The organism is Pseudomonas sp. DSP3-2-3, assembly GCF_049898225.1.
Classification (GTDB): domain Bacteria; phylum Pseudomonadota; class Gammaproteobacteria; order Pseudomonadales; family Pseudomonadaceae; genus Aquipseudomonas.
This window is the reverse complement of record NZ_JAFCXH010000002.1, coordinates 346029-402898: the sequence shown is the minus strand read 5'-3', so window position 1 is coordinate 402898 and position 56870 is coordinate 346029. Positions and strand designations below refer to the sequence as shown.

Below are 56870 nucleotides of genomic sequence, written 5' to 3'. Positions count from 1 at the left end.
CTGACTGATCAGCCTTGAGGCTTTTCAATCGCAGACCGGGCTGACCCGATCCGTAAAATATGGCGCAGCGGACGGGACTCGAACCCGCGACCCCCGGCGTGACAGGCCGGTATTCTAACCGACTGAACTACCGCTGCTTGTCGGTGGACTTGCGTCCGGTGCTGCTATCAAACGTTGTAGCTTGAAACTCACGAAGTGGTGGGTGATGACGGGATCGAACCGCCGACCCGCTGCTTGTAAGGCAGCTGCTCTCCCAGCTGAGCTAATCACCCTTTGCTTCGTTGAGGCCGCGAAATTTACGCACCTAACGAACCTAAGTCAATAGCCTGCTTGAAGTTTTTTTCAGGGGCCGCTTTTAGCGACAGGTTTCCAGCTACAAGCAAGACGAAGAAAACGCGCAATTTCTCGCGCCTTTACTTACAGCTCGCAGCTTGAAGCTTGAAGCTATTCAACATAAACCATTTTGCGGGTCATGCCGCCGTCGACCACGAATTCCTGCCCGGTAATGAAACCGGCATTGCGCGACAGCAGCCAGGCAACCATCGCTGCCACGTCCTCCACGGTCCCTACCCTGCCAGCCGGATGCTGCGCATGATCAGCGTCAGACAACGGCTCAGCGCGCCTCACAGACGGGTCGCGGACGTCGATCCAGCCGGGGCTCACCGCATTGGCCCTGATTTCAGGGCCAAGGCTGATCGCCAAGGCGTGAGTCAACGCCATCAAACCGCCCTTGCTGGCCGCGTAAGCTTCCGTATCGGGTTCTGATTGACGACCGCGAGTCGAGGTCAGGTTGACGATGCTTCCGCAGTGAGCGCGCAGATACGGCGCACAGTGCTTGGCCAGCATCATCGGACCATTGAGATTGACGGCCAGCACACGATTCCAGTGGGCAAGGCTCAAGCTTTCGAGAGTGGTGTTGCGCGGATCCGCCACCGCAGCGTTGCAGACCAGTGCATCCAGGCGTCCGAAGCGACCGATCACTTGCGCGACGCCAGCGGCAACCTGTTCTTCACTGGCCACATCCATGCCAATGAACAACGCGTTCTCGCCCAGCGCTTCAGCAACCCGCGATCCACGGGTGCGATCAATGTCGGCGAGCACGACCTGCCAGCCCTCGGTCATCAGCCAGGCAGCGATGCCCAGGCCGATCCCGCGTGCCGCACCGGTGACCAAGGCCACCCGGCCATTGCTGGAGCTGGCGGCCTGCATCACCCAATCGCTCACAATGCCGCCAGACCACGCGCCAGATCGGCTTTGAGGTCCGCGACATCTTCCAGGCCGACTGCCACACGAATCAGGCTGTCACGAATACCCGCGGCTTCCCGCTCCTGAGGCGCCAGACGCCCGTGAGACGTGGTGCTCGGGTGGGTGATGGTGGTTTTGCTGTCACCCAGATTGGCCGTGATGGAGATCAGACGCGTGGCATCAATGAAACGCCATGCGCCGTCCTTGCCGCCTTTGACTTCAAAACTGACCACGGCACCAAAACCTTTCTGCTGGCGTTGAGCCAGAGCATGCTGTGGATGGCTCTTGAGACCGGCGTAATGCACCTTCTCAATGCCGTCCTGCTGCTCCAGCCATTCAGCCAACTCAAGAGCACTGGCGCAATGAGCGCGCATGCGCAGGTTCAGGGTTTCAAGGCCCTTGAGGAAAATCCAGGCATTGAACGGGCTCAGGGTCGGCCCGGCCGTGCGCAGGAAACCCACGACTTCCTTCATCTGCTCGCTGCGTCCGGCAACCACGCCGCCCATGCAACGACCCTGGCCGTCGATGAACTTGGTGGCCGAATGCACAACCACGTCAGCACCCAGCAGCAGCGGTTGTTGCAGCGCCGGCGTACAGAAGCAGTTATCCACCACCAGCATCGCGCCCTTGGCGTGGGCGATTTCGGCCAAAGCGGCGATATCCACCAACTCAGCCAAGGGATTGGACGGCGACTCGACGAACAGCAATTTGGTGTTCGACTTGATGGCCGCATCCCAACCCGCCAGCTCGGCTAACGGCACATAATCGACTTCGACACCAAAGCGCTTGAAGTACTTCTCGAACAGGCTGATGGTCGAACCGAACACGCTGCGCGACACCAGTACATGGTCGCCCGCGCTGCACAGACTCATAACGGTGGCCAGAATGGCCGCCATGCCCGTCGCGGTCGCTACTGCCTGCTCTGCGCCTTCCAGCGCGGCGATACGCTCTTCGAAGGAGCGCACCGTCGGGTTGGTGTAGCGCGAGTAGACGTTGCCCGGCACTTCACCGGCGAAACGCGCGGCCGCGTCGGCGGCCGTGCGGAACACGTAACTGGAGGTGAAGAACATCGGGTCGCCGTGCTCGCCCTCTGGCGTGCGGTGTTGACCTGCCCGTACAGCGAGGGTGTCGAAACCCACGCCTTCAAGATCGCTGTCCAGCCGACCGGCATCCCATTCCTGAGTCATGCCGCGCCCTCCCTGATGATTAGTTGTTGTACAGATCGATGATCGCGCTCACAGCCTGAGTCTTGACCTTGGAGGCGTCATTACGCGCCTGCTCGATCTTGTTCAGGTAATGCTCGTCGATATCACCGGTCACGTACTTGCCGTCGAAGACCGAGCAATCGAAGTTGTCGATCTTGACCTTTTTGCTGCCGCTGACCGCTTCGATCAGATCATTCAAGTCCTGATAGATCAACCAGTCGGCGCCGATCAGATCCGCGACGTCCTGGGTGGTACGGTTGTGGGCGATCAGCTCATGAGCGCTCGGCATGTCGATGCCATACACGTTCGGATAGCGAACGGCCGGTGCAGCGGAGCAGAAGTAGACGTTCTTGGCGCCTGCTTCCCGTGCCATCTGGATGATTTGCTTGCAAGTGGTGCCGCGCACGATGGAGTCGTCCACCAGCATCACGTTCTTGCCGCGAAATTCCAGCTCGATGGCGTTGAGCTTCTGGCGTACGGATTTTTTCCGCGCGGCCTGGCCGGGCATGATGAACGTACGGCCGATATAGCGGTTCTTGACGAAGCCTTCGCGGAACTTGACGCCCAGATGGTTAGCCAGTTCGAGAGCCGCGGTACGGCTGGTGTCAGGAATCGGGATGACCACGTCGATGTCGTGATCCGGACGCTCGCGCAGGATCTTGTCGGCCAGCTTCTCGCCCATGCGCAGACGCGCCTTATAGACCGAGATACCGTCGATGATCGAGTCCGGACGCGCCAGATAGACGTGTTCGAAGATGCACGGGGCGTATTTCGGGTTCGCCGCACATTGACGGGTATGCAGTTTGCCGTCTTCGGTGATGTAAACCGCTTCACCCGGCGCCAGGTCACGGATCAGCGTGAAACCCAGTACATCCAGGGAAACGCTTTCCGAGGCGATCATGTATTCGACGCCTTCGTCGGTATGACGCTGGCCGAACACGATCGGGCGAATGGCATCCGGGTCACGGAAACCAACGATGCCATAACCGGTGATCATCGCAACGACGGCATAGCCGCCACGGCAACGATTGTGTACGTCGGCCACTGCCGCGAAGACGTCTTCTTCGGTGGGCTGCAACTTGCCGCGCTGTGCCAGCTCATGGGCGAAAACGTTGAGCAACACTTCCGAATCGGAATTGGTGTTGACGTGGCGCAGGTCAGATTCGTAAATCTCCTTGGCCAGTTGCTCAACGTTGGTCAGGTTGCCGTTGTGGGCCAACGTGATGCCATACGGCGAGTTAACGTAGAACGGCTGCGCCTCGGCCGAGGTCGAGCTGCCCGCTGTTGGATAACGCACATGGCCAATGCCCATATGTCCGACCAGGCGCTGCATATGGCGCTGGTGGAATACGTCACGAACCAAACCATTGTCCTTGCGCAGGAATAACCGGCCATCATGACTGGTTACGATACCGGCAGCGTCCTGGCCGCGGTGCTGGAGGACGGTTAGCGCGTCATACAGCGCCTGATTGACATTCGACTTACCAACGATACCGACGATGCCACACATGCGACACAACCCCTACTTAGTGGAACTGGATTTACCGAGCACTTCCTGCGGCATTGTAGGCGGCAGAAGGTGATCCTTGAACGGCAGATCAGCAGGTACGCTGATGCCGCTGGCGAGCCACTTGCTGGACATCCCGAGAATCAGGTTTTTCGACCAGTCAGCGACCATGAGAAATTGTGGCAACAATCTGGACTGCTGCCACCATTGATCCTGTTGCACCGGCCCCAGGCTCAACAGCCCGACCGCCACTACGACAAGCAAGCCCCCGCGCGCCGCGCCGAAGACCATGCCGAGAAAACGATCGGTCCCGGAAAGCCCGGTGACACGAATCAGTTCTCCGATGAGAAAGTTGATCATTGCGCCGACCAGCAAGGTGGCGACGAATAGAATAGTACAGGCTGCGATCACCCTGAACGAGGGCGTCTCAATATAACTGACCAGATACTGCGAAAGCCCCGCACCGAACATCCAGGCAACGACGCCTGCAATGATCCAGGTCACCAGCGACAGAGCTTCCTTGACGAAGCCGCGCTTGAGACTGATCAGAGCAGAAATGACGACAATCCCGAGGATCGCCCAGTCGACCGGGGTAAATGGCACGTTTGAGCCTGCGAACAGATAAGGCGGCGCATTTTAGCAGAGCGCCAGCCTGCCGGTAAGCGGGGATTACCGGCAGGCCTCACATTCGCCGAAAAAGCCTCAGCCGCGTTCGGGCTGGAAGCGCACGACGATGCCCTTGAGCTTCTGCTGCTTGTCGAGCTGATCGCGCAGACGATCGGCCTCGGCGCGCTCGATCAGCGGACCGACGAACACCCGATTCACCCCGTCGGCGGTGCGGATATAGGCGTTATAGCCTTGGGTACGCAGGGTTTTCTGCAGGTTGTCGGCATTGGCCCGATTGGACAGGCTCGCCAGTTGCACCGACCAGCTGACCGACAAGCCATTGGCATCGACACCGCTTGGCGTGGCCGGTTTGGTCGCTGCTTGTGCCGGGGCAGTCGCCGGAGCTGCTGGAGCTGGAGCCGGAGCCGAAGGCTTGGGTGCCGGCTTGGCAACAGGGGCGGCTGGCGCAGGAGCTGGTTTGGCAGCGGGCGGCGCAGGCGCGATTGGCGTCGTTGGTGCCAGGGCAATCTGGCCGATCTCGTCGTCGGCCGGTACTGGTTCCTGAGGCAAGGCCTGAGGTTCGGGAACCGGAACCGGTTCGATCCGCACCTGAGGCGTGGGCGGTGTCTGCGGAGCAGCCGGCGCGTCGACCAATACCCGATGCGACTCGTCTTGTTTTGTGAACAGCATTGGCAGGAAGATCACCGCCACGGCAATAAGCACCAGTGCGCCGACCATTCGCTGTTTGAATACGTTATCCAGCAGTGCCATTTGCAGCTTCCTCTTTGGCGTGCCGGGTCAACCATTCCAGGGCCTCGGCAACACAGTAAAAAGACCCGAACAGCAAAATTTCGTCATCGGCCGTGGCGTGCGCGCACTGAGCTTCCAGCGCCAACGCAACACTCTGATAGGACGTCGCTTTTGCTCCAAGGTTCTGTAGTGCCACCTGAAGATCGGACGCCGGACGACTGCGAGAGGTCGGCAACGGCGCAACAGCCCACTCAGCAATACTGCCAACCAGCTCGGTGACCACGCCTTCGAGCTCCTTGTCAGCCAGCAAACCAAACACCGCCAGACGCCTGCCGACGACCGGACGCTGCGCCATGCGCCGGGCGAGAAACTGTGCAGCATGGGGGTTATGGCCCACATCCAGCAGCAAATGCAGGTGCTTGCCATGCCAGTTGAACGAGCGACGATCCAGACGACCGATAATCCGCGTGCCAAGCAATGCCGCACGAATGACCTCCGGCTGCCAGGCAATATCCAGCAACAAATAGGCCTGCAACGCCAGTGCGGCGTTTTCCATGGGCAAATCGAGCAGTGGCAGGTCGCGCAATTCAACCAACTGCCCTGCCCCGTCGCGACCCAGCCAGTTCCAGTTGTGGTCGGTGATCGACAGATCGAACTCCCGACCACGCAACCATAGCGGGCAATTGAGTGCAGCAGCCCGATCCAGCAAAGGCGCCGGAGGGTCCAGATCGCCACAGAGCGCAGGACGACCTTCGCGGAAAATGCCCGCCTTTTCGAACGCGACAGATTCACGGGTATCGCCCAGCCAATCGGCATGATCGATACCAATGCTGGTCACCAGCGCCAGATCCGCGTCGATCAGGTTGACCGCATCCAGACGACCGCCGAGACCGACTTCAAGCACGGCAACATCCAGCGCGGCCTGCTCGAACAACCAGAAAGCCGCCAGGGTGCCCATCTCGAAATAAGTCAGCGTGACATCGCCCCGCGCTGCTTCGACAGCGGCAAACGCATCACACAGTTCCACGTCAGTCGCTTCGACCCCCTGCACCTGCACCCGCTCGTTGTAACGCAACAGGTGAGGTGAGCTGTAGACGCCGACTTTCAAGCCCTGCGCCTGCAGCAATGCTGCGAGAAATGCGCAGGTCGAGCCCTTGCCGTTGGTCCCGGTGACGGTAATCACCTTGGGCGCGGGACGGGTCAGACCCAATTGCCGGGCAACCTGTTGCAAACGCTCCAGCCCCATATCAATGGCCGAAGGGTGCAACTGCTCCAGATAGGCGAGCCAGTCGCCCAGCGATCCTGGGGTCATACGTTCGCCGGAACCGGCGGAACGATGATCGGTTCCAGTACCGGCGGTACGAATTTAGGGGTCGGCAGGTTCATGAATTGCGCGAGCAGATTGCCCAGGCGCGGACGCAGTTCCTGGCGATGGACGATCAGATCGATAGCGCCGTGCTCCAGCAGGAACTCGCTGCGCTGGAAGCCTTCCGGCAGTTTTTCGCGCACGGTCTGCTCGATTACCCGAGGACCGGCGAAACCGATCAATGCTTTAGGCTCTGCAACGATGACATCACCGAGCATCGCCAGGCTCGCGGAAACCCCGCCGTAGACCGGGTCAGTGAGTACCGAGATAAACGGCAGGCCTTCTTCGCGAAGACGAGCCAGCACGGCCGATGTCTTGGCCATTTGCATCAGGGAGATCAGCGCTTCCTGCATGCGTGCGCCACCGGAGGCTGCAAAGCATATCATCGGGCAACGTTTTTCCAGCGCGTAATTGGCGGCCTGTACGAAACGCTCGCCAACGATAGCCCCCATCGAACCACCCATGAAGGAGAACTCGAATGCGCAAGCAACCACTGGCATGCCCAGTAAGGAGCCGCTCATGGAAATCAGCGCATCTTTTTCACCGGTCTGCTTCTGCGCACCGGTAAGACGATCCTTGTACTTCTTGCTGTCGCGAAACTTCAGGCGATCCACTGGCTCCAGATCAGCGCCGATTTCGGCACGACCATCGGTATCCAGAAAGATGTTCAAGCGTGCCCGGGCACCAATACGCATGTGGTGGTTGCACTTGGGGCAGACGTCCAGGGTCTTTTCCAGTTCTGGACGATAAAGCACCGCTTCGCAAGAAGGGCACTTGTGCCAAAGACCTTCGGGAACCGAGCTTTTCTTGACCTCGGAACGCATGATCGAAGGGATCAGCTTGTCTACCAACCAGTTGCTCATGCTTTATTTCTCCAGTACCGGTGGCTCGAACGCAGACGAATCGACGTCTGCGCATGCCCTTGAGCTAAATTCTTGGATGATCTGACAACCCGGCGTCAGCGGTCGGCAATTGGCCTGACCTGCATGACAACAACGTCGTCAATCGTGGAACTGCAACAGCTTCTGCGCGGCGTACCAACGCCTGCGCACTCTTGAATTCGACCTGTGCGCCAATCGCGCAGCCAGGGTTATGGACGGCAGACAATCAACAGCCGTCACATCTATAACGGCTCGCTATCAAGCGCCATGCACCGCACTCATGAACGCGCGGATCTTGTCATGGTCCTTGATGCCTCCACTCTTTTCGACTCCGCCACTGACATCCACCGCATACGGACGGACCTGGGCGATGGCTTGCGCCACATTGGCGGAAGTCAGACCACCCGCCAGAATGATCGGTTTACTCAGACCACCGGGAATCAGGGCCCAGTCGAAGGTTTCACCCGTGCCGCCAGGAACCCCGGCAACATAGGTATCCAGCAGAATACCGCTGGCTCCGGAATACGCCCGGCAACTGGCGGCGATATCGTCACCGGCCTGTACCCGCAACGCCTTGATATAAGGGCGATGATAGCCTTCACATTGCTCTGGCGTTTCATCGCCATGAAACTGCAACAGATCCAGCGGCACGGCGTCCAGCGTCTCGTTGAGCTCGCAGGCACTGGCATTGACGAAAAGCCCGACGGTACTGACAAACGGCGGCAGCGCGGCGATGATCGCCCGCGCTTGCTGCACGGTCACCGCGCGCGGGCTCTTGGCATAAAACACCAGCCCGATAGCATCAGCCCCGGCTTCGACAGCAGCCAAAGCGTCTTCTATGCGGGTAATGCCGCAGATCTTGCTGCGAACGGCTGACATGTAGAGAACCCCAAGCCTTTCTGTAAAGTTCGGGATGGTAGCAAATGCTTTTCCGGACGTCAGCCGTCAAGTTCCGAGAAGCCTGTCAGAAAGTGCGGCCCGACATAGCGTTCCGGCAATGGAAACTCGTCACGATACTCAACCTGCACCAGATACAACCCATATGGGTGTGCCGTTACGCCGCCGGTCCTGCGCACCTTGCTCTCCAGCACATCCCGCGCCCACTCGACAGGACGCTCGCCCGTGCCGATGGTCATCAACACGCCAGCAATATTGCGCACCATGTGATGCAGAAAGGCATTGGCGCGCACATCAATGACAATCATCTTGCCGTGCCGCGAGACGCGCAGATGGTGCAGCTGTTTGATGGGTGACTTGGCCTGGCACTGCCCAGCCCGGAACGCGCTGAAATCATGAGTGCCAACCAGATACTGCGCGGCCTGCGCCATGCGTTCGGCATCCAGCGGGCGATGATTCCAGGTGATTTCCTGGTTCAGATGAGCCGGACGAATCTGATCGTTATAGATGACATAACGATAGCGCCGGGCGATGGCCTTGAAGCGCGCATGGAAATCCGCCGGCATCACCTTGGCCCACGTCACGCTGACGTCATGGGGCAGATTGATATTGGCGCCCATGACCCAGGCTTTCATGGACCGCTCGGCCTGAGTGTCGAAGTGCACCACTTGGCCACAGGCATGCACACCCGCGTCGGTGCGCCCGGCGCATAGCAGCGACACCGGCGAATCCGCGACTTTGGAGAGCGCATTTTCCAGGGTTTCCTGAACGGTCAGCACACCGGAAGCCTGACGCTGCCAGCCGCAATAGCGAGAGCCCTTGTACTCGACACCGAGTGCGATTCTGGAAAAACCAGCGGCGGCCATTTCGGCCGCCGCGTTATCTATATTCGCCAAGAAGTGACAGCCTGTTGAATTACGAAATGGCGGCCATTATAAGGCCGCTGAAAAAAGACGCCATGCGCCCTGCCCCGGAAATGCAAACGGCCGCAAAAGCGGCCGTTGCAGTCAATGGCAGAGCACTCAGACCAGACGACTCAACATGTCCCTGGCTTCGGTTTTCTGGCCATCATCACCTTCGGTGACGACTTCATCGAGAATGTCCCGAGCGCCATCGCTGTCGCCCATCTCGATGTAGGCGCGGGCCAGATCGAGCTTGGTGGCCGCCTCATCGGTACCTGACAGGAAGTCGAATTCCGGCTCGTCATCGTCGAGTGCCGCAACGTCTTCGGCGGTGAAGCTCGGCGCTTCGAACGGCTTGGCCATCGGCGGCTGCTCAAGATTCTGCGACAACCGCTCCAGCTCGGCATTCACATCCTCGATCTCGGAGGCAAACGCTTGAGTCGCCTGATCGGTCTCGATTTCGTCGGCCAGCGACAGATCGAAATCATCCGGCAGATCCAGATCGTCGGCAGGCTGAGACGGCGCTGACTCACCCAGATTCAACGGTTCTTCGTCAAGACTGAGCAGGAAATCATCCTCGGCGCTGAGTGCAGGCTCGTCTTCAGCGCTATCCAGATCGAAGTCAGCCAGATCAAACTCCGCCAGATCATCAGGCGCGCTCGCCGCCTTGGCTTCGCTTTGCTGTTTCAATACCGACTCGAAACTCAGCTCGTCATCGTCATCTTCATTGATTGCTGGCAAAACAGGTGCATCCAGATCCAGATCGTGCAGATCGGTTGGATTGGTCACTTGCGCAGGTGAGGCCTCTTCAAGGTCATCCAGGCTCAAATCGAAATCATGATCGAACTCATCGAGTTCATCCGCTTGAGCGTCAGGTTCCGGCGTTGGCGGTACAGGTGTTGGCGCCACAACGGCCGGCTGAGGCTCGGGCTCCGTTGCTTCCGGCTCGTCGAGCAACAATTCCTCGAGGTACTTCGCATCCATTTCTGCAGCGACCGCAGCGGCGGTCGCTGTCGCTGCCGCCGCAACGACGGCAGCGGTGATCATGGCCGGGTAACGACTCTTGAGCCGCTCGACCTCAGCGTGGTGCTTTCCCCCGGCCACCATTTTCCGCTCATGAATCGCGAACGCCTTGCTGTTACCTTGCTCGGCGTAGATTTCCATGAGCTTGAGACGAATATCGTCCCGGGACGGGTCTTCCTTCAACGACTCTTCCAGCAGCTCGACAGCCTGATTCATGCGCCCGTAAGCAATATGGATCTCAGCCTGAACCAGCGGATCGGCTGGACGTTCGCGAGCAGGATCGACACTCGCGCTGCCCATTGGCGCCATTTTCACGTTAGGCGCGGCAACCACCAGCCCATCGAAACTGGCCTGCGGCACGTCCATGTCCATGTCGGAAACGAATTCGGATTCTTCAGCCAGCGCACGCGCCATGCGACGGTGCTTCTCGGCTTCGGCCTTGGCATTGCGGCGGCGGGCCAGAAACAGCATCAACAGGAGCAGGAGCAGCACGACCGCCCCGCCGATCAGGCCGAGGACTATCGGGTTACCGAGCAGTTGCTTGAACGCTTTGTCCGAATCCTCCTCCTGAGCCACAACCGGTTCGACGGCCAGAGGCTGATCCGCAGCAGGCGCGCTGACTTGAGCCGCGCCCGCTGGCAGTGCGTCTTCGGGTGCAATTTCGCCCGGCGGCTTGGCAGCAGCGCCAGGCGCCGGGACCAGTGCTGCCGGCAAAGCCGGATCGGCAGGCACCGGTGGAACCGTTGCACCCGCGGCCTGCATCTTGGCCAGTTGATCGCTCTTGAGCTGAATCAGGCGCTGCATCTTGTCCAGCTGACTCTGCAAGTCGTTCATGCGACTTTTCAGTTCGGCGTTGTCACGGCGCGCGGTATCGAGGCTTTCCTCGGCTACCGCGAGCTTGTTACTCAAATCCTTGTCGCCTGCCGCACCTTTGGCAGAAGGGTTGGAGCCTGCGGCGACCAGACTCAGGCTGTCGCTTGGAGCAACTCTGGACGGCGCAGCGCCGGCGCGATCACGACGGGTCGCATCGACCTGACGGGTACCGGACGGCAAACGCCGACCCTGGCGCCAGGCCTGATTCTGTTCGGCAACCTTGGCCACGGCTTGAGGCTGCGGCACGCTAGTGGTTTGTTGCGGATCAGGCAGGCGCAATACCTGGCCTTTTTTCAGGCGGTTGATATTGCCGCCGATGAACGCATCAGGATTGAGCGCCTGAATGGCCAGCATGGTTTGCTGAACGGTGCCGCCATTACGCACTTTCTCGGCGATTTCCCAGAGCGTGTCGTTATTGGTGGTGGTGTATTGCGCAGGTTTGGCCTCGGCTGCAGGGGCGGCCTCGGGAACAGGAGCAGGCGCAGCAGGCGCTACCGCTGGAGTTGCAGGCGCCTGGGCTGGCTGTGGAGCAGTCGCCGGCAATTGCGGCGCTGCTGCGGCAGCCGCGGCCGCTTCAGGGGAAAACTTCGGTGGGTCCAGCAACAGGCTGTATTCACGCAGCAGACGGCCATTGGGCCAGAGCACCTGCACGAGGAATTTCACAAAGGGTTCACGCACCGGTTTACTGGAGGTAATGCGCAATACGCTTTTACCGCTGGCATTGAGTACCGGAGTGAATGTCAGATCGTTGAGAAATGCCTGCCGGGCAACACCCGCCTGAGCAAAATCAGCGGTGGTCGCCAGGCTTGGCACCACCTGCGCGGCACTCAGGCCTTGGGCCTGAGTCAATTCGATCTCGGCTACAAGGGGTTGATTCAGGGTCGACTTGACCGACAATTCCCCGAGTCCCAGCGCGTGCGCCATGCCTGATGACAACGCCGAAGCGGCAGCAATTGCCAATACCAGTTTGCGAACCTGAACCATAGCCCATCCCTTGTTTAAAAACTCCCCGGCACCCGGGAAGGTAAAGCATGCATTGGGTGTCTAAGCAGACATCTCAGGAGATCGACGACACACACGGCTAGAAAGTTTTTTCAAAATGAAGGCAAGTATCTTTTACACATAGTCTTTTATCAACAATTGCGCGACCTGCACAGCGTTGAGCGCGGCACCTTTGCGCACATTGTCAGACGTCACCCACAGATTCAGCTCACAGGGATCGTCTATTCCACTGCGCACGCGTCCTACATAAACAACATCCTGGCCTACGGCATCTCCTACAGCCGTCGGATAATCTCCGGCTTCGACCAGCTCAATCCCTGCAGCAGCTTCCAGTGCAGCATTGACCGCTTGCAGATCAACCGGCCGCGAGGTTTGCAGCGACACGGTAAAGCTGTCGCCAAAAAACACCGGCGCTTGCACGCACGTGGCCGAAACCTTGAGTAAAGGCAATGCCAGCAACTCGCGCAACTCTGCCACCAGGCGAACTTCCAGCGGTGCATGGCCTTGCGCATCCGGCGCACCGACCTGAGCGAGCAGGTTGAAGGCCATCTGCCGATCAAAAAAACGCGGTTCGAGGGGGCGAATATTCAGCAGTTCGGTGGTTTGTCGAGCCAGTTCGGCAACGCCTTCGCGGCCCTGGCTGGAGACTGCCAGGCACGCGGTGACATTGACGCGCAGGATTTCCAGCACACCGAGCAACGGTGCGAGGGTCAGCGCGATGGCCGTGCCGGAAGCGCTCGGACTGGAAATCTGATAAGGCTTGCCGTGAGACTCAATCGACTGCGCATTGATTTCCGGCACCACGCCGGGTGCGTCTGCAGCGGGCAATCCGCCCGACAGATCGATCACCGAACAGCTCGCGGCCAAGGCGCGCGCAGCGTAACTGCGGGTAATGGCCGGACCAGCGGCAAAAAATGCAACCTGCGCCTTGTTGAAATCGAACTCGTCGACTTCTTTGATCCGCACATTCTTGCCCCTGAACGGCACGGAATGCCCCGCCGACTCGATGCTGGCCAGCAAGTGCAACTGCCCAACCGGGAAGTCGAGCTCCTCAAGAATCTGGACGATGGTTTCGCCGACAGTACCGGTGGCGCCGATCACGGCGATGTCAAAGGACTGGCTCATGCAAAACCTCAGGAAAAACGGGGAGCGGCACTTTAACCGTCGCGCCCGGAGCAGGCAATTGAAGGGACATTATCCGAAGGCTTCGTTATTCAGGGCTCAAGGCCGATTGGAAAAAACAGACCGCCGCTCCAGACACCCAGCCAGCGCTGGCCATCGATGTCGCGAGGCACGGCCAGCTCGACCAATTGATAGAAGACGTTGCGATGAATCAGGGCTTCGAGGTTGACCCGCACATTGATGTACGGCGCCGGTTCGTCGGTCTCGGGATCGATCAGCACCCGCAATGCATGCTCGGGACCGGCTTCAGTCATGTCGTCGACATTGGTGGTAAAGCGCAGCAGTTGACGCTCGCCCTCACCTTCGACTTGCAGACTAACCGCCACGAATGGCGCGTCATCGACCTTGATGCGTACCTTCTCCACTGGAGTGATCAGGAAGTAGTCGTCGCCGTCGCGGCGCATGATGGTCGAGAACAAGCGAACCATGGGCTTGCGACCGATAGGCGTCCCCAGGTAATACCAGGTACCGTCGCGGGCGATGCGCATGTCGATATCGCCGCAGAAATCCGGGTTCCATAAATGAACAGGCGGCAACCCTTTGGATTTGGGGATCTGCGCGAACAGATCATTGGCCTTGCCTGTATCACTCATGACTTTCTCCTCAACGGCTTATGCCCAACAGACTGCGAGCGTAATCCTCCAGAGGCGGGCCAAGCAAATCTTGTGGTTTGGTGTCATGCAGTGTCAGCAATCCGCCACGGCTGCGAATTCGCGCGCTGTCGATCAGGTAGCGGGTGCTGGTTTCGATCAACATCAGCTGGATGACGCCGCTGTCGATGCCGAGCCGGTCCAGCGCTTCCTGGTCGGACCACTCGTCGGTGTTGCCGATTCGGTCATCGGCCTTGGCGAAGCGGGTATACAGCAGATAATGCGCGCCCGCCGAACGTGCTTCGTTCATCGCCTCATCCAGGCCTAGTGGCCCGCGAGCGCGACGAACCATCGGGAAATACTCGATGAAACCGTTGAAAGCTTCTTCGGCCACCACGTTCGGTCTTGGGTAGGCGCTGCCCGGCGGCGCAAACGCACCTTGAGCGATATAGATGAAGGAATCCGGCTGCAGCCGCCAGTTACTGATGCGGCGGGTTTCACTGTGATCCAGCAACCCGGCGTCACTGAACTGATCATGAGCGCCCTGGCCCAGATCGCTGACACTCATACAACCATTCAACGCCAACAGCGCCAGTAGCAAAACCAGGCTACGCATCACTTCCTCCCAAGTGCCGGTGACGGAAAACCGGCGAATGGTCGTCGGATGCAGCTTCCGCGCCATCATGGGCAAAGCAGGTCATTAATGCGTGCAGGTCCTGAAATGGCTCAACCGCCAGCAGTATCGGGCTTCAGATCACCAATTGCCTCGGGATCACGCTTGCGCTTGTTGCCCATGCGTACGCCGATGTCCATCAGGAACTGGAAAAAACCTTCCTGATCTTCGAGAACATTGCTCCAGAATGGCGAGTGGTACAGCGCCACTGCGCCATGAACCAATGCCCAGGCGGCGCAATAGTGGAAGTAAGGCGGGACGTCTTCGAGTTTGCCTTCGTTGATTCGACCTTTGATCAACAGCGTCAGGCGCTCGAAGTTAGAGGCGCGAATCTTGTGCAGCTCTTCGACCAGCTCCGGCACCTGATTGCCCTTGACGACTTTTTCTTCTAGCCGATCAAACAACCGGTAACGCTGGGGATCGCGCATGCGGAACTCGAAATAGGCGCGGGACAGGGCTTCCTTGTCCTTGTCGACATCCGCCGAATGCAGCAGCTCGTTCAAATCACGCTCGTAGTCGAGCATCAGGCGCAGGTAAATCTCCGCCTTGGATTTGAAGTGCTTATAGATCGTGCCTTTGCCGATACCCACGGCATCAGCAATCATCTCGACGGTGACGCTGTCTTCACCTTGATCGAGGAACAGCTTGAGCGCGGTGTCGAGAATTTCTTGCTCGCGGCGTCGAAACTCACGGACCTTTCGGGGTTCTTTCTGCATAAGAAGGTCTGTAGGGGTCAAAATCGAAGCCGGGTATTATGCCTAACTTGCGCGAAATTGCACGGATCATCCGACCATGGCGCGGTTTATTGGCCTAAATGGCCGAACGGGTGTCATGCGCCGCCAACGCAGGACGCAAGCAAGCGTCGTGATAATTGCGGACTCAGCAGCCGCCCGGCTATTCCAAATCTGTTTAAAAAATGAGCAGAACTGACTGGACGCCGTGCATTCCTGACCAATACTTAAGACGTTGGCGTTGCATATCCCCCAAATGACACGCCAGTAAAGGTGCCGACGGATGGCGCACCTTTGTTTTACTCCTAATGGTCTTAACCCGGATTCACCCCCCAGAACCCGGGTTTTTTTTGCCCGGGATTCGGTACGGGACGGGTCTAGCGCTTGAGGTGCGCCAGAGGGAACAGGCGCGCAAAGTTGTCGGTGGTCATTTCGGCAAAGCGCTCGTAGGACTCGCCACGCAGCATTGCCAGAAACTCAGCGACTTCGCGGACATACTGAGGCAGGTTTGGCTTGCCCCGATAAGGAATCGGCGCCAGGTAAGGCGAATCCGTTTCAACCAGCAGGCGATCTGCGGGAACCTGACGCGCTACGTCACGCAACGCATCGGCATTACGGAACGTGACGATGCCGGACAGGGAAATGTAAAACCCCAGGTCCAGGGCCGCCTTCGCCATGTCCCAGTCTTCGGTGAAACAATGCAGCACGCCACCTTGCGGCAAGGCCGCTTCGCGCAACAGATTCAGCGTATCGGCACGCGCGCCACGGGTATGCACGATGACTGGCTTGCCGGTGACGTTGGCGGCTTGCAGATGCAGGCGAAATGACGCTTGTTGCAACTCGGCAGCTTCAGGCTCGTAGTGATAATCCAGACCGGTTTCGCCAATGGCGACCACGCGCGGGTGATTCAATTCGTCCAACAACCATTCCAGCGCAGGCGCTTCACCCGGCTTCAGGTCCAGCGGATGAATGCCCACCGAGCAATCCACGTCGTCATAGCGCTCTGCCAGGGCTTTGACCGCGCCCGCATTGTCAGCGCTGACGCCGATACAGAGAAAATGCCCGACCCCTCTTCCCCGTGCCGCTTCGAGCGCGGCATCCAGAGAACCGGCGTGTTCAGCGAGGTCCAGGCGATCAAGGTGGCAATGGGAATCTACAAGCATGGCAATGGTTATCTACATCGTGTGAGTTGGACGGTCGGACTTCAAAGCACCGGCCAGATAGGTTTCGATCATGTTACGGGCAGTATTGTCGCCGTCATTGAATTGCACGCCGACCCCGGCAGCCCGATTGCCCTGCGCGCCCTTGGGAGTAATCCAGGTGACTTTGCCAGCGACCGGAACCTTCTCCGGCTCGTCCATCAGATTGAGCAGCATGAACACTTCATCGCCCAGCTTGTAGCTCTTGCTGGTCGGAATGAACAATCCGCCATTGCGGATGAACGGCATGTAAGCGGCGTAAAGCACGGACTTGTCCTTGATGGTCAGGGACAAAATACCGTTACGCGGACCGGAATTCAGCGGCAAGCTCATCACAACTCCTCAGGATTCCAATGAATACGGCCTAACGTTGCAGCGGCAATCCAGCCCACTGTACCAATAAAGCTTCGAGCAGCAGCACGCGGTTCAGGTTGGCCTTGGACATGACCTTCTGGCGCTGCGCCAGGATCCAGTCCTGAATGTCGAGAACCTTACCCTGATTTGATTTCTGCGCCATGTACTGCAGCACTTTACGCATATCCGCCAGGCCGAGGCCTTCTTCGTCCTCGGTGAGCTGATAGCGCAGGATCAGGTGCGACCAGTCGCAGAACCAGTCAAACAGCAGCAACAGTGGAATATCTTTCCAGCCTTCGGCCAATTGCGTTGGCGATTGTTGCTGCTTGAGCAGCTTCTTCACCCCGTCGACCACCAGCGCACGCTGCTCGCGAACGCCCTGAGCCTGCAGACTGACAGCGGCCAGCGGCGAACCTGCGGCAAGGACCAGCAATTCGTTACGCTCGTCCTGCGTGCAGTCGGGCAGTGCATCGGCCAGCCACGCCAGGCTCATGGCTTCGCTGGGCAGCGGGCAGGCCTGCTGCACGCAGCGGCTTCTGACCGTCGGCAACAATCGGCTTGGTTGATGGCTCACCAACAACAGCACGGTGTTGCCCGAAGGTTCCTCAAGACTTTTGAGCAGGGCGTTGGCGGCGTTGATGTTCATCGACTCCACCGGCTCGATCAACACCACTTTGCGCCCGCCCATCTGCGCGGTTTGCACCACGAAGCTGACCAGGTCGCGCACCTGATCGACCTTGATCGCCTTGTCGGCCTCTTCCGGCTCCAGCACGTAGTTATCCGGATGGCTGCCGGCAACCAGCAGCATGCAGGATTTACAGCTTCCGCATGCATCCAGCCCCTCGGGACGCTGACACAGCAAACTGGCCATCAGCCGTTCGGCCAGGGCCCGCTTGCCGATTCCGGCCGGTCCGTGCAGCAGGTAAGCATGCGCGTGCTGTGGGCGTCCGGCCATTTGCTGCCAAAGCGCTTCCTGCCAGGGATAGGCCTCAGCCACGGTAAAGCTCCAGCATTTCCGGCAGCAAGGTATCGAGGGAGCGCTGCACTTCCGGCAACGACAATGCCGCATCCACCAGACGATAACGCGCCGGCTCGGCACTGGCTCGGTTCAGATAAGTGCTGCGTACGGCATCGAAGAAAGTCCGCCCTTCCTGCTCGAACCGATCCAGCCGGCCTCGCGCAGAGGCGCGGGCCAGACCGACTTCAACCGGCAAATCGAAAATCAGGGTCAGGTCCGGGCGCAAATCACCCTGGACAAAGTTTTCCAGCGCGGCAATCCGTTCGTGGGACAAGCCACGGCCGCCGCCCTGATACGCGTAAGTTGCGTCGGTGAAACGATCACACAAAACGATCTCGCCACGGGCCAGAGCCGGGCGAATCACTTGCGCCAGATGTTGTGCCCGTGCGGCAAATACCAGCAGCAACTCGGTATCGGCATGCATGGACTCATCGCTGGGCGCCAGCAGCAGCTCACGGATACGCTCGGCCAGCGGTGTGCCGCCGGGTTCGCGAGTGAGCAATACCTCGATCCCTTCGGCGCGCAGTCTGGCGGCCAGGTATTCGCGGTTGGTGCTTTTCCCTGCGCCTTCCGGACCTTCCAGGGTAATAAACAGGCCAGTCACAGGCAGTCCTCGTTCATCTTCATTTCGGGCTTGGCTCGCTCTGGGTGGCATCTGGCTCCGAAGACTTCTCCGGGACGGGCGCGGTTTCAGGTGCCGTCGCCGCATCCGGAACAGGTGCCGCCGGATTCGTTTCCGACGGCATGACTGGAACAACCGACGGAGCAGCAGGTGCCGGGCTGGAGCGATAATCGGCACGTCGCTTGAGCTGGAACTCACGAACGGCCGCGTTATGCGCGTCCAGATCCGCCGAGAACACGTGACTGCCGTCGCCGCGTGCGACGAAATACAAACTGCTGCCGGACACCGGATTCAGTGCGGCATGAATTGCTTCACGCCCCACCAGGGAAATCGGCGTCGGTGGCAGTCCGGCGATGACGTAAGTGTTGTAGGGCGTTGCTTCCTTGAGATGGGCGCGGGTCAACTTGCCGTTGTAACGCTCGCCGAGGCCGTAGATCACCGTCGGATCCGTCTGCAAAAGCATGCCCAAACGCAAGCGTCTGACAAACACCCCGGCAATCTGCCCGCGTTCCTGAGGAACGCCGGTCTCTTTTTCCACCAGCGAGGCCATGATCAGCGCCTGATACGGGTCAACATAGGGAACATCCGCAGCGCGCTTGGCCCACTCTTCATCCAGCACTTCATCCAGACGGTTGTACGCCTGTTTAAGCAGCTCGACGTCGGTCATGCCCCGCACATAGCGGTAAGTGTCCGGAAAGAAGCGGCCTTCGGGATAAACATCGGGATGGCCCAGTTTGGCCATTAGCTCGTTGTCGCTCAGGCCTGCAAGGGTCTGCTCCAGCTTGGGCTGTTTCGCCAAAGCGGTACGCACTTGACGGAAATTCCAGCCTTCGACCAGCGTCAGGCTGTACTGAACCACTTCGCCCCGCTGCCACAAGGCCAGCAACGATTGGGCGTCCATGCCGGGCGTCATGCGGTATTCGCCACTGTGCAGCGACTGCCCGGAAAGATTGAAGCGCCAATAGAGCCGCAGCCAGAACGCATCCTTGACCACGCCGTCGGCTTCCAGACGATTGAGCACACCTGTCGGCGTGGAGCCTGCTGGAACATCCAGCAATTGCTCTCGGGTTACGTTCAATGGCTGACGCAACGCCTCGTTCTGCTGCCAAAACGCAACGCCCAGCACCAGACCCGCCAGCACCACGCCTGTTTCCAGCAAGACCAATAATTTTCGAATCACTAAGCGATATCCAGAAGCGCGAGAACGGTGCGCTGCAGTTTACGGGTGAGTGGACCAACCGGCCAGCTCAGCTGCATGAAGCCGCGAACGGGCCACATGCCATAGACACTGTTGCAGAGAAATACTTCATCGGCATGCTGCAAGTCAGACATTTGCAGGTCACGGACTTCGACCGGAATGCCCAGCGCAGACGCCTGCTCCAGCAATTCGCCACGCATCACCCCGGCCACGCCACAGCGCGTCAGATCCGCAGTGAGGAGAATCCCGCCGCTGATCAGGAACAGATTGCTGTATACACCTTCGATGATGCGCCCCGACGTGTCGAGCATCAGTCCCTCGGCGTGTTCGCTGTCCTGCCATTCCGAACGCGCGAGCACCTGCTCCAACCGGTTCAGATGTTTGAGTCCGGCCAGCAGCGGCTGTTCGGCCAGGCGGGTCTGACAAGCAAAGAGACGCACACCCTGCTCTGCATGAGCGCCCGGGTACAGCGGCGCGGGGCCGCCTTGCAGAATTCGTCGAGGTTGGGAATTCGGCGCGGGAGCATAACCCCGCTGACTGTCGCCTCGGGTGACAATCAACTTCATCACGCCGTCGCCCAGCTGTGCGGCAAATGCCAGCAACTCGCGATGAATCAATTGCAGGTCAGCGGCAATACCCAAGCGAGCACAGCCGCCTTCGAGACGCCGCAGATGGCGCTCCAGAAGCGATGGCTGTCCATGCTTGACGGCGATGGTCTCAAACAGCCCATCACCATACGCCAGACCTCTGTCCTTGATGGACAGCAGATCGGCGGGACAGCCATCGATCCAGCTGAGCATTACTCGCTGAACCGGCGGAACACCAGTGAGCCGTTGGTCCCGCCAAACCCGAACGAGTTGGACAGCACCACGTTGATCGGCATGTTTTGCGCTTCATGAGGCACAAAATTCAGATCGCAGCCTTCGCCCGGCTCATCGAGGTTGATGGTGGGCGGCGCAACCTGACCGTTGATGGCCAGAATACTGAAAATCGCTTCCACCGCGCCCGCCGCGCCCAGCAAGTGACCGGTCATGGACTTGGTGGAACTGACCGCCAGCTTGTAGGCGTGATCGCCGAACACCGACTTGATCGCCCGCGCTTCAGCCAGGTCGCCGGCCAGCGTCGAGGTGCCGTGTGCGTTGATGTACTGCACGTCGTCGGTGTTGACCTTGGCATCGCGCAGCGCGTTGACGATGCAGCGCGCAGCACCTGCGCCGTCATCTGGCGGCGAAGTCATGTGGTACGCATCGCCGCTCATGCCAAAACCGATCAGCTCGGCATAGATCGTCGCACCGCGCGCCTTGGCGTGTTCCAGCTCTTCAAGCACCAACGCTCCGGAACCGTCGGACAGGACGAAGCCGTCGCGGCTCTTGTCCCACGGACGGCTGGCACGCGTCGGATCGTCATTACGGGTCGACAGCGCACGGGACGCACCGAAGCCGCCCATACCGAGGCCGCAGGCCGCCATTTCGGCGCCGCCGGCAATCATCACGTCGGCCTCGCCATAAGCGATGTTGCGTGCCGCCATGCCGATGCAATGCGTGCCGGTCGTACAGGCCGTCGCGATTGCGTAGTTAGGCCCCTGTGCACCCAGATGGATCGACAGGAACCCGGAAATCATGTTGATGATCGAGCCCGGCACAAAGAACGGCGAAATCCGTCCCGGCCCTTGCTCATGCAGCGAGCGGCTGTTGTTTTCGATATTGGTCAGGCCACCGATACCAGAACCCATGGCCACGCCAATGCGATCACGGTTGGCGTCAGTGACTTCAAGGCCGGAATTGCGCACAGCCTGAAAACTGGCCGCCAGACCATATTGAATGAAGAGATCCAGCCGGCGAGCCTCTTTGGGCGCCAGGTACTCTTCAACGTTGAATCCTTTGATCGAACCGCCAAAGCGGGTCGTGTAAGCCGAAAGGTCCGTGTGCTCGATAAGGCCAATGCCACTGCGGCCAGCCAGAATGCCTTGCCAACTGCTCGGCACATCCGTACCCAATGGCGACAGCATACCCATACCGGTGACCACGACGCGTCTACGCGACACAGGACTCTCCTTTTCTCTTATTGACGATACAGGGCATCGTTTTTAAAGAAAAAACCGCACGCCGGCAGGCAGTGCGGTTTTCCCATGACAGCAACGACGATTACAGCGTGTTACGCCTGGTGGGCAGTAACGTAATCGATAGCAGCTTGAACAGTAGTGATTTTCTCGGCTTCTTCGTCAGGGATTTCAGTCTCGAATTCCTCTTCCAGAGCCATCACCAGCTCAACGGTATCAAGGGAGTCGGCACCCAGGTCTTCAACGAAGGAAGCAGTGTTGGTAACTTCCTCAGCCTTGACGCCAAGTTGCTCGACAACGATTTTCTTGACGCGTTCTTCGATGGTGCTCATACCTAGTTTTAACTCCTAGTGGACAAATTCAGGCGGCTGGCCGGTGGGTAAGTGTATAGAAGAGGTTTTGCGCATTTCAAGCTCAATGCTCACCCCGCTGACCTCACCGACCTGACGCCCATTAATAGATTGCAGCTTTATAACGGATTTTGGGCACAACGTATGACATTTTTTTACCGCAATCCGTTACTTTCAACTCATGTACATGCCGCCATTCACGGGGATTGTAGCCCCGGTAACGTAGCCTGCACCTTCCGAAGCAAGAAAAGCGACCACGTGCGCGATCTCTTCAGCCTGCCCCAGACGACCCAGTGGAATCTGGGAAATCAGCGACTCACGCTGAGCTTCCGGTAGCTCACGCGTCATATCGGTATCGATAAAACCCGGGGCTACCGAGTTTACCGTTACCGCACGCGAACCCACTTCACGAGCCAAGGCCCGGCTGAAACCTTCCAGACCGGCCTTCGCGGCTGCGTAGTTTACTTGGCCTGCGTTGCCCATGGCACCCACAACAGAACCAATACTGATAATTCGGCCCCAACGCGCCTTGGTCATGCCCCGCAAAACGCCCTTGGACAAGCGGAACAGGCTGTTCAGATTGGTATCGACGACATCATGCCATTCGTCATCTTTCATGCGCATCATCAGGTTGTCACGGGTGATGCCGGCGTTATTGACGAGGATCAACGGCGCGCCAACACGTTCCTGGATCAATGCCAATGTGGCGCTCACGGACTCGGAATCAGTCACATTGAGCATCAGACCGAAGCCTTCGATGCCCTGTTCCTTGAACGTTGCACTGATGCGCTCGGCACCGCTCTCGGAAGTCGCAGTACCTACGACCACAGCACCATTGCGCCCCAACTCCAGGGCAATGGCTTGACCAATTCCACGACTGGCACCGGTAACCAGTGCAACTTTACCTTGCAGGCTCATGCAAGCTCTCCTATTCAGGCCAGTGCCGCGCGAGCGGCGGCAAAGGCGTCTGGGGTGTTGAGGTTGTGAGTCGTCACGCCGTCGGCGCAACGCTTATTGAGGCCAGCCAGCACTTTACCCGGCCCGCATTCGACCAACTCGACAGCGCCATTGGCGGCCAACGCCTGGATCGACTCGACCCAACGAACCGGCTTGTAGAGCTGCTGCAACAGATCGGACTTCAGCGTATCGAGGTCGGACACAACGGCAGCGCTGACATTCTGCACCAGCGGAATCTGCGGAGCCTGCCAATCGATCGCCTCGACCGACTCGGCAAAGCGCTCGGCAGCCGGACGCATCAATTCGCAATGCGACGGCACGCTCACTGGCAACGGCAGGGCACGCTTGGCGCCACGCGTCTTGCACAGTTCCATGGCGCGCTGCACCGCAGCGGTCGAACCGGCGATGACAACCTGGCCTGGCGAGTTGAAATTCACCGCACTGACCACGTCGCCTTGAGCCGCTTCGGCACAGGCCGCCAACACGTCAGCGTCTTCCAGGCCAAGAATCGCCGCCATGGCGCCCTGCCCCGCAGGAACCGCTTCCTGCATCAACTGGCCGCGGCGCTCCACGAGTTTCACCGCATCGCCCAGCGACAGACTGCCAGCGGCAACCAGCGCACTGTATTCACCGAGACTGTGCCCGGCGACGAAAGCAGGTCGAGCGCCGCCTTCAGCCAGCCACAGACGCCACAACGCGATGGAGGCAGTCAAAATGGCGGGTTGGGTTTTGTCGGTTTGATTAAGTTCGGTTTCCGGCCCTTGCTGGGTCAGGACCCAAAGGTCGTAGCCCAGCGCCTGGGACGCTTCTGCGAAAGTTTCCTGGATCAACGGATATTGCGCAGCCAGCTCGGCAAGCATGCCCAGCGACTGCGAACCTTGACCCGGAAAGACGAATGCGAGGGATGCAGACATTTAACAAGCCTCTGAATTGTTGTCGCCGAAATTGACGCCCGGCCGTTTTGCCGTGCGCAAGAAGTCGAATGTTTAAGACTGATCGTTTGGATGACTGCTCGGTCAGCAGCGTCACATTTTCGGGAATCCCGTCCCGACGGCATACTAAAGCAACTCTTCAAGACGTCCATGCAAGCGTTGTGGAAGATTTTCGTGGATCTCGATCAACGCCCGCTGAATCGCACTTTGAAAGCCCTGCACACCGGCCGAACCATGGCTTTTCACCACAATCCCCTGCAAACCCAGAAAACTTGCGCCGTTATGCCTGGCTGGCGCCAGATCCGCCTGCATGCGCTTCATCAGCGGTAATGCCAATACGCCAACGGCCTTAGTGAGCAGGTTCTGACTGAACAAGGCCTGCACCCGCGCCGAAATCATCGTGGCCAGGCCCTCGCTGGACTTGAGCAGTATATTGCCGACAAAACCATCACAAACCACGACGTCAGCTTCACCGCGATACAAACCGTCGCCCTCGATGAAGCCGGAATAATTAAGTCCTGGAGCCGCCTGCAACAGACTGGCCGCCAGCTTGACCTGTTGATTGCCCTTGATGTCTTCGGTGCCGACATTGAGCAGCGCCACTTTGGGGCGAGAAACACCCAACGCTTCGGCGGCAACCGAGCCCATCACGGCGAACTGGTAAAGATTCTCGGCACTGCAATCGACATTCGCCCCCAAGTCCAGCAACTGACAATAGCCGCGCTGGGTCGGGATTGCCGCAACCATCGCCGGACGGTCGATGCCCGGCAAAGTCTTGAGCACGAAACGCGATAACGCCATCAGCGCGCCGGTATTGCCCGCACTGACACAGGCCTGAGCCTGGCCCTGCGCTACCAATCCCAACGCCACCCGCATTGAAGAGTCGGGCTTGCCTCGCAGCGCCTGGGACGGGCGCTCATCCATGGAGATGACTTCGCTGGCATTGACAACATGCAGGCGAGAGCGATCCACACCGGATTGGCGGGCAATGAGAGCTTCAATAAGGGAGGCTTGACCCACGAGGATCAGATGCAGCGAGGGCGTAGCAATCAGGCACGCGAGGCTTGCCTGAACAATGTTGCGGGGACCGAAGTCCCCGCCCATTGCGTCGATCGCGATGATCGGAGCGGACAAGAAATTACTCGTCAGCGCCCTTGTCGATCACTTTACGACCACGGTAAACACCTTCCGGCGAAACGTGGTGACGCAGGTGAATTTCACCAGTTGTCTTTTCTACCGACAGAGTGCTTGCCTCAAGAGCGTCGTGGGAACGACGCATGTCACGGGCAGAGCGGGATTTTTTGTTCTGCTGAACAGCCATAATTGATTAACTCCTAAACGTTTGGGTCACGCTTTAACTGCGCCAATACACTGAACGGGTTGGACCGCGTTACCTCGTCCACGCTCGGTTCGGGCTCATCGAGACCCGCCGGCTGCTGGCATTCTTCCGGATGATGAGCCGGCACAATGGGCAAGGCGAGCAGAAGCTCTTCCTCGATCAAAGCCAGCAGATCCAATGGATCTTCGCCCAGTTCCAGCACGTCATAACCTTTCGGTAACGACTGGGTATTCGCACCCTCCTTCATCACCGCGTAACTGCATTCGCTGTGAATCGGCAGGGTGACCAGCTCAAGACAACGCTGGCAAACCATCTTGACTTCGACGTCGATAGAACTGTGAATTACTACAGATCTACGTTCGTCACGCTCAAAAACGAATTTCGCCTGCACCGTACCGAGGTTATCGGAAAGCGGGTCGCAGAGTCTCTCCAAATCGGCCAGCAGCACTTCACCTTGAAGGGTAGTGCCACGATCAGCCAATTTGCGCGGGTCAACGTGAGGTGGAATCGGGTCATTCAACATAGGCGCAGCATTCTAGGGACGACCCCCAGGCATGTCAAAGGAAATTCAGGCCTGTTATCTACTAGCAGACTGATTAGAATCACTTTTCACCTGATGGAGAACCGCATGTTGCCCTTGTTGCTCGCTTCCAGCTCAGCTTATCGCCGGGAATTGCTGACCCGTCTGCGCCTGCCGTTTGCCTGCAGCTCGCCTGAAATCGACGAAAGCCATCGCCCCGACGAAAGCGCCATTGAGCTGGTGCAAAGGCTTGCCGAGGAAAAAGCCAGGGCGCTGGCCGACGATTATCCCGACCATCTGATCATCGGCTCGGATCAGGTCGCGGTGCTCGACGGCAAGATCCTCGGCAAGCCGCATACCTTCGAGCGCGCCCTGGCACAACTCTCTGCCGCCAGTGGCCGCAGCGTGACCTTTCTTACCGGCCTTGCGTTGCTCAATAGCGCAACCGGGCGCTGCCAGGTCGACCACGTGCCATTCACCGTCCATATGCGCGTGCTGGACGCAGCCCGCATCGAGCGCTACCTGCGCGCGGAAGAGCCTTACGATTGCGCTGGCAGCTTCAAGGCGGAAGGGTTGGGGGTCAGCCTGTTTCGCGCCACCGAAGGCAGCGACGCCACCAGCCTGATCGGCCTGCCGCTGATTCGGCTGGTCGACATGCTTGGCGACGAAGGCATCATCATTCCGTGACGCTACAAACAAAAAACCCGACCAATGGTCGGGTTTCTTTTCTTTTATAAGCAGAACTATCAGCGCAGCGACGGCCCGTTGAAGCCTGCCCACATTGCTATCTGCTGCGCAACGCTGGCACCCAGCTTCTTCGAGAATCGATCCAAAGGCGATTCCTTGACGGTGTAGTCGACCATTTCTTTTTCGCCGATCACATCACGCGCAACATGACTGGCGCTGCCCAGACCATCGATCAAGCCCAGCGGCAACGCTTGCTCACCCGTCCAGACCAGTCCGGAAAACAGTTCCGGATGCTCTTTATCCTTCAGGCGGTCGCCACGACCCAGTTTGACGCTGGCGATGAACTGCTTATGCGTGGTGTCGAGCACGCCCTGCCAGAAAGCCGTTTCATCGGCTTTCTGCGGCTGGAACGGATCAAGAAAGGCTTTGTGCTCGCCCGACGTGTAAGTACGGCGATCCACACCTAGCTTGTCCATGATGCCGACAAAGCCGAAACCTGCGGCTGTGACACCAATAGAGCCCACCAGACTGGCCTTGTCGGCATAGATCTGGTCAGCGGCGCTGGCGATGTAATAAGCCCCCGACGCACCCAGATCGGTAATGACGGCGTACACCTTGATCGCAGGCTTCTCGGCGCGCAGGCGACGTATCTCGTCGGCGATATAGCCGGATTGCACCGGACTGCCGCCAGGACTGTTGATCCGCAGGATCACGCCCTTGGTTTTGGTGTCTTCAAAGGCCGCGCGCAAGGCGCCCACAATATTGTCGGCACTGGCCGGCTCGTTGTCGGCGATCATGCCCTGCACTTCGATCAGCGCCGTATGGTTCTCGCTGCGCGACGCGCCTTTGTCAAAACTCATCAGCGGTGTAAACAGAAACAACGCAGTAATCAGGTAAAGAAAAGTCAGGGATTTGAAGAAGATCCCCCAGCGCCGCGAACGCCGCTGCTCCTGAACACCCGCCAGCAGCGTCTTTTCCAGCAGCTTCCAGCTCTTGGCATCAGCCTTGCTGTCTGCGACGTCGTCTGCATCTTTGGAGACTGGTGCTTTCCATTCGTCCGACATTTCTCAATCACCCCAACAACGAAGATTCAGTACTGTGCGCACCCAACCAGGTGCGCAGCTCGGGAAAACTGTCGATAGCCAGACGCGGCGCGTATTCGAGCAACGAAGGCAGCGACTGCGCGCCATACCCCACCGCCACTGAATCCATGCCGGCGTTACGCGCCATCAACAAATCAAAAGACGAATCACCCACCATCAGCGCTCGCTCGGGCGCAACGCCACAATGCTCGAGGATTTCGTTAAGCATCAGCGGGTCGGGCTTGCTGGCGGATTCGTCAGCAGCGCGAGTGATGTCGAAGAAATCCAGCCAGTCATGCGCCTTGAGTACGCGATCCAGCCCGCGCCGCGCCTTGCCGGTCGCCACTGCCAATTGATAGCCATCTGCGCGAAAGGCTTCGATCGCGTCTCGCACCCCGGCGAACAATGGCGAAGGGACAGTGTTGTCCAGGGCCATATAACTGTCGGCATAGCGTTGGCGGAAGTCGATCAGGTCGTTGGCGCTGATGTCCGGATAAAGCGTGCGAATGGCTTCCGGCAAACCCAGACCAATGATGCCCTTGATCGCAAAATCATCACGCACCTCACGGTCGCTCAAGGTCGCAGCAACCTGCATGGCCTCGACAATGCGACCGATGGAATCAGCCAGGGTGCCATCCCAATCGAAAATCAACAGCTCATAGCTTGACGGCTTGAAATCAGGGCGCACTCAATCGCTCCACGGTCTTGGCCCACATGTCATCCACTGGAGCCTGTAGTTTCAACTCGCCACCATCGGGCAGCGGCACGGTCAACATATAGGCATGCAGAAACAGACGCTTGCCACCCAGATCACGAATTTCGCGACTGAAATCTTCGTCACCGTACTTGGTGTCACCGGCGATGGCGTGCCCGGCGTGCAGGGTATGCACGCGAATCTGGTGCGTGCGACCGGTCACCGGCTTGGCCTCGATCATGGTGGCGAAGTCACCGAAGCGGCGCAGCACCTTGAAGATCGTCAGCGCTTCCTTGCCTTCGTCATTGACCTCGACCATGCGCTCGCCGGATCGCAGGTTGCTCTTGAGCAACGGGGCATTGACGCGCTTCTGCGAAGTATCCCAATGCCCGCGAACCAGAGCCATATAGCGCTTGTCGACACCATCGCCGCGCAAGGCTTCGTGCAGGTGACGCAGCATGCTGCGTTTCTTGGCGATCATCAGCAGACCGGAGGTGTCGCGATCAAGGCGATGGACCAGCTCCAGCTCCTTGGCGTCCGGGCGCATCTGACGGAAGGCTTCGATCACCCCGAAGTTCAGGCCGCTGCCGCCATGCACGGCGATACCCGCCGGCTTGTTCAGCACGATCAGCGCCTTGTCTTCAAAGACAATGGCCGCTTCAAGGCGCTGCAGCAGGCCTTGGGCAACAGGCACCGGCGCATCGCGCTCAGGCACGCGCACGGGCGGAACACGAATGATGTCGCCCGCCTGCAACTTATACTCGGGCTTGATTCGACCTTTGTTCACTCGCACTTCGCCCTTGCGCAAAATGCGGTAGATCAAGGTCTTAGGCACGCCTTTGAGGAAAGTGACAAGAAAATTGTCGATACGTTGACCGGCATATTCCGGCGCAACCTCTACCAGCTGGACGCTGGGGGTTGGAGGGGTGATGTTCGTCATGCCGCAAATCATAACAATTTTTTATGGATTTGAAGCACTTAATGATTGCTGCTATAGTCGCGAACGCCGCCAAAAGCGGCCTGGACAGCGGACAAACGGTCTAACCACCGGCCCTGCCCAACGCAATTCACGAGGACGCGAGGCCGTCCTACGGGGCTTTCGGTGACAACGAACAGCCTGGAGATGTAACAAGCGCAGGTGACATGAGGCCTGAAACAAGCCAGATCGCAGAGTTATCACTCGCCTTCAGAGCTCAAAATTCACGGCCAGTTCACAAAGTGCAGTCATCTTCAGACATTTCGGGCGAATACTTCGGAAACAACGCCTTAAGCCATGATGCGCGGCCCTCCTGAAGAAGGTCGCGGTAAATGCCAACCCGTTGCGGATTCAGCGCGCGGCAGCACCCGAATTATCAGGGATACGTGTAGGGTGGAGACGCACAACCATCGGACTGTGTAGCACTAGGCTTATTCAAGACGCTTCATCTCGTCCGCTACCGATGGTCGATTCCTCCTCCTGACAAAGCTTTTGCTGACAGGGTGTCTTTATGTCATCCCAGCAAGCAGGAAACGTCGTCGCGACTCCGGCCCCTCTGGCCGGATCCCCGCTAGACACTGGAGTGTCCAACCACTCTTGACGTGCCCTGACACCGACCGTGAGAAGTCGTGTGTGCCGAACGCCGTTTCCGGCAGCCCGGAAACCGACGGTACTACATGAAAAGAATGCTGATTAACGCAACTCAACCCGAAGAGTTGCGTGTTGCACTGGTAGATGGCCAACGCCTCTATGACCTGGACATCGAGTCGGGTGCACGCGAGCAGAAGAAAGCCAATATCTATAAAGGCCGAATCACTCGTATCGAACCAAGCCTGGAGGCTGCCTTTGTCGATTTCGGCTCTGAGCGCCATGGCTTCCTGCCCCTCAAGGAAATCTCCCGCGAGTACTTCAAGAAGGCTCCTGAAGGCCGCGTCAACATCAAGGACGTCCTGAGCGAAGGCCAGGAAGTCATCGTTCAGGTCGAGAAAGAAGAACGTGGCAACAAAGGCGCAGCCTTGACCACCTTCATCAGCCTCGCCGGTCGTTATCTGGTCCTGATGCCGAACAACCCGCGTGCCGGCGGTATTTCCCGTCGCATCGAAGGTGAAGAACGCAACGAACTGCGTGAAGCACTCAACGGCCTGATCGCTCCGGCCGACATGGGTCTGATCGTGCGCACTGCCGGCCTGGGCCGCAGCAGCGAAGAAATGCAGTGGGACCTCGATTACCTGCTGCAACTCTGGACTGCTATTAAAGAAGCATCCCTGGATCGCTCTGCGCCTTTCCTGATCTACCAGGAAAGCAACGTGATCATCCGCGCCATCCGCGACTATCTGCGCCAGGACATCGGCGAAGTGCTGATCGACAGCGTCGAAGCCCAGGAAGAAGCCTTGACGTTCATCCGTCAGGTGATGCCGCAGTACGCCAGCAAGATCAAACTGTACGAAGACAGCGTTCCGCTGTTCAACCGTTTCCAGATCGAAAGCCAGATCGAGACCGCCTTCCAGCGCGTCGTTGAACTGCCTTCCGGCGGCTCCATCGTTATCGACCCGACCGAAGCCCTGGTGTCCATCGACATCAACTCGGCCCGCGCCACCAAAGGCAGCGATATCGAAGAAACCGCGCTGCAGACCAACCTTGAAGCGGCTGAAGAAATCGCCCGTCAATTACGCCTGCGCGATATCGGCGGCCTGATCGTCATCGACTTCATCGACATGACGCCAGCCAAGAACCAGCGCGCCGTGGAAGAAAAAGTCCGCGAAAGCCTGGAAGCCGACCGCGCCCGCGTGCAGGTTGGCCGCATCTCGCGCTTTGGCCTGCTGGAAATGTCCCGTCAGCGCCTGCGCCCTTCCCTGGGTGAAAGCAGCGGCATCGTCTGCCCGCGTTGCAACGGCACCGGCATCATCCGTGACGTTGAATCGCTGTCGCTGGCGATTCTGCGCCTGATCGAAGAAGAAGCCCTGAAGGACCGTACTGCCGAAGTCCGCGCCCAGGTGCCGATCCCGGTTGCTGCGTTCCTGCTCAACGAAAAACGCAACTCGATCACCAAGATCGAACTGCGCACCCGCGCCCGCATCATCATCCTGCCGAACGATCACCTCGAAACGCCACACTTCGAAGTGCAGCGTCTGCGTGATGACAGCCCGGAAGCGCACACCAATCAGTCCAGCTACGAAATCGCCGCTGCCGCTGCCGAAGTGGAAGAAGTCGCGCCGCCAGCCGCCGCGACCCGCACCCTGGTTCGCCAGGAAGCCGCCGTCAAGACCGCGCCGCCACGTGCCAACGCACCGGTACCGGTTGAAGCTGCTGCGCCCGCCCCTGCTCCGGTTGTTCATGAACCAAGCCTGTTCAAGGGTCTGGTGAAATCCCTGGTGAGCCTGTTCGCCGCCAAGGAAGAGCCTGCCGCACCGGTCGTCGTTGAAAAACCGGCTGCCGAGCGTCCGGCTCGCAATGAAGAACGCCGCAACGGTCGTCAACAGAGCCGTGGTCGCACCAATCGTCGTGACGAAGAGCGCAAGCCTCGCGAAGAACGTGCCCCGCGTGAAGAGCGTGCAGAACGCGCGCCTCGCGAAGAGCGTGCGCCACGTGAAGAGCGTGCGCCGCGCGAGCCGCGTGAAGTTCGCGACGAAACCACCCCTGCCGCAGCCCCACGCGAAGAACGTCCGGCCCGCGCGCCACGTGAAGAACGCGCGCCGCGTGCGCCTCGTGAAGACCGCAAGTCCCGCGAAGATCGTCCGGTCCGCGAACTGCGTGAGCCGCTGGATGCTGCTCCGGCCGTCAACCTGGCCCGCGAAGAGCGCCCTGAACGCGCTACACGTGAAGAACGTCAACCTCGCCAGCCTCGTGAAGAGCGCCAGCCACGTGCCGAACAGGCCGTAGCAGCGGTCAGCGAAGATGAAGTGCTGCTCAACGAAGAGTTGATCGCCGACGACAATCAAGATGGCCAGGACGGCGCCGAAGGTGATCGCCCTCGTCGTCGTTCACGTGGTCAGCGTCGTCGCAGCAACCGTCGCGAGCGTCAACGTGATGCCAACGGCAACGTGATCGAAGGTTCCGAGGGTGCTGAAGGCACCGAAGGCACTGAAGAAAACGCCGAGCAAGCCAGCAGCACCGATGTCGCCGCAGGTCTGGCGGTTACAGCCGCTGTCGCTAGCGCCGTGATCAGCGCCCCGGCCGAAGCTCAGGCCAATCGCCAGGCAGAACGTGCGACTGCATCCGTCGAAGCGTCGGATTCGTCCTTCGCCCAATCGACCGAGGTGCAAACCCCGTCGATCCAGACGCCAGCGTTTGACGCACCGGAAGTCGAAGCTGCACAAACCGCAGCTTTTGCAAGCGAAGCACCGGCCATCGAAGCGCCAATCGCCGAGCAAGCGCCTAAAGCCGAGCCAGCGCCGGATGTAGAAGTACAGCCTGCGTTTGAAGCTCCGGTCGAAGCGCCAGCAATGGCCGCCCAGACCGAGCTGTTCGACGCACCGCACGCCGAGCGCGTCGTACCGTTCAAGCCAACGCCAGAGCCAACCGCTCAAGCGCCACTGGCAGAAGAAGCAGCTCCCTCCCGCGAAGAGGCTTTCGCCTCTGAATCAGTAGTTACTGAACCGGCGGTCACTGAATCGGCTGAGTTGCCAACACCTGCACCTGTGGTTGCCGAAGCACCTGCGTCCTACGCAGCTCCGGAAATCGTTGCCACGCCACCTGCCGCCGAAGCTGCAGTGGCTGTTGCCGAAGTCGAGGCCGAAGTTGAAACCCAGGCCCCGGCAGCTCCGGTGAGCAGCACTGGCCGTGCGCCAAACGACCCGCGTGAAGTGCGCCGTCGCAAGCGTGAAGCTGAACGTCTGCAGAAAGAAGCTGAAGAAGCTGCCGCCAACGCTCCAGTCGTGACTGAAGCTGCGCCGGTTGCACCTGAAGCCGAGCCGACCCAACCTTCACCGGTGGTCGACGAAAACCTGCAATCGGTTGAAGAAGTCGTGCAGCACCCGAAAGCGCTGGAAGAGAACAACGAGCCTAAACCTCTCGCTTAAGCTCTTCGCCTAAACAGCGCTGAATAAAAAGCCCCACCTGTGCAAACAGGCGGGGCTTTTTAATGGGCGTTGTCCCGTCCTTGTGGGGTGCACTTCATACTTCTGTGGGAGAGGACTTGTCCTCGATAAAGCGTTTTGGGACTTAAACAGGTTAGCCGGTTACGGCTTGAAGATCAGGGCTTCGGGCACGTCTACATCCCACAGCACGCCCGGATCATCCACTTCGACAACCGCTACAAGCGACGTCTGAAACAGACGCTTGGCGCCTTGATCGCCAGTCAGGGTCATCAGCGCAGGGCCGAGCTTGTGCCCAAAACCAACCGGATGACCGCGCTCACCTTGATGAACAGGCACACTGATGCAATCGTCCTGCAAGGACGCAATCACCTTGCCCAACGTATCCGGCAGGATAAACGGCATATCGCCCAGAACCACCAACCAGCCACGACAATAAGACGCAGTCGCGACCGCAGCGGCGATGCTGTCGCCCATGCCGGCTGAATCCAGCAACACCACTTCACAGCCGTAGCGCAGGCCAAGCCGGGAGATTTCCGGGTAATCCGGGCGAGTTATCAACAGGCACTTATCCACAACGCCGCGCAGCCCGATCAGTACCTGTTCCAGCACGGAACGCTCAACCCCGTCGAGGCCCAGGCAGCGCGCCAACAGCTTGTGCTGGTCAGTACCGGCTACGGCTCGATAACGACTGCCCTGCCCTGCGGCCAGCACAATGGCGCAGACCTCATTGGTCAATGGGCGGCCTCGGTGATCAACGGTTTTTTCTGTTGCAGGGCAATGCCGTTCTTGATGGAGACGATTTCGGCCATCAACGACAGCGCGATCTCAGCCGGGGTATGACTGCCGATATGCAGGCCGATCGGGCCGTGCAAACGAGCAATGGCCATCTCGCTCAAACCCAGCAGCGCAAGGTTTTCCCGGCGCTTCTGACTGTTGACCCGCGAGCCAAGCGCCCCGACGTAAAACGCCGGTGAGTTCAACGCCGTGAGCAACGCCATGTCGTCCAGACGTGGATCGTGAGTCAGAGCGACCACGGCAGTGCGCTCATCGGTCTCGATGGCCAGCACGGCATCATCGGGCATTCCCGGCACGAAGCGGGCTTGCTGATCTTCCCAGCCGAAGGAAAACTCCGTGCGCGGGTCGCAGATCAGCACGTCGAAATCCAGCAAACGGGCCATTTCCGCAACATAGCGCGACAGTTGCCCGGCACCGATCAACAGCAAACGCCAGCGCGGACCGTAAATAGCGCGCAAGGTATTACCGTCAAAACTCACCACATCGTCGCGTTGCGCGCTGTGCAGGCTGACTTCGCCGGTCTGCAGGTTCAGTTCACGGGCGACGATTTGATGGTCTTCGCAGCGCTGCAGCAGTTCTGCGACCCACTGTTCATCGCCAACCCACTCTTGCGTCAGGCGCAAGGTGCCGCCGCAAGGCAGGCCAAAACGGGCCGCTTCATCCAGGGTGACACCGTAAGTGATCAATTCGATGCCCTGCCCGTCACGCTGCAAGCGTCCGTCCTGCAAGCGGGCAATCAGATCGTCCTCGATGCAGCCACCGGAAACCGAGCCGATGACCACGCCGTCTTCGCGCAACGCGAGCATCGCGCCGGGTGGTCGAGGCGCGCTGCCCCAGGTCTGAACCACGCTATACAACACCACGCGCTGCCCGGCACGACGCCAATCGAGCACGCTGCGCAGGACATTCAAGTCAACGCTATCCATCAGGTGGGTCCTCATTGAAGGCATTCAGCCCAGAGGCATGAATCGACAGAAGGGAGTCAGTAAAGATTAGGTTCCATTTCCAGCGCCACATCGAAGCGCTCAACGATGTCCGCCTGGATACGCCGCGCAAGAGCCAACAGTTGGGTGCCAGTGGCCCGACCATAGTTGACCAGCACCAGCGACTGCAAGCGATGCACACCGGCATCACCTTCCCGGTAGCCTTTCCATCCGGCTTGTTCAATCAGCCAGCCCGCGGCAAGTTTCACCTGCCCGTCAGCCTGTGGATAACCCACCAAACCCGGATGACTGACTTTAATGCGCGCCGCCAGTTCAGCAGAAATCAGCGGATTCTTGAAGAAGCTGCCCGCGTTGCCGAGTTCAGCGGGGTCAGGAAGCTTTTCACTGCGGATCGCGCAGATTGCCTGACTGACATCGCGCGGGGTTGGATGCGCGATACCGCGCGCGTCCAGACGCTGGCGCACCGGCCCGTAATCCAGATGCAGGCGCGCGGCACGACTCAGAACAAAGCGCACGCGCAGGATCAACCAGCGTCCGGTCTCGTGTTTGAACAGGCTGTCGCGATAACCGAATGCGCATTCTTCCAGGGAGAATTCGCGCAACTCCCCCGTCTGGCGGTCGAGGGCGGTGAGGCTATGAAAAACGTCTTTGATCTCGACACCGTAAGCGCCAATGTTCTGCATCGGTGCAGCGCCGACCGTACCGGGAATCAGGCTCAGGTTTTCCAGGCCGCACAGGCCAAGTTCCAGACATGACTGCACGAACGGGTGCCACGGCTCGCCCGCCTCGGCCTCGACGATGGCCTCCAGGCAGTCTTCGCGAACAATGCGAATCCCACGGCTTGCCATGCGCAGTACCAAAGCCTTGACGTCGCCAGTCAGCAACAGATTGCTGCCGCCGCCGATGACCATCAGCGGCAGCGTGTGCGCTGCACAATAGGCCAGCGCCGCGCGCACATCGTCATCGTTATGTGCTTCGGCAAATTGCTGCGCCTGCACATCGACACCGAAGGTATTGAACGGCTTGAGAGAAACGGCGGATTGCAGCTGCAACGTCAACCCTCCAGCAGGCGTCGGACACGTTCGAGATCTTCAGCGGTGTCCACGCCGGCAGGTGGCGCTTCAACAGCATCGGCAACGTGAATGCGCACGCCATGCCAAAGTGCCCGCAGCTGCTCCAGGTTTTCTGTGTCTTCGAGCCAGCACGACCCCCAACTGACGAAATCCTGTAGAAACCCGGCGCGATAGGCGTAAATACCGATGTGCCGACGGTACGGTACGCCCGCCGGCAACTGATCGCGATCCCTGGCCAACGCATCACGCGCCCAAGGCAGCGGCGCACGACTGAACGTCAGCGCCAGACCGTTGATGTCAGCAACGACCTTGACCACGTTCGGATTGAACAGCGCAGCAACGTCGTCGATGGGCTCGGCCAGGGTCGACATAAGTGCCTCCGGATGCGCCGCCAGGTTGTCCGCGACCTGATCGATCACCGCAGGCGGGATCATCGGCTCGTCGCCCTGAACGTTGACCACAATGGCATCTGCCGCCAACCCGAGCTGCGTGGCAACCTCGGCCAAGCGGTCAGTGCCGGAATTATGGTCGTCCCGGGTCAGCAGAACCTCGGCGCCAAAGGCGCGGCAGGCGTCAACAATACGCGGGTCATCGGTGGCAACCACCACCCGAGCGGCGCTGCTTTTGCGCGCCTGTTCCCAGACATGCTGGATCATCGGCTTGCCGGCGATCTCCTTCAGGGGTTTGCCGGGAAAGCGGCTGGAACCGTAGCGGGCCGGAATGACAACCGTGAAATCCGCCGTCATTTATCCAGACGCTCGTCAGTCGTCAGCGTGCGTGCTTCGCTTTCCAGCATCACCGGAATGCCGTCGCGGATCGGATAGGCCAGGCCTGCGCCCTTGCTGATCAGTTCGGTTTTATCGGCGCTGAGTTTGAGCGGACCTTTGCAGATCGGGCAAGCGAGGATGTCGAGCAATTTGGTGTCCATAAGAAATCCTGAGCGAATCATGGCAAAAGACGTGATAACTGCGAGTCGAACCAACTGACGAAAGCGGCCGAAGGCACTGCATCCACGGCCAGATACCACCAGTCATCCGCCGCAAAGGGCCGGCATTTCACGGCGTCCTTTTCGGTCATGACCACGGGCAGCGAAGGCGTGAACGTCAGCGTCTGCGCGCTGTAGGCGGCATGGTCGGCGAACGCGTGAGCGACAGGCCGCCAGTGTAGCCCTTCGAGGGTATTGAAGAAACGTTGCGGATTGCCGATCCCCGCCACAGCGTGAACGGCTTGCCCCGGCGCGAAGAAATCCACCGGCTGGCGCTCGCCGCTGCGCAGATTGACCAGCGCGGCGGGCTTGAGCTGGAAGGCGTAACCGTCGTCGCGATCAGCGCTGGCGCCGTTGTAGAGCAGCGCATCAACGCTGTTCAGACGCTCGACGGGCTCACGCAGAGGACCGGCAGGCAGGCAGCGTCGATTGCCCAGGCCGCGGGCCGCATCGATCAGCACCAGCTCCAGATCCCGGGCCAGCCGATAATGTTGCAGACCATCGTCAGACAGAATCAGGTCCAGCGGCTCGCTGTCCAGCAAGGCACGTACCGCACGGCTGCGATCAGGATCGATCATCAACGGCACGCCGGTGCGCTGCACAATCAAAAGAGGTTCGTCCCCGACCTGAGCGGCGCGTTGTTCGGCGGTCACGCGCCACGGCAGGCCTGGCGGCGTAGCGCCGTAACCTCGGCTGACCACACCGACGCGCAGGCCTCGGCTGCGACAATGTTCGATCATCCACAGGATCAGTGGCGTCTTGCCGGTACCACCGACCGTGATATTGCCGACGACGATGACCGGAATCGGTGCCTTGTAGATTTCACCCTGACCGGCCAGGAAGCGCGCACGTTTGCCTTCGACGACCCGGCGATACAGGCATTCCAGCGGGCGTAACAACGCCAGTGCCGGATGACCGGCATACCAGGCGGCAAGCAAGCGGTCTGAGAGTGCCATCAGTTAGCCGATGTGGCCTCGACGGTGGTCATGCGCAAGTGACTGAAACCCAGTTTGCCAGCAGCGTCCATGGCGGTAATCACCGATTGATGGGGGGTTTTGCCATCGGCGCTGATTGTCAGCGGCAAACTGGTATCGCCAGCCGATTCTCGCTGCAAGGCGTCAATCAGCGTGGCCAGATCGTTTTTTGGCAGCAATTGGTTGTTCAGGGAAAAAACCCCGTCGGCATTGATGGCGATGTCCAGATGCTTGCGGTCGGCGTCGGTGTCCGGCGTGCCCGTGACCGCCTGCGGCAGATCAACCCGTAGCTGGGTTTCGCGAGTGAACGTCGTGGTCACGATAAAGAACAGCAGCAGGATGAACACCACATCGATCAACGACACGAGGTTGATGTCGATGTTCTCCCTGACCTTGCGCCGACGAAATTTCACTTCTTGCGGCCCTCGCCCCGAGCCTGAGCCTTGAGCTGGATACTCGGATCGTTGACATCGACGTCACGGTCGCCCTGCACCACTTCCACCAGCTTGATGGCTTCCTGCTCCATGCCGACCACCAGTTCGTCGACCCGGCTTTGCAGGAATCGATGAAAGAAAATCGCTGGAATGGCCACGATCAGCCCGGATGCGGTACAGATCAACGCCTTGGAGATACCACCCGCCAATACTGCGGCATTGGCCGTATTACCGGTGGCATTGAACGAGCCGAAGATATCGATCATGCCCAGCACGGTACCCAGCAAACCCAGCAAGGGAGCCATGGCAGCAATCGAACCCAGGGCGCTCAAGTAACGCTCCAGATCATGAATGACCCGTGCGGCGGCTTCTTCGATGCATTCCTTCATGATCTCGCGACCATGTCTGGAGTTGGCAAGGCCTGCGGCGAGGATTTCACCCAGTGGCGAATCGGCGCGCAGCTCCTTGAGCTTTTCGCTGTCGAGTTTCTTGTCCTGGATCCAGCGCCAGACCTGCCCCAGCAGATGCGGCGGCGTGATGCGGCTGGCACGCAAGGTCCAGAGACGCTCGATGATGATGCCGACCGCGGCGATGGAACTCAGAATGATCGGCAGCATCATCCAGCCACCTGATTTGACCAGTTCCCACACAGTGACGACCCCCAGAAAAAAGTGGCGCCACTCTAACATAGGCTCGCCTGCTGGCCGAAGCCTGTGATCAATATCCGTCGGATGAGTCACGCCAGAAACGCTGGAGGCCCCGTTCGGCCTGGGGTTGACCGAAGGTGCCCAGTTGCAGGCTGATCGCCCCCAGTTTGGCGCTGTCGTAGGTGCGAATGCCGAACCAGTGATAGCGCGACATGACCAAAGGATGAGGATGACCGAAAGCATTGTTGCGGCCTCGGGAGATTAAAACCCCCTGCGGGTCGACTGCACGCAGAAACGGCTTGGACGACGAGGTTCGACTGCCGTGATGCGGCGCTTGCAGCCAGTGCGCGCGAACATCGAAGTCACTGTGCAGCGCCGCTTCTTCCGCATCGGCGTCGATATCACCGGTCAGCAACAGCCGCTCACCGTTGGCTTCTACCATTAGCACGCAAGACGCCTGATTGCCCTCTTTCGCCTGCTCCCAGCGCCAGGTCGAGAATTTCACGCCGTCCCATTCCCAGGATTCATCGACCCGACACAGCTGCGCGTTGAGTTGCGGCGCGAGCCGTTCCAGCTCGCCACCCAGGACCCGGGCAACCGGCATGCCCTGCTGGATTGCCAGGGCGCCGCCGGCGTGATCAGCGTCGGCATGGCTGAGCAGCATCAGGTCCAGCTTGCGCACCCCGACTTTGCGCATGACCGGCAACACAATCCGCTCGCCGATATCGAACTCACCAAAGCGCGGTCCCGCGTCGAACAACAGGGTGTGTTGCCGCGTGCGCAGCAGGATCGCCAGCCCTTGGCCGACATCCAGTTGCAGCACCTGCACTTGTCCATGGGGCACGGATTGCAAAGGCGGGAACACGCATAACATCACCAGCGGCCAACCCAGCGGCCGTAATGGCACGCCGCTGGGCAGCAATAACACCAGCGCGCCCAACAGGCTCAGCGCCCAGACCCAGAATGGCATCGCGTCGGACAACCAGACCGGCACCAAACCCGCCACCCAGCCGAGAAACCAGAACAACCCATTCAACGCCCCACCGGCCAGCCACAACAGGCTTTCGCCGAGGACCGGAACCGGCAGCAACAACGTGCCCAGCAGCGCGAGCGGCAACGCAACGAAGCTGACCCAGGGCACGGCAATCAAATTGGCCAGGGGTCCACTGAGGCTGATGGGCAGATTTAGCGCCAGCAGGATCGGCAACAAACCCAGGGCAATCAGCCATTGCGCCCGTGTCCAGCTACGTAACCAGCTCCAGGCACCCAGGCGTCCGCTGAAAATCAGCAGCAAAATCCCCACTGCGATGAACGACAGCCAGAATCCCGGCTGCAAACTGGCCAGTGGTTCAAAAATCAACACGGCATTGAGCGACAGCAGCAATGGCCAGATCACCCCCAGATGCCGGAAGCGCAGACGCCAGAGCAGCACCATGCCGACCATCACGCAGGCCCGGCGCACCGGCACTTCGAACCCGGCGAGCAAGCCATAACCCAGCGCAGCTGTGAACGCCAGGCCACAAGCCCACGGCAACCAGGGCAGAGCCCGAGGCCATAAACCCCAGCGCGCCAGACCGGCGATCAGCGCGTAGATCACACCCGCCAACAAGCCAATATGCTGGCCGGAAATAACCAATAAATGCACAGTCCCGGTGTTTTGCAGGATTTGCCAGTCCGCCGCGCTCAAGCCCGAACCGTCGCCGAGCACCAGCGCCGCCAGCCCGCCTTCGCGCCCCTGGGCATCCACCGCCAGCAGTCGTTGGCGCAGCGCATCACGCCAGCCATATCTCGCGGCGGACAGCAATTGCCCATCGACGACGGTGCCGGTCGCCCCGATCCGCTGCGCCAGTAACCAGGCTTCGTAATCGAATGCGTGGGGATTGACCAACCCGCCGGGCTGTTTGAGCTTGACCGCCAGACGCCAGCGCTCGCCACTGCGCACGGGCGTTCCGCCATACCAGGACACGCGAATTCGTTCAGGTAGTCGGGAGCGACGGGACTTGGCGTCTTCCAGCTCGAAACGCACCACGCCTTCGGCGAGACTGGGCAAGCCGACCACCTTGCCTTGCAGCCAGAGCGTCTGGCCATCCAGCCGTGGCGGCAGCCGATCATTCAGCGCCCACTGCGCCGAGGCGCAGGCCCAGGTCAGGCCGAACAAGAAAAATGCCAGTGGGTAAGTGCGAAACGGCAGCAGCATCAACGCAACTACCGGCATCAACAGCAACAACCAGGTCGGTGGCAACTGCGGCAGAAAACGTAACAGCAGCATCCCGAAAGCCAGCGCGAACATCCCTGTGCGCATACACGTCCATCCTGATTACTGCGAAAGTCACCTAATGGATTAGCTCAGCAACTCGTTAAGCGTCGGGATCAATTGTCACAAGGTCTTGGGGGCGGTGGGTAACTCATGTGGAACCGGATTTATCCGGGAAGGCGTTGTTACTGAGTACATATCCGTTATGGGCGTGTGCTGGAATTACGGTTCCGCTCTTACAGCGGGTCACTTTTGGCAAACGCCCCAAAAGTAACCAAAAAGTCTTGCCCCTCCATACGGGTCTTCGCTGAGCTCAGACTTCCCTCACTCCGGCATTACTCCGTGGGTCGCCGCAAAGGGCCATCCCTGGCCCAGTGCGGCTAACTCGGCATCCATGCCGAGTTCCCCACTGCGCAATACCTGCGTTCGGCCTGCTGGGAAAGGGGCCTGACCCGATCTCCGGACTCAATTCGACTTGATCTCTGAGTGCTCTATCTCTCGCAGGAGCTCCGTGGTTCTGTTGGAGCGAGCGGGCGGCGATCCGACTTGCCCGCGAAGACGCCTTCCCGGATAAATCCGGTCCCACAGGTTTCCCACAGGCTCCTCACAGCAGACAAAAAAAACGCCAATCTCTCGATTGGCGTTTCTTGTTACATCACTACATTACTGCGGCTTGCGACGACCGAAGCCTGGGCGTTGGCCGGAGCCCGACGGCGGGCCACGGCGCTTGCCGGATGGCGCGTCGTCGACCAGCGTGATGCCTGGACGCTTGTGCGCAGGCTTGGCTGGGCGCTTGTTGACGTCGTTCGGACGTTCAGCCACTGGCGTGCCACGGCTGTTGTCGGTACGACCGTTGGCCGGGCGCGGAGTGCGCGGCGACGGTTTGCTCGGATCATTACGCGAACCAGCAGGACGCTGACCACGGCCGGATTCCGAACGTGGACCGGACGGACGCTGGGGCGAATCGCCACGCGGGCGATCACGCTCGCTGCCGGTCACTTGGGGCTGACGCGGCGTACGATCAGCGGTCGGAGCAGGTGTACCCGCTGCCGGACGCAAGGTGCGAACACGCTCGCCTTTGCCCAATGGACGCGACGACTGGCGCTGCAAACGCTCCATCTTGTCCTTGGTCTTGGCATTCATCTGCGGCTGGGCAACCGGCTCAAGGCCAACTTCCTGGCTGAGCACGTCGACTTCGTACTGGCTCATTTCGCGCCAGCGGCCCATCGGCAGGTCGGAATTGAGGAACACCGGTCCGTAACGCACGCGCTTCAGACGGCTGACCACCAGACCCTGGGATTCCCACAGACGACGGACTTCGCGGTTGCGACCTTCCATCACCACGCAGTGATACCAATGGTTGAAGCCTTCGCCACCCGGCGCCTGCTTGATGTCGGTGAAACGCGCAGGACCGTCTTCAAGGACGACACCGGCTTTCAAACGCGCCAGCATGTCATCATCGACTTCGCCACGTACGCGCACCGCGTATTCGCGATCCATTTCGAAGGACGGGTGCATCAGGCGGTTGGCCAGCTCACCGTCGGTGGTGAACATCAGCAAACCGGTGGTGTTGATGTCCAGACGACCGATGTTGACCCAACGGCCTTCTTTTGGACGCGGCAGGCGATCGAACACCGTCGGGCGACCTTCAGGGTCGTCGCGGGTGCAGATTTCGCCGTCCGGCTTGTTGTACATGATGACGCGGCGAACCGTTTCGGCTGCCTCTTCGCGCTTGATCACGCGACCATCGACGGTGATGGCGTCATGCATGTCGACGCGTTGACCGAGGGTCGCGTCCTTGCCATTGACCTTGATCCGACCCTGGCTGATCCAGGCTTCGACGTCACGTCGCGAACCTACACCAATGCGCGCCAGAACCTTTTGCAGTTTTTCACCTGCGGGTCCGATTTCCTGGCTGTCCTGCTTGTCTTTGATACTCATCTGGGCACCTCCCGGTGTGTCGATTCAGGGGACGCCGAGGACCGGCGTGACCTGCTGCTCCCGGCTGTGGATAGCCGCAGAGCGAAAATTCTAAAAGCCTGTGGCGAGTATGAATCGCCAAAAGGTCGCGAATCATACGCTCAAGGCGCTCATTGCGCATCACAGGCTAGTCGAAATATTGCCGCTTACTTCTTTTTCCGCCGACCGGCGCTCTTGAGTTTGCTCAGACGAACCGCTGATTCGGCCAACACGGCGTGCCGCTCGCCCTTGTCCATCTTCTTCCAGCTTTTGATTTCTTTTTTGCTGCGGCCACACCCGATGCAAATCTCATCGTCGAATTTACAGAGGCTGATGCAGGGGTTTTTGCTGCTCATGGTTGATGGTCCTGTGGATATTGTCTATCGCGCGACCAACACCGATTCGTTGGAGCGAGGCTTGCCCGCGAACCAGGCGCATCGGTGGACCAGACCCACCGCGTTCAAACCTCCGGATTCTTGTCGTCTTCCGGGTCGTCTGCCAATTCAGACTCTGTATCAGGCTCATTGATCAATAAATCGTCGAAGTCGATCTTCAACCCCTGCTCCATGGAATCGAGTTCCACCAGCAGGCTGCGGAAGCTGGTTTCGTCACGTGGCGGCTCAGGTTCGGCGTCGGGGTCGAGGCTGGCGTCGGCCAAGGCCTGCAAGTGCGCGGGCACCGGGGCGTCTTCGAAATCGAGGATCGGATCGGGCTCCAGCTCGCGCAGGTCGGCCAGCGGCGGCAAATCGTCGAGGTTCTTCAGGTTAAAGTGATCGAGAAAGCCCTTGGTGGTGGCAAACATCGCAGGCCTGCCGGGGACATCGCGATAACCCACGACCCGGATCCACTCGCGCTCCAGCAAGGTCTTGACGATATGGCTGTTGACCGCAACGCCCCGCACGTCTTCGATTTCGCCACGGGTAATCGGCTGGCGATAAGCGATCAGCGCCATGGTTTCCAGCATGGCCCGGGAATAGCGCTGCGGGCGCTCTTCCCACAGGCGGCCGACCCAAGGCGAAAACTTCTCGCGAATCTGCAAGCGATAGCCGGAAGCAACCTCCTTGAGCTCGAAAGCCCGGCCATCGCAGGACTTGCGCAGCAGTTCCAGGGCTTTCTTGAACACCGGTGGTTCGGGGCGTTCGCCTTCTTCAAAGAGTTCGAAAAGGCGTTCCAGCGATTGCGGCTTGCCCGAGGCCAACAGAAAAGCTTCGAGCAGGGGTGCCAGCTCGCGGGGTTCGTTGAGGTTCATTAATTTGCTCTTATTCGGCTCGCGCCCGGACATGGATCGCCGCGAAGGGCTCGTTCTGCACCAGTTCCACCAAGGATTCCTTGACCAGCTCCAGCACCGCCATAAACGTCACGACCACACCAAGCCGCCCTTCTTCGGCAGTGAACAGCTCGGCAAACGGCACGAAACCGCCGCCTTTGAGACGCTCCAGCACGTCGCTCATGCGCTCGCGGGTCGACAACGCTTCACGGCTGACCTGATGGCTTTCAAACATATCGCCACGGCGCAGGACTTCGGCCATGGACATCAATAGCTCGTCGAGACTCACGTCAGGCAACAGCTTGCGCGCCCTGGCTTGCGGCGCATCCAGCCGGGGCACGCTGACATCCCGGCCCACTCGGGTCAGCCGGTCGATGCCTTCGGCGGCAGCCTTGAAGCGCTCGTATTCTTGCAGGCGACGAATCAGCTCGGCGCGGGGGTCGTCTTCTTCCTCCTCAATAGCCGCCGAACGCGGCAGCAGCATGCGCGACTTGATCTCGGCGAGCATGGCGGCCATCACCAGATACTCGGCGGCCAGCTCCAGGCGCACGGTTTTCATCAGCTCGACGTAACCCATGTACTGCTTGGTGATTTCGGCCACCGGGATGTCGAGGATATCGATGTTCTGCTTGCGGATCAGGTAGAGGAGCAGATCCAGCGGCCCTTCGAAGGCTTCGAGAAAAACCTCCAGGGCATCCGGCGGTATATACAGGTCCACCGGCATCTGCAGAACTGCCTGGCCATAGACCATGGCGAACGGCAACTCCTGCTGCGCGCCAGCCTGACTGTCCACGGTTTCCGCCGAGGTCATTACGCTTCCACACCGAACGGGGTCGGGTCGCCGCAGCCAACGCGGATCACCTGCGGCTCGCCATCGGCCAGATTGATGACCGTTGAAGCGGAAATCCCGCCGATGCCGCCATCGATGATCAGGTCCACCTGACGCTCCAGAATCTGGCGCATTTCGTAAGGATCACTCAGAGGCACGCTGTCCCCCGGCATGATCAGGCTGACGCTCATCAGCGGCTCGCCCAATTCCTCAAGCAGCGCCTGCGCGATGGGATGGCCCGGCACGCGCAGACCGATGGTGCGGCGCTTGGGATGCAGTATCAGTCGCGGCACTTCCCGGGTAGCGTTGAGAATGAAGGTGTATGGCCCCGGCGTATGCGCCTTGAGCGCACGAAACGCGCCGGTATCGACCTTGGCGAACAGCCCGAGTTGCGACAGGTCGCAACACATCAGCGTGAAATTGTGCTTGTCGTCCAGCTGGCGCAGGCGGCGGATTCGCTCGATGGCGCTTTTGTCGCCGATCTGACAACCCAATGCATAAGAGGAATCAGTGGGATAGACCACCAGCCCGCCAGCCTTGATGATTTCTGCGGCCTGTTTGATCAGGCGCGGCTGCGGGTTTTCCGGGTGGACCTGGAAAAATTGACTCACGGTATCTTCCTGTTCAGACGGCGGCAGTAGGCTGGTCATGTTTGAATCGACACCAAAGTGGCGGCAGGTCTTCGGGCAACGGTCGATAAATACCGATCTCGGACCAGGCGCCAGGAGCGTGGAAGTCACTGCCGGCACTCACCAGCAGCCCGAATTCACGAGCCAGGATGGCCAATGTCCCGACCTGTTCAGCAGGCTGCAGACCGTTGACCACCTCTATGGCATGGCCGCCAGCCTGCAAGAACTCGGCGACCAGTTTACGACGTTTACTGCGGGTGAAATCGTAGTGCGCGGGGTGCGCAAGGCTGACCCAGGCTCCAGAAGCGCGCAACATCGCGACGGTATCCTCCAGCGTAGGCCAGTGCAGCTTGACGTCACCAAGCTTGCCGGCACCCAGCCATTTGCGGAACGCTTCGGCGCGATCCTTGACGAAACCTTCACGCACCATGAAGTCCGCGAAGTGCGGACGGGCCGGCGCATTACCACTGTCGCCGAGCTCTTGCTGGATCGCTCGGGCACCTTCCAGCGCTCCGGGCATACCTTTGATCGCCAATTTGCGACTTATTTCTTCGGCCCGCAGCCAGCGTCCGGTGTGCAAACGGGCAATTGCCTCGACCAGAAGTGGTGCATTGACGTCGAAACCATAGCCCAGAATGTGGATCGTCGCACCGCCCCAGGTGCAGGACAATTCGACGCCATTGACCAGCTGCATACCCAGCGCATGCGCCGCAGTCCGGGCCTCTTCGAGGCCTTCGAGGGTGTCGTGATCGGTCAGGGACAAGACGCGCACGCCATTTTCATAAGCACGCGCAACCAGATCCGCAGGCGCCATGGCGCCATCGGAAGCAGTGCTGTGGCAGTGCAGGTCAACATTCATAGGTGGCGCTTTCGCTATCATTGATGTTTGTTATTATGCCGCCACATCCTGCTTCTGGCTGCCATTGTGAAACAATTCATCGACTTCATCCCACTGCTGCTGTTTTTCATCGTTTATAAAATCGAGCCTCGCGCCGTCGATATCCTGGGCAATAGCGTCATGGTGGGCGGCATATTCAGTGCGACCGCCATGCTGATCATCAGTTCGGTGGTGGTCTATGGCTTTCTGTTCTTCAAGCAAGGCAAGCTGGAAAAAAGCCAGTGGCTGACGCTGGTCGCCTGTCTGGTGTTCGGTAGCCTGACGCTGGCGTTTCACAGCGAGACCTTCCTGAAATGGAAAGCCCCGGTGGTGAACTGGTTGTTCGCTCTGGCATTTGCCGGCAGCCACTTCATCGGCGACCGCCCGTTGATCCAGCGCATCATGGGCCATGCCCTGAGCTTGCCGCAGGCAATCTGGACCAAGCTGAATATCGCGTGGATCATCTTCTTCCTGTTCTGCGGCGCGGCCAACCTGTACGTGGCGTTTACCTATCAGGAATTCTGGGTCGACTTCAAAGTCTTCGGCAGCCTGGGCATGACGCTATTGTTCCTGGTCGGCCAGGGCCTGTTCCTTGCCCGTCACATGCATGATCCCGAAACACCTCCACCTTCAACAAAAACCGAGGACTGACATGCTCTACGCAATCGTTGCCACAGACGTTGAAAACTCCCTGGAAAAACGCCTGAGCGTTCGCCCTGCCCATCTGGAGCGCCTGAACGCGCTCAAAGATGCAGGGCGCTTGATCCTGGCCGGTCCGAATCCGGCGGTGGACAGCAATGATCCGGGCGCCGCCGGTTTCACTGGCAGCCTGATCGTTGCCGAGTTCGACTCACTCAGCGCCGCCAAGGCCTGGGCCGAAGCTGACCCGTTTGTGGCAGCCGGCGTCTACGCCCATGTCGTGGTCAAGCCGTTCAAACTTGTCCTGCCTTAAATAGCCATCACCTGCCGCGATTGTTGCTCGTCTTGAGCAACAATCGCACAATCCCCGCTCGTCATTAATCATTCTCATCACCCTGCCGACAACCTTCTGAATGTTCTATAAAAACACTGCTTGAAAACAGGGGTTCAGATGCGTTCAGGTCCGCGATGTCTGTTAGTGATGGTATTGGCCACGGGCGTGACACTTGCCCAGGCCGAGGAAACAAGTGGTTTCGCCGCGCACGCTCAGCCGGAGCCGGCTGCCCAGAGCCAGGTCAATGAGCTGCAACTGCGCCTGCGTGATAGCGAGCGGCAGCGCGAAGAGCTGATTAAACAACTGCAAAACACCAGCGCCGAACGCGAAAGCGCGCAACTGAGTCGTCTTCGCCAGGAGAACCAAAAGCTCAAGTTGCAGCTCAAAGAGTCACAATCCGTCGAGCCCCAACGCATTCTGACGGAGCAACAACAATGGTTCGTCGCGGGGGGCGGCGTTGCGATGATCGCCCTTTTGTGCGGTATTTTTGCCAGCGGTTGGCGTAGACAACGCCGACAGTGGCTAAATTGAGTGAGACATGAGCGAGCTGCTACTTATAGATGATGATCAGGAGCTGTGTGAGCTCCTGAGCAGTTGGTTAAGCCAGGAAGGCTTTGTGGTGCGCGCCTGTCACGACGGCAACAGCGCGCGGCGAGCCCTTGCCGAATCGGCGCCCGCAGCGGTTGTCCTGGACGTGATGCTGCCCGATGGCAGCGGCCTGGAACTGCTCAAGCAATTGCGCAACGACCACCCGGACCTGCCGGTGCTGATGCTCTCGGCGCGTGGCGAACCCTTGGACCGGATTCTCGGTCTGGAACTGGGTGCCGACGATTACCTGGCCAAACCCTGCGATCCTCGCGAGCTGACTGCACGCCTGCGCGCGGTGCTGCGGCGCAGTCATCCGACCGCGGTGTCGACTCAGCTGGAATTGGGCGACCTGTGTTTCAGCCCGATGCGCGGCGTGGTCATCATCGACGAAAAAGAATTGACCCTCACCGTCTCGGAAAGCCGCCTGCTCGAAGCCCTGCTGCGCCAACCCGGCGAGCCGCTGGACAAGCAGGAACTGGCGCAACTGGCACTGGGTCGCAAGCTGACACTCTATGACCGCAGCCTGGACATGCACGTCAGCAACCTGCGCAAGAAAATCGGCCCCCACCCGGACGGCCGCCCACGCATCATGGCGTTGCGCAGTCGCGGGTATTATTACGCCGTCTAGCGACGAAGCTGCAAGCTGCAAGCTGCAAGCTGCAAGCTGCAAGCTGCAAGACAAGAGCATGACGCAGATCCGCTTAACCTCTTGAAGCTTGCAGCTGACAACTGCCCCGCCCTCTTTACCGAAGCTTTACGCTAGCCTGACCGCCCTTGACCTTGATCTCCCTAAACTGGGCTCAACCGGCAACGAGCCGGATTCGAGACAAGGAGATACACCATGCGCAAGACCCTAATCGCTTTGATGTTCGCTGCTGCTCTGCCTACCGTTGCCATGGCGATGCCACCGGCTGATGGGCCTGATCGGGATGGCGTTGGCCACGAAGGTCCACGCATGGGCATGATGCATCACGATCGCGGTCCTTTCGACAAGCTGGACCTGAGCAGAGAGCAGCGTCAGCAGATCGGCAAACTGATGGGCGCGCAAATGCACGACCGTAAGGAAGTCGCTCAAAAGTACCTGGCCAAACTGCCAGCCGCTGACCAGAAAGCCATGAAGGACGAACTGGACGCAAAACGTACCAAGACCCAAGCCGACATCCGCGCATTGCTCAAGCCGGAGCAGCAGAAGGAATTCGACGAAATGCAGAAAGAACGTGCGCAACACAGGGCTGATCGCGCAGAGTTCGAAGCCTGGAAAGCGCAAAAGGCTCAGAAAGCCCAGTAATCCATCGATCCACCTGAACCCGGCACTCCCCAAGCGTGTCGGGTTTTCTCTATTTGGGGGGTTCACGTGCGTTCATTGTTCTGGCGAATCCTGGCCAGTTTCTGGCTGGCCATTGCCCTGGTTGCAGGCCTGTCGATTCTGCTGGGCCACATGCTCAATCAGGACGCGTGGATCCTCAGTCGTCATCCCGGCCTGCACAAATTGCCGCAGACCTGGACCGAGCTGTATGAAAGTCAGGGCGAAGATGCCGCGCAGGACTACCTGCAAAACCTCAAGCGCAAGTACCACATCGACGTTCAAGTGCTCAATGAAAGCGGCGACCCGGTCGTACGCGGGACTTTCTCGCCCCGTGCAGCCGCCCTCGAAGCGCGCCAGGGCGACGACTCGCGTCAGTTGCCATGGCGGCGTCTGACCTCGGAATACACCAGTGAGAAGACCGGCGAAAACTATCTGCTGATCTATCGCATTCCGCATCCGGAACTGGATGCCTGGCATCGCGACAGCCTGATGTGGCCGCTCAGCGCACTGGGTATCGCGCTGGTCGTACTGACGTTGTTCAGCCTGTTGGTCACGCTGTCGATCACCCGCCCGCTCAGCCGCTTGCGCGGTGCGGTCCACGATCTGGGGCAAACCACCTATCAACAGAACAGCCTGGCGCAACTGGCCAATCGTCGCGATGAGTTCGGCGTATTGGCGAACGATTTCAACCGCATGGGCGCGCGCCTGCAAAGCCTCATCAGCAGTCAGCGTCAGTTGTTGCGCGATGTGTCCCACGAACTGCGCTCGCCACTGGCGCGACTGCGCATTGCCCTGGCCCTGGCCGAGCGCGCAGAACCCGCCGAGCGCGACAAGCTGTGGCCACGTCTGAGCCGCGAATGTGATCGCCTGGAAGCGTTGATCAGCGAAATTCTTGCATTGGCGCGTCTGGATGCGGATTTTGGCAGTGCCGAACCGGTGGACTTGAACCACTTGCTGTTACGCCTGAAGAACGACGCCACGCTCGACGGCGGCGATCAACAGATTCAGGTCAGAGTGCAGGAGGATCTGCAACTGCAAGGCTGGCCGGACATGCTGGAGCGCGCGCTGGACAACCTGCTGCGTAACGCCTTGCGCTTCAACCCGACCGGCGAGCCTATCGAAATGCAGGCTTTGCGTGTGGGTGATCGGTTGCAGCTGAGCGTGCGTGATCATGGTCCGGGCGTAGCGGACGAACATCTGACGCAGCTGGGCGAACCCTTCTATCGAGCGCCCGGCCAGACTGCGCCGGGACATGGCCTGGGCCTGGCCATCGCCAAACGCGCCGCCCAGCGCCACGGTGGCGATCTGGTGCTGGGCAATCATCCCCAGGGCGGGTTTATTGCCACGCTGGATCTGCCGGTGGAGTTGGTGGTAGCGGTCTAAATAGCTGATCCTGCGAATTAACTGTGGGAGCGAGCTTGCTCGCGAAGAGGCCAGTGTGTCCGACAGATCTTTGCGGCCTGACCTATCGTCTTCGCAAGCAAGCTTGCTCCCACAAAGTTCGCGTTTTCACACAGTCTGTGTGGGAGCGGCTTGCTCGCGAAGAGGCCTGTGTGTCCGACAGATCTTTGCGGCCCGACCTATCGTCTTCGCAAGCAAGCTTGCTCCCACAAAGTTCGCGTTTTCACACAGTCTGTGTGGGAGCGGCTTGCTCGCGAAGAGGCCAGTGTGTCCGACAGATCTTTGCGGCCTGACCTATCGTCTTCGCAAGCAAGCTTGCTCCCACGAAGTTCGCGTTTTCACACAGTCTGTGTGGGAGCGAGCTTGCTCGCGAAGAGGCCTGTGTGTCCGACAGATCTTTGCGGCCCGACCTATCGTCTTCGCAAGCAAGCTTGCTCCCACAAAGTTCGCGTTTTCACACAGTCTGTGTGGGAGCGAGCTTGCTCGCGAAGAGGCCAGTACATCCACCACAGCGTCGTGGTCTGAAATATTGTCTTCGCAAGCAAGCTGCTCCCGCAGAGGCAGGAATCCTTAACCCTGCCACTCGCTGACAAAATCCACCAGATCCACTTTGCCCGCAACGCGTGGCGGGTTTTGCGGGGTGCCCAGGTACAGGAACGCGATGACTTCCTCATCGGCGGCCAGGCCCAGGCCCTTGGCGACAATCGGCGAACAGGAAAGCTCGCCGGTACGCCAGACCGCGCCGACGCCCAACGCATACGCAGCCAAAAGGACGCTGTGGGCAGCACAGCCAGCAGTAATCAGTTGTTCCTGCTTCGGCACTTTGAAGTGATCCGTCAGGCGCGCGATCACCACCACGACCAGCGGTGCCCGCAAAGGACCGAGGCGGGCCTTGTCCAGCGCCTGGAGCGTGGCGTCTGCGCCACTCTTGCGCAGGGCTTCAACCAACAGATCGCCCATGCGTTCACGAGCCGGACCTTCGACGGTCAGAAAGCGAAACGGCCGCAACTGACCATGATCAGGCGCGCGCATTGCCGCGCTGAAGAGGATTTCCCGCTGCGCGGCATCCGGCGCGGGGTCGAGCAACCGCGGAACGGAAACACGGTTGAGCAAAACGTCGAGCGCCTCCATGGGCTACCTCCTTGAAAAATGAATGAGCATTCTAGACTCAGATAACGAACCCTGGCGGCGATTACTTACAGCCATTGACTGACGCGTCCCGGTTTACTTGCCGTGGGCCGCAGGTAGAATGGCGCCTCTCCCCACTTTAGTCAGAGCGACTGCATGGCGTTGCCGACCCTTCGTATCATCGGTTTCATAATCGGCATCTTCCTGATCACTCTGGCTATCGCCATGATCGTGCCCATGGTGACGCTGGTCATCTTCGACCGCATCGAAGACCTGCGCTCCTTCCTCTGGGCCAGCCTTCTGACATTCATCGCCGGCCTTGCGCTGGTTATCCCCGGTCGTCCGGAGCATGTACACCTGCGCCCGAGGGACATGTACCTGCTTACGGTTTCCAGCTGGATCGTGGTGTGTGTCTTTGCCGCGCTGCCGTTTTTGCTGACGCAACATATCAGCTACACCGACTCGTTTTTCGAAAGCATGTCCGGGATCACCGCCACCGGTTCCACGGTCCTCAGCGGCCTGGACACCATGTCGCCGGGGATTCTGATCTGGCGCTCGATGCTGCACTGGCTTGGCGGGATCGGCTTCATCGGCATGGCGGTGGCGATTCTGCCGCTGCTGCGCATCGGTGGTATGCGGCTGTTCCAGACCGAATCGTCGGACCGCTCGGAAAAGGTCATGCCCCGCTCGCACATGGTCGCCAAATTCATCGTGCTGGCTTACGTCGGCTTCACCGCGCTGGGCAGCATTGCCTTCTGGCTGGCGGGGATGAACCTTTTCGACGCGATCAATCACGCCATGTCGGCGATTTCCACGGGCGGTTTTTCAACCTCGGACCTGTCCCTGGCCAAATGGCATCAGCCAGCGGTGCATTGGGTAGCCATCGTGGTAATGATCCTCGGCAGCCTGCCCTTCACCCTGTATGTCGCGACATTACGTGGCAACCGTGGCGCGCTGTTCCGGGATGAGCAGGTTCGCGGGTTGTTGGGGTTGTTGTTGATGACCTGGCTGGTGATGGGCACCTGGTACTGGGCGACGACCGACTTGCCTTGGTACGACGCGTTGCGCCATGTGGCGCTGAACGTTACCTCGGTAGTGACCACAACCGGTTTTGCCCTTGGGGACTACAGCCTGTGGGGCAATTTCGCACTGATGTTTTTCTTTTATCTGGGTTTTATTGGCGGCTGCTCGGGCTCCACCGCAGGCGGCGTGAAGATCTTCCGCTTCCAGGTCGCCTATATTCTGCTCAAGGCCAACCTGCATCAGTTGATCCATCCACGGGCGGTCATCAAGCAAAAGTACAACGGCCATCGGCTCGACGACGAAATCGTGCGTTCGATCCTGACCTTCTCGTTCTTCTTTACCATCACCATCTGCCTGATCGCGCTGGCGCTCTCGTTGCTCGGGCTGGACTGGATGACAGCGCTGACCGGCGCCGCAAGTACGGTTTCCGGCGTCGGCCCGGGTCTGGGCGAAACGATTGGCCCTGCGGGTAATTTTGCCAGCCTGCCGGATGCGGCCAAATGGATTCTGTCCCTGGGCATGTTGCTCGGCAGACTGGAGATCATTACGGTGCTGGTGCTGTGCATCCCGGCATTCTGGCGCCATTGACCCTCGGTTCGAAGGCTATTGCCGTCAGGAACGAAAAGGCGTTTATTGTCACTGTTACCGCCAGGAGAAGCTTCATCGCCTGCATGGACGGCTTCCCGGACAAGTCCGGTCCTATCGGGTTCCAAAACCAGTAGGAGGGGACTTGTCCCCGAACCCAACAAAATCAGGACGGACAGTCATGGAAACCACCAAACAGTTCACCCGTTTTGCCGATTTCTATCCGTATTATTTACATGAGCACCGCGACAGCACTTGCCGTCGCCTGCACTTCATTGGCACCAGCATAGTGATTTTCCTGCTGGCGTTCGCCGTCGGTGGCGGTCATTGGGGTTTGTTGTGGCTGGTGCCTGTCGCCGGTTACGGCTTCGCCTGGGCAGGTCATTTTTTCTTCGAGAAGAACCGCCCGGCCACCTTCCAGCATCCCTTCTACAGTCTGCTGGGAGATTTCGTCATGTACCGCGACATGGTGCTTGGCAAGGTGCCGTTCTAAGCAAAAACTTCAGACAGCAGGTTCGCTGGCCGGAACCTGTTCGTTCGGTTCAGTCGGTTGCGCCTTTGGCCGCAAATGCGCATCGGCCAGACGGAACAACTCGATCGAACCGTCCAGATGCTCGATCAACGCCGAACACGACTCAACCCAATCCCCGCAGTTCATGTATTCCACGCCGCCCACCTGGCGGATTTCGGCGTGATGGATATGCCCGCATACCACGCCATCGAGCCCCCGTTTGACACACTCGTGGGCGATGGCTTCTTCAAAGTCGCTGATGAAGCTGACGGCGGTCTTGACCTTGTGCTTGAGGTACGCCGACAGCGACCAGTAACCATAACCGTATTTCGCCCGCCAGTGATTGAGCCAGCGGTTGAGGGTCAGGGTGAACTCATAGGCGGAATCGCCGAGAAACGCCAGCCAGCGGTGGTAGCGAGTGATGACGTCGAACTGATCACCATGAATCACCAGCAACCGGCGGCCATCGGCAGTGACATGCTCGGCTTCATCCACCAACTGGATATTGCCCAGGATCAGCTTCGAATAGCGGCGCAGGAATTCGTCGTGGTTGCCGGTGACGTAAATGACCTCGGTGCCACGCTTGCTCATGGTCAACAGGCGGCGGATCACATTGGTGTGCGCCTGCGGCCAATACATGCCGCTGCGCAGCTTCCAGCCATCGATGATGTCGCCCACCAGATAGACTTTGTCAGCCTGATAGCGCTTGAGAAATGCCGACAGATGTTCGGCCTGACAATCGCGCGTGCCCAGATGCACGTCAGAAATCCACAAGGTGCGGACGCGTTGCTTACGACTGGGTTTAGCAAGCTGAGCGCTGCTCATGGTCAACCTCCGGCAGGGTTTTCAGGATCATGCGCCGGTTCGGTTAATCGATTGTGACTGCGTCGTGGCAGTGTTGTGACAGCGCAAGACCCTCATTACCCCGGGGTCTAGCGGCTCATGGCGTGACCGGACTGCCCGACTTGTCGTTGTGACCGAGATCGCGTTGCGGGTCGATCTGGTCGCGCACCCGCTGCTTGAGAATCTTCGCTTCCGGGAAGCCACCGTCAGCCTTGCGCTCCCAGAGCTGCACCTCGTCGCAGGTAATCCGAAACACGCCGCCAGTGCCCGGTTGCAGTGACACTTTGCCGAGATCGTCGGAGAACGTACTGAGCAACTCCTGAGCCAACCAGGCCGCGCGCAGCAGCCATTGGCATTGCGTGCAGTAGGTGATGACAATTTCAGGTTTGACGGCTGACATGAAGCAAACTCCCGAACGTCGATAGGTTTTCGCGAAGCCGAATCAGGCGCGGCGTTGACGCAGCCCAAATTTCAACTGATGCTGGTCAACAACTCTCGGGCCATCTGTTGATGCGCCTCGTCGGCATCTTCCATGACCTCCAGCAACAACTCCCTGGCCGATTCAAAGTCGCCGTCGTCGATCAGCACTTGCGCCTGATTGATCTTGCTCAACGGCGCTTCATCCAGATCGAGCAGGTCGAACTCCGACGAGTCGTCCATGAAGCCATCAAGGAACGCATCGTCCAGCGAATCGTTGTTGGATTGCACGTCAGGTTCAGGATCGGAAAAATCACTGAGGAACTGATCGTCCTGGATTTCGAATACTTCCGGCAATTCGGTGAGGTTGGAGGAGAACGCCAGGTCCTCCTGAATGACCGGTTCCTCGACCTCGGGTTTGCCGCGCAAGGGTTTCGGGCTGTCGAATGGATCCACCAGATCCCAGTCGGCGTCCATGGACAAGTCGTCAAGGTTCAACTGGAATTCGTCGCCCGACTCCGGATTCAGCGCCGCCGCAGCGGTTTCGTCCAGTTGTGCAGGTTCAGGTTCAGCCAGCTGCGTAGCCGCCAGTGCAGCCGGTACGATCAACGGTGCAGCCGATACTTCCACGGGTTTGAGCTGTGGATAACGTTGGCGCAGGTCAGCCAGGGTTTGCGGATCGACGCCGTATTCCAGCGCATTTCGCTCTTCATCGGCAAAGCCCGGCGCATCGCCCTGCTCCGCCAGCAGTTCCAGGATTTTGAGGCGAATGTCGGTGCGCTGCGGATCTCGCTGCAGAGCGCCGCGCAAAATCCCCAGGGCTTCGGCAAATCGACCATAAGCAATGTAAATGCTCACGCCATCCAGCGCATCCGGTGCCGCATTAGCCTTGGGCGCAGCAATAACTGGCCGAGGCGCGCTCATGGACGGTTCCGTCCGGACCCCTCGCGAGGCCATTGCCGGAGCTTCAT

At 59.5% G+C, this 56870-nt stretch carries 59 protein-coding genes and 2 tRNA genes (1 of these 61 only partly in view); 10 read left to right on the top strand and 51 right to left on the bottom strand.

What is annotated here, in order from left to right:
- Positions 1-60: 60 nt before the first annotated feature.
- The 29 genes from ACP7E4_RS04540 to ACP7E4_RS04400 form a co-directional block, all read right to left on the bottom strand.
- A tRNA-Asp gene (locus ACP7E4_RS04540) sits at positions 61-137 on the bottom strand.
- 59 nt (positions 138-196) lie between these two features.
- Positions 197-272 (bottom strand) — tRNA-Val (locus ACP7E4_RS04535).
- 172 nt (positions 273-444) lie between these two features.
- Positions 445-1209, bottom strand: a complete 765-nt coding sequence (locus ACP7E4_RS04530) for an SDR family oxidoreductase (protein ID WP_426112054.1) — start codon at positions 1207-1209, stop codon at positions 445-447.
- An 11-nt stretch (positions 1210-1220) separates the two neighbouring features.
- Positions 1221-2432 carry an O-succinylhomoserine sulfhydrylase gene (locus ACP7E4_RS04525; protein WP_020290361.1) on the bottom strand — a complete coding sequence of 404 codons (1212 nt, stop codon included), beginning with the start codon at positions 2430-2432 and terminating at the stop codon, positions 1221-1223.
- A 19-nt stretch (positions 2433-2451) separates the two neighbouring features.
- Positions 2452-3960 (bottom strand): amidophosphoribosyltransferase, encoded by a 1509-nt coding sequence (gene purF / locus ACP7E4_RS04520; RefSeq protein ID WP_426111510.1) that lies wholly within the window; start codon positions 3958-3960, stop codon positions 2452-2454.
- A gap of 12 nt (positions 3961-3972) precedes the next feature.
- Positions 3973-4560 (bottom strand): CvpA family protein, encoded by a 588-nt coding sequence (locus tag ACP7E4_RS04515; protein ID WP_020290363.1) that lies wholly within the window; start codon positions 4558-4560, stop codon positions 3973-3975.
- 99 nt (positions 4561-4659) lie between these two features.
- Entirely contained in the window at positions 4660-5334 is a 675-nt protein-coding gene (locus ACP7E4_RS04510; protein ID WP_426111512.1) for an SPOR domain-containing protein, read from the bottom strand.
- Positions 5318-6625 (bottom strand): bifunctional tetrahydrofolate synthase/dihydrofolate synthase, encoded by a 1308-nt coding sequence (gene folC / locus ACP7E4_RS04505; RefSeq protein ID WP_426111514.1) that lies wholly within the window; start codon positions 6623-6625, stop codon positions 5318-5320. Before folC ends, ACP7E4_RS04510 begins: the two co-directional genes overlap by 17 nt.
- A complete protein-coding gene (gene accD, locus ACP7E4_RS04500) occupies positions 6622-7542 on the bottom strand; it encodes an acetyl-CoA carboxylase, carboxyltransferase subunit beta (protein WP_426111516.1) in 921 nt (306 codons plus the stop codon). Before accD ends, folC begins: the two co-directional genes overlap by 4 nt.
- Before the next feature lie 276 nt (positions 7543-7818).
- Complete coding sequence (locus ACP7E4_RS04495) at positions 7819-8439, bottom strand: phosphoribosylanthranilate isomerase (RefSeq protein ID WP_426111518.1); 621 nt, start codon at positions 8437-8439, stop codon at positions 7819-7821.
- A gap of 59 nt (positions 8440-8498) precedes the next feature.
- On the bottom strand, positions 8499-9323 hold the full coding sequence (gene truA / locus ACP7E4_RS04490; protein ID WP_426112056.1) for a tRNA pseudouridine(38-40) synthase TruA: 825 nt from the start codon (positions 9321-9323) through the stop codon (positions 8499-8501).
- A gap of 156 nt (positions 9324-9479) precedes the next feature.
- Positions 9480-12239 carry a FimV/HubP family polar landmark protein gene (locus ACP7E4_RS04485; protein WP_426111520.1) on the bottom strand — a complete coding sequence of 920 codons (2760 nt, stop codon included), beginning with the start codon at positions 12237-12239 and terminating at the stop codon, positions 9480-9482.
- Between the two features lie 132 nt (positions 12240-12371).
- Positions 12372-13382: an aspartate-semialdehyde dehydrogenase gene (locus ACP7E4_RS04480; protein WP_426111522.1), complete on the bottom strand. Its 1011-nt coding sequence runs from the start codon at positions 13380-13382 to the stop codon at positions 12372-12374.
- A gap of 89 nt (positions 13383-13471) precedes the next feature.
- Entirely contained in the window at positions 13472-14032 is a 561-nt protein-coding gene (locus ACP7E4_RS04475; protein ID WP_426111524.1) for a DUF1285 domain-containing protein, read from the bottom strand.
- A gap of 10 nt (positions 14033-14042) precedes the next feature.
- Positions 14043-14645 carry a DUF4823 domain-containing protein gene (locus ACP7E4_RS04470; protein ID WP_426111526.1) on the bottom strand — a complete coding sequence of 201 codons (603 nt, stop codon included), beginning with the start codon at positions 14643-14645 and terminating at the stop codon, positions 14043-14045.
- A gap of 110 nt (positions 14646-14755) precedes the next feature.
- Positions 14756-15418 (bottom strand): TetR/AcrR family transcriptional regulator, encoded by a 663-nt coding sequence (locus ACP7E4_RS04465; protein WP_426111527.1) that lies wholly within the window; start codon positions 15416-15418, stop codon positions 14756-14758.
- A 392-nt stretch (positions 15419-15810) separates the two neighbouring features.
- Complete coding sequence (locus tag ACP7E4_RS04460) at positions 15811-16596, bottom strand: TatD family hydrolase (RefSeq protein ID WP_426111528.1); 786 nt, start codon at positions 16594-16596, stop codon at positions 15811-15813.
- Between the two features lie 12 nt (positions 16597-16608).
- On the bottom strand, positions 16609-16965 hold the full coding sequence (locus ACP7E4_RS04455) for a PilZ domain-containing protein (RefSeq protein WP_065833398.1): 357 nt from the start codon (positions 16963-16965) through the stop codon (positions 16609-16611).
- Between the two features lie 31 nt (positions 16966-16996).
- A complete protein-coding gene (locus ACP7E4_RS04450) occupies positions 16997-17983 on the bottom strand; it encodes a DNA polymerase III subunit delta' (protein ID WP_426111530.1) in 987 nt (328 codons plus the stop codon).
- The gene (gene tmk / locus ACP7E4_RS04445) at positions 17976-18608 is read right to left on the bottom strand and encodes a dTMP kinase (protein WP_426111532.1); all 633 of its coding nucleotides are present in this window, start codon (positions 18606-18608) and stop codon (positions 17976-17978) included. The genes ACP7E4_RS04450 and tmk overlap by 8 nt, the downstream gene beginning before the upstream one ends.
- Before the next feature lie 19 nt (positions 18609-18627).
- Positions 18628-19806 carry an endolytic transglycosylase MltG gene (gene mltG / locus ACP7E4_RS04440; protein WP_426111534.1) on the bottom strand — a complete coding sequence of 393 codons (1179 nt, stop codon included), beginning with the start codon at positions 19804-19806 and terminating at the stop codon, positions 18628-18630.
- Positions 19806-20624: an aminodeoxychorismate lyase gene (gene pabC / locus ACP7E4_RS04435; RefSeq protein WP_426111536.1), complete on the bottom strand. Its 819-nt coding sequence runs from the start codon at positions 20622-20624 to the stop codon at positions 19806-19808. Before pabC ends, mltG begins: the two co-directional genes overlap by 1 nt.
- Entirely contained in the window at positions 20624-21868 is a 1245-nt protein-coding gene (gene fabF / locus ACP7E4_RS04430) for a beta-ketoacyl-ACP synthase II (RefSeq protein WP_426111538.1), read from the bottom strand. The genes pabC and fabF overlap by 1 nt, the downstream gene beginning before the upstream one ends.
- 110 nt (positions 21869-21978) lie before the next feature.
- Entirely contained in the window at positions 21979-22215 is a 237-nt protein-coding gene (gene acpP / locus ACP7E4_RS04425) for an acyl carrier protein (protein WP_426111540.1), read from the bottom strand.
- A 192-nt stretch (positions 22216-22407) separates the two neighbouring features.
- The gene (fabG, locus tag ACP7E4_RS04420) at positions 22408-23151 is read right to left on the bottom strand and encodes a 3-oxoacyl-ACP reductase FabG (protein ID WP_020290382.1); all 744 of its coding nucleotides are present in this window, start codon (positions 23149-23151) and stop codon (positions 22408-22410) included.
- A 14-nt stretch (positions 23152-23165) separates the two neighbouring features.
- Entirely contained in the window at positions 23166-24104 is a 939-nt protein-coding gene (fabD, locus tag ACP7E4_RS04415) for an ACP S-malonyltransferase (RefSeq protein ID WP_426111542.1), read from the bottom strand.
- A gap of 144 nt (positions 24105-24248) precedes the next feature.
- Positions 24249-25256, bottom strand: a complete 1008-nt coding sequence (plsX, locus tag ACP7E4_RS04410) for a phosphate acyltransferase PlsX (protein ID WP_426111544.1) — start codon at positions 25254-25256, stop codon at positions 24249-24251.
- A gap of 4 nt (positions 25257-25260) precedes the next feature.
- Complete coding sequence (gene rpmF / locus ACP7E4_RS04405; RefSeq protein ID WP_002552688.1) at positions 25261-25443, bottom strand: 50S ribosomal protein L32; 183 nt, start codon at positions 25441-25443, stop codon at positions 25261-25263.
- A 13-nt stretch (positions 25444-25456) separates the two neighbouring features.
- Positions 25457-25984: a YceD family protein gene (locus tag ACP7E4_RS04400; RefSeq protein WP_020290385.1), complete on the bottom strand. Its 528-nt coding sequence runs from the start codon at positions 25982-25984 to the stop codon at positions 25457-25459.
- 105 nt (positions 25985-26089) lie between these two features.
- Between ACP7E4_RS04400 and ACP7E4_RS04395 the strand changes: the two genes are divergently transcribed.
- A complete protein-coding gene (locus tag ACP7E4_RS04395; RefSeq protein ID WP_426111550.1) occupies positions 26090-26668 on the top strand; it encodes a Maf family protein in 579 nt (192 codons plus the stop codon).
- A 59-nt stretch (positions 26669-26727) separates the two neighbouring features.
- On the opposite strand, the gene ACP7E4_RS04390 is transcribed toward ACP7E4_RS04395, so the two are convergent.
- The 3 genes from ACP7E4_RS04390 to rluC are packed head-to-tail and all read right to left on the bottom strand — an operon-like array spanning position 26728 to position 29384.
- Positions 26728-27732 carry a S49 family peptidase gene (locus ACP7E4_RS04390; protein WP_426111552.1) on the bottom strand — a complete coding sequence of 335 codons (1005 nt, stop codon included), beginning with the start codon at positions 27730-27732 and terminating at the stop codon, positions 26728-26730.
- Positions 27733-27739: 7 nt separating this feature from the next.
- Positions 27740-28438, bottom strand: a complete 699-nt coding sequence (locus tag ACP7E4_RS04385; RefSeq protein WP_426111554.1) for an HAD-IA family hydrolase — start codon at positions 28436-28438, stop codon at positions 27740-27742.
- Positions 28428-29384: a 23S rRNA pseudouridine(955/2504/2580) synthase RluC gene (rluC, locus tag ACP7E4_RS04380; RefSeq protein WP_331151195.1), complete on the bottom strand. Its 957-nt coding sequence runs from the start codon at positions 29382-29384 to the stop codon at positions 28428-28430. Before rluC ends, ACP7E4_RS04385 begins: the two co-directional genes overlap by 11 nt.
- Positions 29385-30106: 722 nt before the next feature.
- Here rluC and rne point away from each other — a divergent pair.
- Positions 30107-33439, top strand: coding sequence for a ribonuclease E (gene rne / locus ACP7E4_RS04375; RefSeq protein WP_426111556.1), 3333 nt, complete (start codon positions 30107-30109; stop codon positions 33437-33439).
- A 159-nt stretch (positions 33440-33598) separates the two neighbouring features.
- Here the strand turns inward: rne and ACP7E4_RS04370 are convergent, their stop codons facing one another.
- From ACP7E4_RS04370 to ACP7E4_RS04300, 15 genes are all read right to left on the bottom strand, one after another.
- Complete coding sequence (locus ACP7E4_RS04370; RefSeq protein ID WP_426111558.1) at positions 33599-34192, bottom strand: nucleotidyltransferase family protein; 594 nt, start codon at positions 34190-34192, stop codon at positions 33599-33601.
- Positions 34189-35178, bottom strand: a complete 990-nt coding sequence (locus ACP7E4_RS04365; protein WP_426111560.1) for an XdhC family protein — start codon at positions 35176-35178, stop codon at positions 34189-34191. Before ACP7E4_RS04365 ends, ACP7E4_RS04370 begins: the two co-directional genes overlap by 4 nt.
- A gap of 56 nt (positions 35179-35234) precedes the next feature.
- Positions 35235-36254: a UDP-N-acetylmuramate dehydrogenase gene (murB, locus tag ACP7E4_RS04360; RefSeq protein WP_426111562.1), complete on the bottom strand. Its 1020-nt coding sequence runs from the start codon at positions 36252-36254 to the stop codon at positions 35235-35237.
- A complete protein-coding gene (gene kdsB, locus ACP7E4_RS04355) occupies positions 36251-37015 on the bottom strand; it encodes a 3-deoxy-manno-octulosonate cytidylyltransferase (protein WP_426111564.1) in 765 nt (254 codons plus the stop codon). Before kdsB ends, murB begins: the two co-directional genes overlap by 4 nt.
- Positions 37012-37197, bottom strand: coding sequence for a Trm112 family protein (locus tag ACP7E4_RS04350; RefSeq protein ID WP_003174668.1), 186 nt, complete (start codon positions 37195-37197; stop codon positions 37012-37014). The genes kdsB and ACP7E4_RS04350 overlap by 4 nt, the downstream gene beginning before the upstream one ends.
- Positions 37198-37214: 17 nt before the next feature.
- Positions 37215-38210: a tetraacyldisaccharide 4'-kinase gene (lpxK, locus tag ACP7E4_RS04345; RefSeq protein ID WP_426111566.1), complete on the bottom strand. Its 996-nt coding sequence runs from the start codon at positions 38208-38210 to the stop codon at positions 37215-37217.
- Complete coding sequence (locus ACP7E4_RS04340; RefSeq protein ID WP_020290396.1) at positions 38210-38641, bottom strand: ExbD/TolR family protein; 432 nt, start codon at positions 38639-38641, stop codon at positions 38210-38212. The genes lpxK and ACP7E4_RS04340 overlap by 1 nt, the downstream gene beginning before the upstream one ends.
- Positions 38638-39312 carry a MotA/TolQ/ExbB proton channel family protein gene (locus ACP7E4_RS04335; RefSeq protein WP_426112058.1) on the bottom strand — a complete coding sequence of 225 codons (675 nt, stop codon included), beginning with the start codon at positions 39310-39312 and terminating at the stop codon, positions 38638-38640. Before ACP7E4_RS04335 ends, ACP7E4_RS04340 begins: the two co-directional genes overlap by 4 nt.
- Positions 39313-39379: 67 nt before the next feature.
- Positions 39380-41611 carry a DNA internalization-related competence protein ComEC/Rec2 gene (locus ACP7E4_RS04330; RefSeq protein ID WP_426111568.1) on the bottom strand — a complete coding sequence of 744 codons (2232 nt, stop codon included), beginning with the start codon at positions 41609-41611 and terminating at the stop codon, positions 39380-39382.
- A 615-nt stretch (positions 41612-42226) separates the two neighbouring features.
- The gene (gene rluB / locus ACP7E4_RS04325; RefSeq protein ID WP_426111570.1) at positions 42227-43504 is read right to left on the bottom strand and encodes a 23S rRNA pseudouridine(2605) synthase RluB; all 1278 of its coding nucleotides are present in this window, start codon (positions 43502-43504) and stop codon (positions 42227-42229) included.
- Positions 43505-43689: 185 nt separating this feature from the next.
- A complete protein-coding gene (locus tag ACP7E4_RS04320; protein ID WP_426111572.1) occupies positions 43690-43878 on the bottom strand; it encodes a DUF1289 domain-containing protein in 189 nt (62 codons plus the stop codon).
- Positions 43879-43982: 104 nt separating this feature from the next.
- Positions 43983-44771 (bottom strand): SMC-Scp complex subunit ScpB, encoded by a 789-nt coding sequence (scpB, locus tag ACP7E4_RS04315; protein WP_426111574.1) that lies wholly within the window; start codon positions 44769-44771, stop codon positions 43983-43985.
- Positions 44772-44781: 10 nt separating this feature from the next.
- Positions 44782-45480 carry a segregation and condensation protein A gene (locus ACP7E4_RS04310; RefSeq protein WP_426112060.1) on the bottom strand — a complete coding sequence of 233 codons (699 nt, stop codon included), beginning with the start codon at positions 45478-45480 and terminating at the stop codon, positions 44782-44784.
- 119 nt (positions 45481-45599) lie between these two features.
- Entirely contained in the window at positions 45600-46229 is a 630-nt protein-coding gene (locus ACP7E4_RS04305; RefSeq protein WP_426111576.1) for an L-threonylcarbamoyladenylate synthase, read from the bottom strand.
- A 13-nt stretch (positions 46230-46242) separates the two neighbouring features.
- A complete protein-coding gene (locus ACP7E4_RS04300) occupies positions 46243-47106 on the bottom strand; it encodes a PHP domain-containing protein (RefSeq protein WP_065833369.1) in 864 nt (287 codons plus the stop codon).
- Positions 47107-47172: 66 nt separating this feature from the next.
- On the opposite strand from ACP7E4_RS04300, the gene ACP7E4_RS04295 reads away from it, so the two are divergent.
- The 6 genes from ACP7E4_RS04295 (at position 47173) to ACP7E4_RS04270 (ending at position 51374) form a co-directional block, all read left to right on the top strand.
- A complete protein-coding gene (locus tag ACP7E4_RS04295) occupies positions 47173-47775 on the top strand; it encodes a septation protein A (protein ID WP_426111578.1) in 603 nt (200 codons plus the stop codon).
- Between the two features lies 1 nt (position 47776).
- Entirely contained in the window at positions 47777-48076 is a 300-nt protein-coding gene (locus ACP7E4_RS04290) for a YciI family protein (protein ID WP_426111580.1), read from the top strand.
- Between the two features lie 138 nt (positions 48077-48214).
- Positions 48215-48628 carry a translation initiation factor 2 gene (locus ACP7E4_RS04285; RefSeq protein ID WP_426111582.1) on the top strand — a complete coding sequence of 138 codons (414 nt, stop codon included), beginning with the start codon at positions 48215-48217 and terminating at the stop codon, positions 48626-48628.
- A gap of 7 nt (positions 48629-48635) precedes the next feature.
- Positions 48636-49313, top strand: coding sequence for a response regulator transcription factor (locus ACP7E4_RS04280; protein ID WP_020290408.1), 678 nt, complete (start codon positions 48636-48638; stop codon positions 49311-49313).
- Between the two features lie 213 nt (positions 49314-49526).
- A complete protein-coding gene (locus tag ACP7E4_RS04275; RefSeq protein WP_426111585.1) occupies positions 49527-49973 on the top strand; it encodes a Spy/CpxP family protein refolding chaperone in 447 nt (148 codons plus the stop codon).
- 66 nt (positions 49974-50039) lie between these two features.
- A complete protein-coding gene (locus ACP7E4_RS04270; RefSeq protein WP_426111587.1) occupies positions 50040-51374 on the top strand; it encodes an ATP-binding protein in 1335 nt (444 codons plus the stop codon).
- 588 nt (positions 51375-51962) lie between these two features.
- On the opposite strand, the gene ACP7E4_RS04265 is transcribed toward ACP7E4_RS04270, so the two are convergent.
- A complete protein-coding gene (locus tag ACP7E4_RS04265; RefSeq protein WP_426111589.1) occupies positions 51963-52523 on the bottom strand; it encodes a nitroreductase family protein in 561 nt (186 codons plus the stop codon).
- 153 nt (positions 52524-52676) lie between these two features.
- Here ACP7E4_RS04265 and ACP7E4_RS04260 point away from each other — a divergent pair, with 153 nt between their 5' ends.
- Together ACP7E4_RS04260 and ACP7E4_RS04255 are read left to right on the top strand one after the other, a co-directional pair.
- Positions 52677-54131: a TrkH family potassium uptake protein gene (locus ACP7E4_RS04260; RefSeq protein WP_426111591.1), complete on the top strand. Its 1455-nt coding sequence runs from the start codon at positions 52677-52679 to the stop codon at positions 54129-54131.
- Positions 54132-54309: 178 nt separating this feature from the next.
- On the top strand, positions 54310-54621 hold the full coding sequence (locus tag ACP7E4_RS04255) for an Mpo1-like protein (RefSeq protein WP_426111593.1): 312 nt from the start codon (positions 54310-54312) through the stop codon (positions 54619-54621).
- 9 nt (positions 54622-54630) lie between these two features.
- On the opposite strand, the gene ACP7E4_RS04250 is transcribed toward ACP7E4_RS04255, so the two are convergent.
- The 3 genes from ACP7E4_RS04250 to ACP7E4_RS04240 all read right to left on the bottom strand — a co-directional run.
- Complete coding sequence (locus ACP7E4_RS04250) at positions 54631-55464, bottom strand: UDP-2,3-diacylglucosamine diphosphatase (protein ID WP_426111595.1); 834 nt, start codon at positions 55462-55464, stop codon at positions 54631-54633.
- Positions 55465-55579: 115 nt separating this feature from the next.
- Complete coding sequence (locus ACP7E4_RS04245) at positions 55580-55882, bottom strand: SelT/SelW/SelH family protein (protein WP_426111597.1); 303 nt, start codon at positions 55880-55882, stop codon at positions 55580-55582.
- A gap of 71 nt (positions 55883-55953) precedes the next feature.
- Positions 55954-56870, bottom strand: the final stretch of a protein-coding gene (locus ACP7E4_RS04240) for a FimV/HubP family polar landmark protein (protein WP_426111599.1). 1246 nt of this gene lie beyond the right edge of the window; 917 of the gene's 2163 nt are visible here — the last part of the coding sequence; its start codon lies beyond the right edge, outside the window; the stop codon is at positions 55954-55956.

Bases quoted from the DNA above. Each gene is read 5' to 3' on its own strand.
- ACP7E4_RS04395 (WP_426111550.1), top strand. From the start codon at position 26,090: ATGTTGCCCTTGTTGCTCGCTTCCAGCTCAGCTTATCGCCGGGAATTG.
- ACP7E4_RS04300 (WP_065833369.1), bottom strand. From the start codon at position 47,106: ATGAATGTTGACCTGCACTGCCACAGCACTGCTTCCGATGGCGCCATG.
- ACP7E4_RS04390 (WP_426111552.1), bottom strand. From the start codon at position 27,732: ATGTCGGACGAATGGAAAGCACCAGTCTCCAAAGATGCAGACGACGTC.
- accD (WP_426111516.1), bottom strand. From the start codon at position 7,542: ATGAGCAACTGGTTGGTAGACAAGCTGATCCCTTCGATCATGCGTTCC.
- ACP7E4_RS04350 (WP_003174668.1), bottom strand. From the start codon at position 37,197: ATGGACACCAAATTGCTCGACATCCTCGCTTGCCCGATCTGCAAAGGT.
- ACP7E4_RS04470 (WP_426111526.1), bottom strand. From the start codon at position 14,645: ATGCGTAGCCTGGTTTTGCTACTGGCGCTGTTGGCGTTGAATGGTTGT.
- acpP (WP_426111540.1), bottom strand. From the start codon at position 22,215: ATGAGCACCATCGAAGAACGCGTCAAGAAAATCGTTGTCGAGCAACTT.
- ACP7E4_RS04485 (WP_426111520.1), bottom strand. From the start codon at position 12,239: ATGGTTCAGGTTCGCAAACTGGTATTGGCAATTGCTGCCGCTTCGGCG.
- fabG (WP_020290382.1), bottom strand. From the start codon at position 23,151: ATGAGCCTGCAAGGTAAAGTTGCACTGGTTACCGGTGCCAGTCGTGGA.
- rluC (WP_331151195.1), bottom strand. From the start codon at position 29,384: ATGACGAACATCACCCCTCCAACCCCCAGCGTCCAGCTGGTAGAGGTT.
- fabD (WP_426111542.1), bottom strand. From the start codon at position 24,104: ATGTCTGCATCCCTCGCATTCGTCTTTCCGGGTCAAGGTTCGCAGTCG.
- pabC (WP_426111536.1), bottom strand. From the start codon at position 20,624: ATGCTCAGCTGGATCGATGGCTGTCCCGCCGATCTGCTGTCCATCAAG.
- ACP7E4_RS04275 (WP_426111585.1), top strand. From the start codon at position 49,527: ATGCGCAAGACCCTAATCGCTTTGATGTTCGCTGCTGCTCTGCCTACC.
- ACP7E4_RS04330 (WP_426111568.1), bottom strand. From the start codon at position 41,611: ATGCGCACAGGGATGTTCGCGCTGGCTTTCGGGATGCTGCTGTTACGT.
- ACP7E4_RS04265 (WP_426111589.1), bottom strand. From the start codon at position 52,523: ATGGAGGCGCTCGACGTTTTGCTCAACCGTGTTTCCGTTCCGCGGTTG.
- ACP7E4_RS04280 (WP_020290408.1), top strand. From the start codon at position 48,636: ATGAGCGAGCTGCTACTTATAGATGATGATCAGGAGCTGTGTGAGCTC.
- ACP7E4_RS04365 (WP_426111560.1), bottom strand. From the start codon at position 35,178: ATGGATAGCGTTGACTTGAATGTCCTGCGCAGCGTGCTCGATTGGCGT.
- ACP7E4_RS04320 (WP_426111572.1), bottom strand. From the start codon at position 43,878: ATGAGCAGCAAAAACCCCTGCATCAGCCTCTGTAAATTCGACGATGAG.
- scpB (WP_426111574.1), bottom strand. From the start codon at position 44,771: ATGAACCTCAACGAACCCCGCGAGCTGGCACCCCTGCTCGAAGCTTTT.
- ACP7E4_RS04455 (WP_065833398.1), bottom strand. From the start codon at position 16,965: ATGAGCTTGCCGCTGAATTCCGGTCCGCGTAACGGTATTTTGTCCCTG.
- kdsB (WP_426111564.1), bottom strand. From the start codon at position 37,015: ATGACGGCGGATTTCACGGTTGTCATTCCGGCCCGCTACGGTTCCAGC.
- ACP7E4_RS04495 (WP_426111518.1), bottom strand. From the start codon at position 8,439: ATGTCAGCCGTTCGCAGCAAGATCTGCGGCATTACCCGCATAGAAGAC.
- ACP7E4_RS04260 (WP_426111591.1), top strand. From the start codon at position 52,677: ATGGCGTTGCCGACCCTTCGTATCATCGGTTTCATAATCGGCATCTTC.
- purF (WP_426111510.1), bottom strand. From the start codon at position 3,960: ATGTGTGGCATCGTCGGTATCGTTGGTAAGTCGAATGTCAATCAGGCG.
- rluB (WP_426111570.1), bottom strand. From the start codon at position 43,504: ATGAGTATCAAAGACAAGCAGGACAGCCAGGAAATCGGACCCGCAGGT.
- ACP7E4_RS04510 (WP_426111512.1), bottom strand. From the start codon at position 5,334: ATGGCACTGCTGGATAACGTATTCAAACAGCGAATGGTCGGCGCACTG.
- rne (WP_426111556.1), top strand. From the start codon at position 30,107: ATGCTGATTAACGCAACTCAACCCGAAGAGTTGCGTGTTGCACTGGTA.
- truA (WP_426112056.1), bottom strand. From the start codon at position 9,323: ATGGCCGCCGCTGGTTTTTCCAGAATCGCACTCGGTGTCGAGTACAAG.
- ACP7E4_RS04460 (WP_426111528.1), bottom strand. From the start codon at position 16,596: ATGCTTGTAGATTCCCATTGCCACCTTGATCGCCTGGACCTCGCTGAA.
- ACP7E4_RS04400 (WP_020290385.1), bottom strand. From the start codon at position 25,984: ATGTTGAATGACCCGATTCCACCTCACGTTGACCCGCGCAAATTGGCT.
- ACP7E4_RS04525 (WP_020290361.1), bottom strand. From the start codon at position 2,432: ATGACTCAGGAATGGGATGCCGGTCGGCTGGACAGCGATCTTGAAGGC.
- ACP7E4_RS04465 (WP_426111527.1), bottom strand. From the start codon at position 15,418: ATGCAGAAAGAACCCCGAAAGGTCCGTGAGTTTCGACGCCGCGAGCAA.
- ACP7E4_RS04285 (WP_426111582.1), top strand. From the start codon at position 48,215: ATGCGTTCAGGTCCGCGATGTCTGTTAGTGATGGTATTGGCCACGGGC.
- ACP7E4_RS04250 (WP_426111595.1), bottom strand. From the start codon at position 55,464: ATGAGCAGCGCTCAGCTTGCTAAACCCAGTCGTAAGCAACGCGTCCGC.
- ACP7E4_RS04480 (WP_426111522.1), bottom strand. From the start codon at position 13,382: ATGAGCCAGTCCTTTGACATCGCCGTGATCGGCGCCACCGGTACTGTC.
- lpxK (WP_426111566.1), bottom strand. From the start codon at position 38,210: ATGGCACTCTCAGACCGCTTGCTTGCCGCCTGGTATGCCGGTCATCCG.
- rpmF (WP_002552688.1), bottom strand. From the start codon at position 25,443: ATGGCTGTTCAGCAGAACAAAAAATCCCGCTCTGCCCGTGACATGCGT.
- ACP7E4_RS04530 (WP_426112054.1), bottom strand. From the start codon at position 1,209: ATGCAGGCCGCCAGCTCCAGCAATGGCCGGGTGGCCTTGGTCACCGGT.
- ACP7E4_RS04290 (WP_426111580.1), top strand. From the start codon at position 47,777: ATGCTCTACGCAATCGTTGCCACAGACGTTGAAAACTCCCTGGAAAAA.
- ACP7E4_RS04245 (WP_426111597.1), bottom strand. From the start codon at position 55,882: ATGTCAGCCGTCAAACCTGAAATTGTCATCACCTACTGCACGCAATGC.
- ACP7E4_RS04255 (WP_426111593.1), top strand. From the start codon at position 54,310: ATGGAAACCACCAAACAGTTCACCCGTTTTGCCGATTTCTATCCGTAT.
- folC (WP_426111514.1), bottom strand. From the start codon at position 6,625: ATGACCCCAGGATCGCTGGGCGACTGGCTCGCCTATCTGGAGCAGTTG.
- ACP7E4_RS04475 (WP_426111524.1), bottom strand. From the start codon at position 14,032: ATGAGTGATACAGGCAAGGCCAATGATCTGTTCGCGCAGATCCCCAAA.